Below are 56081 nucleotides of genomic sequence, written 5' to 3'. Positions count from 1 at the left end.
GCGTTGTACCAGCAGCGGCTGCAGAAGTTCGACTTCGACATCACCACCATCGCCTACCAGGGCACGAACAACCCGGGCCAGGAATTTGCCGACCTGTTCGGCAGCCAGGCGGCGGACCAGGAGGATTCGGGCAACTTCCCCGGCGTGAAGAACCCGGCCGTGGACGCCGCGATCCGCGCCATGGTGTCGGCCAGGACGCTCGATCAGGTGCTGCCCGCCTGCCACGCGCTGGACCGCATCATCGCCCACGAGCATTACCTGATACCCCAATGGTCGGCGCCCACGCACCGCATGGTCTATAACGCCTGGCGCCTGGCGCGCCCGCAGGTGGTGCCGCCGTACTCGCCGGGCGAGATGTGGGTGGTAGATACCTGGTGGGCGCAAAAACCATAGCTGGTAGCGCTTTACTGGCAAGGCTTTCGCACTGTTTTTACTTAAATGTTCAACCTGGAACACAAGATTCCCCCGCCGGTCATTGGCCTGGCCTGCGCCGGCCTGGCATGGTGGCTGGCCCGCGCCGCGCCCGCCCTTGCGCTGCAGATGCCGGGGCGGCTGGCGCTGGTGGCCGTGCTGGCGTCCGCGGGGCTGGCCCTGGAGCTGTGGGGGCTGTGGACGTTCCGCCGGCACGGCACCACGCCCAACCCGCTGGCGCCCGGGCGCGCCAGCACCGTGGTGCAGTCCGGGCCGTACCGTTTCACGCGCAACCCCATGTACCTGGGCATGGCCGTGCAACTGCTGGCGTGGTGCGCGTACCTGGGCAGCCCGCTGTCGCTGCTGGCGCTGGCGGTGTTCGTGGCCTACATCACGCGCTTCCAGATCCTGCCGGAGGAGCGGGCGCTGCGCGCTCTGTTCGGGGAGCCGTACCAGCGCTACCTGCAGCGGGTGCGGCGCTGGATCTAAACCCATAATCGGCCGCCATGTTCGCCTACATCCTCAAGCGCATCCTGCTCATGCTGCCCACGCTGCTGGGCGTGCTGCTGCTGACCTTCGTGGTGATCCAGTTCGTGCCCGGCGGCCCGGTGGAGCAGTACCTGGCCGAGGCCAAGGCCGGCGTGGCCGGCATGGGTGGCGGCGGCGAGGGCGGCGGCATGGCCTACCGCGGCGCGCAGGGCGTGGACCCCAAGCGCCTCGCGCAGATCAAGGCGCTCTACGGCTTCGACAAGCCCGCGCACGAGCGCTTCGTGCAGATGCTGGGCCAGTTCGCGCGCTTCGACCTGGGGCGCAGCTTCTTCCAGAACAAGGACGTGTGGCAGCTGGTCAAGGAGAAGCTGCCCGTCTCCATCAGCCTGGGGCTGTGGACCTTCTTCATCAGCTACCTGGTGGCCGTGCCGCTGGGCGTGGCCAAGGCGGTGCGCGCGGGCTCGCGCTTCGACCTCGTCACCACGCTCATCATCCTCGTGGGTTATGCCATTCCCGGCTTCGTGCTGGGCGTGGCGCTGCTGGTGGTGTTCGGCGGGCAGCTGCAGTGGTTCCCGCTGCGCGGGCTGACGTCGGCCAACTGGGAGGAGCTGGGCCTGTGGGCCAAGGTGACGGACTACCTCTGGCACATCACGCTGCCCGTCACGGCCATGGTGGCGGGCAGCTTCGCGGTGACGGCCATGCTGACCAAGAACGCGTTCCTCGAAGAGATCCGCAAGCAATACGTGCTCACGGCGCGCGCCAAGGGGCTGGGTGAGCGGCAGGTGCTCTACAGGCATGTGTTCCGCAACGCGCTGATCCCCATCATCACGGGCTTTCCGTCGGCCTTCATCGGCGCGTTCTTCGCGGGCTCGCTGCTCATCGAGACGCTGTTCTCGCTCGACGGCCTGGGCCTGCTGAGCTACGAGAGCGTGATCCGGCGCGACTTCCCCGTGGTGCTGGGCACGCTGTACCTGTTCACGCTGATCGGGCTTGTCACCAAGCTCGTCAGCGACCTTTGCTATGTCTGGGTGGACCCGCGTGTCAAGTTCGACTGATTCGGTTTCCCTGTCGCCCGCGCGCCGCGCCTGGCTGCGTTTCAAGCGCAACCGCCTGGGCTTCTGGAGCCTGGTGGTGTTCTGCACCCTGGTCGTCATCAGCCTGGGGGCCGAGCTGGTCAGCAACGACCGGCCGCTCATCGTGCGCTACGAGGGGCAGACCTACTTCCCCATGCTCAAGGACTACCCCGAGACCACCTTCGGCGGCGACTTCCAGACGCCCACCGACTACCTCGACCCCTTCGTGCGCCAGCGGCTGAGCGAGGGCGGCAACTGGGCGCTGTACACGCTCAACCCCTATGGGCCGCAGACCCTGAACTACTTCGCCAAGGAGCCCAACCCCTCGGGCCCCTCGCGCGAGAACTGGCTGGGCACCGACGACCGCGGGCGCGACCTGCTCGCGCAGCTGATCTACGGCTTTCGCGTCAGCGTGCTGTTCGGCATCGCCCTCACCGTGGTGGGCGTGCTGCTCGGCGTGGCGGCAGGGGCCGTGCAGGGCTTCTTCGGCGGCAAGACCGACCTGGCCTTCCAGCGCTTCATAGAGATCTGGGGCTCCATGCCCGAGCTGTACCTGCTCATCATCTTCAGCGCCGTGTTCGCGCCCAGCATCGCGCTGCTGCTGGTGCTGCTGTCGCTCTTCGGCTGGATGGGGCTGTCGGACTACGTGCGCGCCGAATTCCTGCGCAACCGCCAGCTCGACTACGTGAAGGCCGCGCGCGCGCTGGGCGTGAAGAGCGGCCAGATCATCTGGCGCCACATCCTGCCCAACAGCATGACGCCGGTGGTCACCTTCCTGCCGTTCCGCATGGGCGCGGCCATCCTGGCGCTCACCTCGCTCGACTTCCTGGGCCTGGGCGTGCCGCCGGGCACGCCCAGCCTGGGCGAGCTGCTCTCGCAGGGCAAGAACAACATCGACGCCTGGTGGATCTCCATCTTCACCTTCGCCGTGCTCGTCAGCACGCTGCTGCTGCTGACCTTCATGGGCGACGCGCTGCGCGACGCGCTCGATCCACGGAAGAACTGACATGCGCGCCACCGCTCCGATGAACCCCCAGACACCGCCGCTGCTGCAGGTGCAGGACCTGCGCGTGCGCTTCGGCGCCAAGGAAGTGGTGCATGGCGTGAGCTTCAACATCGCCCCCGGCGAAAAGCTCGCGCTGGTGGGCGAATCGGGCTCGGGCAAGACGGTGACGGCGCTGGCGCTGCTGCGCCTGGCGGGCGACGCGCAGCTCGAAGGCCGCGCGCTGATGCAGGGGCGCGACCTGCTGCAGCTACCCGAGCGCGAGCTGCGCGGCGTGCGCGGCGGCGACATCGCCATGGTGTTCCAGGAGCCCATGACGGCGCTCAACCCGCTCATGCCCGTGGGCGAGCAGGTGGCCGAGGTCTTGATGCTGAAACAGGCCCTGACGCAAGCACAGAGCGCGCAAGCAGCTATCGAATTGCTAGCTAGCACGGGCATTCCCGAGCCCGCGCGGCGCGCCGGGAGCTTCCCGCACCAGCTCTCGGGCGGGCAGCGCCAGCGCGCCATGATCGCCATGGCGCTGGCCAGCCGCCCCCGGCTGCTGCTGGCCGACGAGCCCACCACGGCGCTGGACGTGACGCTGCGCGGCCAGATCCTGGATCTGCTGTCCGACCTGCAGCGCCAGACTGGCATGGCCGTGCTGCTCATCACGCACGACCTGAACCTGGTGCGCCGCTTCGCCGACCGCGTGGCGGTGATGGAGCAGGGCGCGCTGGTGGAGCAGGGCACGGTGGCCCAGGTGTTCGGCGCGCCGCGCCATGACTACACGCGCCGCCTGATCGGCAGCACGCCGCGGCGCGACGTGGCCGAGGGCGCGCCGGCCGAAGGCGCCGTGCCCGCGGCGCAGGCCGGGGCCTTGAGCGTGGCCTATCCCGTGCCCCTGCCGGGCTTTCGCGGCTGGTTTTCCAAGGGCGAGTTCGTGGCCGTGAAGGGCGTGGGCTTTCGCATCCAGCACGCGCGCACCCTGGGCGTGGTGGGCGAGTCGGGCTCGGGCAAGTCCACCCTGGCCCAGGCCCTGCTGGGCCTGCTGCCCGCGCGCGGCGAACTGCAGGTGGCGGGCCAGTCCTGGCAGCAGCCCGCGCAACACAACAGCACGCACAACCAGCTGCTGCGCCGGCAGGTGCAGGTGGTGTTCCAGGACCCGTTCTCGTCGCTGTCGCCGCGTATGACCGTGGAGGAAATCGTGGGCGAGGGCCTGCACGTGCATGAACCCCGGCTTCCCGTCCCCGAGCGCCGCTCCCGCGTGGCCGCCATGCTGGCCGAGGTGGGGCTCACCGAGGCGCAGTTCCCCGGGTTGCTCTCGCGCTATCCGCATGAGTTCTCGGGCGGCCAGCGCCAGCGCCTGGCCATCGCGCGCGCCCTGATCCTGCAGCCGCAGCTGCTGGTGCTGGACGAGCCCACGAGCGCGCTGGACGTGACCATCCAGCAGCAGGTGCTGGGCCTGCTGCAGCGCCTGCAGAAGGAGCGCGCGCTGTCGTACCTGCTCATCACGCACGACGTGGCGGTGGTGCGCGCCATGGCGCACGAGGTCCTCGTGATGAAGGACGGCGAGGTGGTGGAAAGCGGCAGCGTGCGGCAGGTGCTGGATGCGCCGCGCCACCCGTACACGCAGCGGCTGGTGGAGGCGGCGCGGCCGTTGTGAACGGCGCCGCGTGGCGCGTTCAGCGCAGTACCAGCATGGGCACGCTGCACAGGCGCAGCAGCGCCGTGGTGGTGCTGCCCACGATGAGCTGGCGTATGCGCGAGTGGCCGTAGGCGCCCAGCACGAGCAGTGCGTCGCCGCGCTTTTCCATCAGCGCCGGGATCGCCTCTTCGGGAGGGCCGGCCACGAACTGCGTGCCCACCTCGAAGCCGGCCTGGCCCAGCAGCGCCTGCGCTTCGTCCAGGTGTTTCTGCGCCTGGGGCGTGGCCTCGCTCGCCATGGCCAGCAGGCCCGGCATGCCGCGCAGCAGCGGGCTGCGCGCCACGGCTTCTATCGCGTGGTGGGCGGTGGCGCTGCCGTCGTAGGCCACGACAAAGCTGCCGGGGGCGCTGAAGTCCGGCCGGGTCATGACCAGCACCGGCTGGCGCACCTGGCGCACCACGCTCTCCACCCGGTGGTCCAGCCGCAGCTTGCGCGGACTGGTGGCCTGGCGGTTGCTGCCGAGCACGAACAGGCGTGCGCTGGGCTCGCATTCCAGCAGCGCGTCGGTCAGGTCGCCCTGGCGCAGCAGTATCTGCAGCGCGCCGGCGGCGCTCTCGGGCACGCGCAGGCGCGCTTGCTCCATCATGCGCCGCGCGGCCTCGCGCGCCAGCCGGGTGCGCTCCTCGTCCAGGGTGTTGAGGCGTTCGAGCAGCAGGTCCTGCGCGCCCATGCCTATCACGCCGCTGTAGTCGCCCACGGGCGGCAGCGGCTCGGGCTGCTGCAGCACGTGCAGCAGTGCCAGGGGGGCGCCCAGCCGCTGCGCGGCCCAGGCGGCGCCATCCACCACGGCGTGCGTGGTGGCCAGCCCGTCGATGCAGGCATACACGGTGTTCTGGGTGGTCATGCGGTGTCCTCCTTGGAGTGCAGTGTGGCACTGCGGTCGCGCCCGTGCCAGCCGAAAGCCGTACCGTGCAAGCGCATTATGGTTAATCCGTGCCGAACCATTGCCTACAGGGCGTAGGCAGCTATCGTTTTTGGTGATCAATCGCTGCGTGGGCGTTCGCGCAGCACATGCGCGTGCAGCGCCTGGGCCGCCGCGGACAGGTTGCGGTCGCGCCGGCGCACCAGGTAGATCTGCCGCGTGAGCCCGGGCAGCGTCAGCGGCCGCGTGGCCAGGTCGGGGTGCTGGAAGTGGAACAGCGTGAAGGTCGGCACCACGCTGATGCCCAGCCCCGCGCGCACCATGCCGGTCACGGTGGCGAGCTGCTCGACCTCCATCACGGTGCGCATGGCCTGGGGGTGGAAGGCCGCCTCCAGGTACTGGCGCACGCTGCTGTGCCGCGCCAGGTGGATGAAGGGCCATTGGGCCAGCGCGCGCAGCGATGCGGGTGCGCCGCCGGGCAGGGGCCGCGCGGCCAGCGGGTGGTCCGTGCGGCACACCAGGTGGAAGCCGTCGCGGCAGAACGGCTCGGCCTGCAGTTCGGGCGTGTCGGCGCGGATGGCGGCCAGCGCGAAGTCGGCCCGGCCCGTCGCCACGCGCTCGATGCAGGGCTCGGACAGCACGTCGGCAATGTCCAGCTCCACGCCCGGGTGCCGGGCGTGAAAGCCCGCCAGCACGCCCGGCAGCCACCCCGCGGCCAGCGACGGCAGCAGCGCGATGGCTACGCGCCCGCGCCGCAACGTGGCCGCGTCGCGCATGGCGGCCAGCGCTGCATCCACCTCGGCGCGGATGCGCAGGGCGGATGCGTGGAAGTTCTCGCCCTCGGCCGTCAGGCCCACATGGCGCGTGCTGCGGTCGAACAGGCGCAGGCCCAGGCCGTCCTCCAGCGCGCGGATGAGTGCGCTGAACGCCGGCTGCGACAGGTGGCACTGCGCGGCCGCGCGCGTGAAGCTGCGCTGCGCGGCCAGGGCGAGGAAAGCGTCGATCTGGCGCGAGGAGATATTCATTCGTTTTTTCGATGAATTGATCGTGACAATCTATTTCACAGATTAACCCAACGCGCCTACAGTGCGCCGCAGAGACAACCCGAGGACACGCGATGGCGAACCCTTCATCCCTGCTCATAGGCTGCGCGGCCGGCTTCTCGGGCGACCGCACCGACGCCGCCGCGCCCGTGGTGCAGGCGCTCGTGGACAGCGGCCGCCCCGCCGTGCTGATCTTCGAGACCCTGGCCGAGCGCACGCTGGCGCTGGCCCAGCTGGCGCGCCGCGCCGACCCCGGGGCGGGCTACGAGCCGCTGCTCGACGAGCTGCTGCGCCCCGTGCTCGCGCAGTGCCTGCGCCATGGCGTGCGCATCGTGAGCAACTTCGGCGCGGCCAACCCGCAGGGAGCCGCGCTGCGCATCCTGCAGCTGGCGGCCGAGCTGGGCGCGCGCCGCCCGCGCGTGGCCGTGGTGCACGGCGACGACCTGAGCGGGCCGCAGCACCGCGCCCTGCTGGCCCAGGCCCTGGGGCAGGACATGCCCGCGCAGCCTGTCGTGAGCGCCAATGCCTACATCGGCGCCGAACCGATCGCCGATGCGCTGCGCGCGGGCGCCGACATCGTCGTCTGCGGCCGCGTGGCCGACCCGTCGCTGGTGCTGGGCCCGGCGCTGGCGCACTACGGCTGGGCCATGGATGACTGGGACCGCCTCGCGCGCGCCACCATGGCCGGCCACCTGCTCGAATGCGGCGCGCAGGTCACTGGCGGCTACTTCGCTGACCCGGGCTACAAGGACGTGCCGGGCATGGCGCGCCTGGGCTACCCCATCGCCGAGATCGACGCCGACGGCCACTGCACCATCACCAAGCCCGGGGGAACGGGCGGGCGCGTGGACGAGCGCACTGTCAAGGAGCAACTGCTGTACGAGCTGCACGACCCCGCCGCCTACCTCACGCCCGACGTGGTGGCCGACATCACGCAGGCCCGCGTCGCCCAGGCTGGCGCCGACCGCGTGCGCCTGGAGGGCGTGCGCGGCCATGCGCGGCCGCCCTCGCTCAAGGTGAACGTGTGCTTCGAGTCCGGCTGGTTCGCCGAGGGCGAGATCTCCTATGCCGGCGCGCGTGCCGAGGCGCGCGCGCGCTTGGGCGGCGAGGTGCTGCGCGAGCGCCTGGCGGGCGTGGCGCCGCTACGCGTCGACCTGATCGGCGTGGCCAGTGTCTTTGCCGACGACGCCGGGCGCTGGCTGCAGGCCCATGCAGGGCAGGACGCGCAGGACGTGCGCCTGCGCGTGGCGCTGCAGCACCAGGACCACGCCAGCGCCCAGCGCCTGGTGCGCGAGGTGACGGCGCTGTACTGCTGCGGCCCGGCCGGCGGCGGCGGCGTGCGCACCGCCATGCGCCCGCGCCTGGGCACGGTGTCGTGCCTGGTGCCGCGCGCGGCGGTGGAAACGGGCTTCACGCTGCTGGACTGAAAGGCCCATCGACCATGACCGATACCGACTTGACCGTTCCCCTGTACCGCCTGGCGCACGGCCGCACGGGCGACAAGGGCAACCGCTCCAACATCAGCGTGATCGCCTGGCATCCCGCGCTCTGGAACCTGCTCGTGGAGCAGGTCACCGAGCAGGCCGTCGCGCGCCAGTTCGCGCTGCGCCGGCCCAGCCGCGTCGCGCGCCATCTGCTGCCGCAGCTGCACGCGATGAACTTCGTGCTCGACGGCGTGCTCGACGGCGGCGTGAACGACGCGCTCAACCTCGACAGCCACGGCAAGGCGCTGTCCTTCCTGCTGCTGGACCTGCCCGTTCGGGTGCCGGCGGCGCTGGCGCGGCACTTGGCAGGCCCCCGGTGACGCGGAGCCGCCCCTTTTCCCTTTTTCAACATGGCAACACAGGAGACGACATGAATCCATCCACGCATCGCCGCCGCGCACTGGCCACGGCCGCAGCCGCGCTCGCACTGGCTCTGGCCGGCACGGCTGGCGCGCAGGCCCGGTATCCGGCCAAGGCCATCACCTTCGTCGTGCCGTTCGCGGCGGGCAGCGCCACCGACCAGCTCGCGCGCGCCCTGGGCCAGTCCGTCAGCACCGACACCAGGCAGCCCGTGGTGGTGGACAACAAGGCCGGCGCCAGCGGCATGATCGCCGCGCAGGCCGTGGCCAAGGCCGCGCCCGACGGCTACACCGTGCTCATCACCACCAACACCACGCACGCGGCCAACGAGCACCTGTACAAGAAGCTGCCCTACGATCCGGTGAAGGACTTTACCCCGGTCACCGGCCTGGGCAAGGGCGGGCAGGTGCTGGTGGTGAACGCCAGCGCGCCCTACAAGAGCGTGGCCGAGCTGCTCGCTGCCGCGAAGAAGAACCCCGGCAAGCTCAGCTTCGGCAGCGGCAGCTCGTCGAGCCGCATGGCCGGCGAGATGCTCAAGCAGCTCGCGGGCGTGGACATCCTGCACGTGCCCTACAAGAGCAACCCGCTGGCCATCACCGACCTGCTGGGCGGGCAGATCGACATGATGATCACCGACACGTCCACCGGCGTGCCGCAGATCAAGGCGGGCAAGCTGCGCGCGCTGGGCTACTCCACGCAAAAGCGCGGCGCGCAGCTGCCCGACGTGCCCACCATCGCCGAGGCCGGCGTGAAGGGCTACGACATGGGCTACTGGTTTGCCGCCTACGTGCCCGCTGGCACGCCCGCGCCCGTGGTGGCGCGCCTCAACGAGCTGCTGGCCCACGCCACCAGGAGCGAGGCCGCGAGGTCGTTCTTCGACACCGCGGGCTCCGAGGCCTGGACCACCACGCCCGAGGAACTGGCCAGGTTCCAGGCCGCCGAGACCCAGAAGTGGGGCAGGGTGATCAAGGCCGCGGGCATCGAGCCCGAGTGAGCGCGCGGGTGGTTTGGGGCGCTATTGGCCTGTTGCGCCCTGTGGGTAAGCGCATGCAGCTATATTTTCAGGAGCTTTGCCCATCGTCGACCGGCGCGAACAGGTCCCAGGTGGCCATGAACAGCGCCGCGATGACGGGGCCGATCACGAAGCCGGTCAGCCCGAACAGCGCCATGCCGCCCAGCGTGGAGATCAGCACCACGTAGTCGGGCATCTTGGTGTCCTTGCCCACGAGCAGCGGGCGCAGCAGGTTGTCCACCAGGCCGATGACGCCGACGCCGTAGGCGGTCAGGATCGCGGCCTGGCCGGTGGATCCCGTGGCCAGGAAGTAGATGGCCACGGGCCCCCAGATCAGGCTGGCGCCCACGGCCGGCAGCAGCGACAGGAAGGCCATGAGCACGCCCCACATCACCGGCCCCTGGATGCCCAGGATCCAGAAGATGAGCCCGCCCAGCGCCCCCTGCGCCGCCGCCACCACGATGTTGCCCTTGACGGTGGCGCGGATCACGGTGGTGAACTTGCGGGCCAGCTGATTCTTGTGCTCCGTATCCAGCGGAATGGCCTGGCGGATACGCGCCGCCAGCCGCGGGCCGTCCCGCAGCAGGAAGAACAGCAGGTACAGCATGACGCCGAAGCTCACGATGAACTGCAGCGTGTTCTGCCCCACGTCCAGCGCCTTGGTGGCCAGGAACTGGCTGGCCTGGGCGCCCACGGCCGTCAGGCGCGCCTGCAGCTCGGCCATGGAGGTGAGGTGGAAGCGGTCGAGCAGCTCCAGGACCCAGGCGGGCAGGGCGGCCAGCACCTGCTGCAGGTAGGCGCCGTAGTTCAGCTGCCCCGAGCGAGCGCGCTCGTAGGCCACGCTGGCTTCCTGCACCAGGGAGATGCCGATGAACACCATGGGCAGGATCACGATCACCAGGCAGATGCACAGCGTGATGAACGCGGCCAGGTTGCGCCGGCGCGGCATGCGCCGCAGCAGCCGGCGGTGCAGCGGCGTGAACAGGATGGCCAGCACCACGCCCCAGAAGATGGCGCCGTTGAGCGGCCAGAGAATGGCGCCGAAGGCCAGGGTCACGGCGGCGAGCAGCAGCAGCAGGGTGCGGTTCTGGAGCAGGAGCGGGTGCATGGGCGGCAGGAAGTGGACAACGGCCAACTGTAAGCCAAGCCGCCCGGCGCCGTGCGGCGCGCCCGCCCGTGTTCGATGGCACAATAGCGCCCGCAAACGAGGTCCTTCCCCTGCCACAGTCGCATCCGCCAACCGGTTCAGCCGTGACGCGGAAGGTTTGTCAACCAGCTAATGCTTCCTTCAGGGAAGCGGAGGTCAGCGGAATATGAGCGAGCCCACATCCGTCTACCAAGCCTACCAAGGCAACACCTATCTCTTCGGCGGCAACGCCCCCTACGTCGAGGAGATGTATGAGAACTATCTCGCCAACCCCGGCAGCGTGCCCGATTCCTGGCGCGAATACTTTGACGCACTGCAACATGTGCCCGCGGTAGACGGCAGCAATGCCAAGGACGTTCCTCATCTTCCGGTCATCAACGCCTTCGCAGAGCGCGCCAAGGCCGGCGGCACCCGGGTGGTCGTTGCCAGCACCGACGCCGAGATGGGCCGCAAGCGCACGGCCGTGCAGCAGCTCATCGCCGCCTACCGCAACGTCGGCGCGCGCTGGGCGGACCTCGATCCCCTGAAGCGCGCCGAGCGGCCCGCCATTCCCGAGCTCGAGCCCTCGTTCTACGGCTTTGCCGATGCCGACCAGGAAACGGTGTTCGACACCAGCAACACCTTCTTCGGCAAGGACAGCATGCCCCTGCGCGAGCTGCTCAACGCGCTGCGCGAAACGTACTGCGGCACCGTGGGCGCGGAATACATGTACGCTACCGACCAGGCGCAAAAGCGCTGGTGGCAGCAGAAGCTCGAGAGCACCCGCAGCAAGCCAGCCTTCGATGCGGCCAAGAAGAAGCGCATCCTCGATCGCCTGACGGCCGCCGAGGGCCTGGAGCGCTACCTGCACACCAAGTACGTCGGCCAGAAGCGCTTCTCGCTCGAGGGCGGCGAGAGCTTCATCGCCGCCATGGACGAGCTGATCCAGTCCGCCGGCGCCAAGGGTGTGCAGGAAGTGGTGATCGGCATGGCCCACCGCGGCCGCCTGAACGTGCTGGTCAACACTCTGGGCAAGATGCCCAAGGACCTGTTCGCCGAGTTCGACCACACCGCGCCCGAAGACCTGCCCGCGGGCGACGTGAAGTACCACCAGGGCTTCTCCTCCGACGTGTCCACCCCCGGCGGCCCGGTGCACCTGAGCCTGGCGTTCAACCCCTCGCACCTGGAAATCGTCAACCCCGTGGTCGAGGGCTCGGTGCGCTCGCGCATGGACCGCCGCGCCGACCCCAAGGGCAAGCAGGTGCTGCCCGTGCTGGTGCACGGCGACGCCGCCTTCGCGGGCCAGGGCGTGAACCAGGAAACGCTGGCGCTGTCTGAGACCCGTGGCTACACCACGGGCGGCACGGTGCACATCATCATCAACAACCAGATCGGCTTCACCACGTCCGACCCGCGCGACCTGCGCTCCACGCTGTACTGCACCGACATCGTGAAGATGATCGAGTCGCCCGTGCTGCACGTGAACGGCGACGACCCCGAGTCCGTGTGTCTGGCCATGCAGCTGGCGCTGGAGTTCCGCATGGAGTTCTCCAGGGACGTGGTGGTGGACATCATCTGCTACCGCAAGCTGGGCCACAACGAGCAAGACACCCCCATGCTCACCCAGCCGCTGATGTACAAGAAGATCGCCCAGCACCCCGGCACGCGCAAGCTCTACGCCGACAAGCTGGCCACGCAGGGCCTGGGCGAGACGCTGGGCGACGACATGGTCAAGGCCTACCGCGCCGCCATGGACGAAGGCAAGCACACCATCGACCCGGTGCTGACCAACTTCAAGAGCAAGTACGCCGTGGACTGGAGCCCGTTCCTGGGCAAGACCTGGACGGACGCCGCAGACACCGCCATCCCGCTGACCGAGTGGAAGCGCCTGGCCGAGCGCATCACCACCATCCCCGAGAGCGTCACGCCGCACATGCTGGTGAAGAAGGTCTACGACGACCGCGCTGCCATGGGCCGCGGCGAGATCAACGTGGACTGGGGCATGGGCGAGCACATGGCCTTCGCCTCGCTCGTTGCCAGCGGCTACCCCGTGCGCCTGTCGGGCGAGGACAGCGGCCGCGGCACCTTCACGCACCGCCATGCCGTCATCCACGACCAGAAGCGCGAGAAGTGGGACGAGGGCACCTACGTGCCGCTGCAGAACGTGGCCGAGAACCAGGCGCCCTTCGTCGTCATCGACTCCATCCTGTCCGAAGAGGCGGTGCTGGCGTTCGAATACGGCTATGCCTCCAACGACCCCAACACCCTGGTGGTCTGGGAAGCGCAGTTCGGCGACTTCGCCAACGGCGCGCAGGTGGTGATCGACCAGTTCATCGCCTCGGGCGAGGTCAAGTGGGGCCGCGTCAACGGCATCACGCTGATGCTGCCGCACGGCTACGAGGGCCAGGGCCCCGAGCACAGCTCGGCGCGCCTGGAGCGCTTCATGCAGCTGGCGGCCGATGCCAACATGCAGATCGTGCAGCCCACCACGGCCAGCCAGATCTTCCACGTGCTGCGCCGCCAGATGGTGCGCAACCTGAGGAAGCCCCTGGTCATCATGACGCCCAAGTCGCTGCTGCGCAACAAGGACGCGACCTCGCCGCTGTCCGAGTTCACCAAGGGTGGCTTCCAGACCGTGCTGGGCGAGCGCGACGAGGCCATCGCCAAGAACGCGGCCAAGGTCAAGCGCGTCATCGCCTGCTCGGGCAAGGTGTACTACGACCTGGTGAAGAAGCGCGCCGAGGCCGAGCGCAGCGACGTGGCCATCATCCGCATCGAGCAGCTCTATCCCTTCCCGCACAAGGCCTTCGCCGCCGAGCTCAAGAAGTACCCCAACGCGACCGACATCGTGTGGTGCCAGGACGAGCCGCAGAACCAGGGCGCCTGGTTCTTCATCCAGCACAACATCCACGAGAACATGCACGAGGGCCAGAAGCTCGGCTACGCCGGCCGCGCCGCCTCGGCATCGCCCGCCGTGGGCTACGCACACCTGCACCAGGACCAGCAGAAGGCCCTGGTCGAGGCCGCCTTCGCCAAGCTCAAGGGTTTTGTCCTGACCAAGTAAGGCCACCAACCCACTCATTCAGAACAAAACACTTTTTGGAAAGAACACCAACATGGCAATCGTAGAAGTCAAGGTTCCCCAGCTGTCCGAGTCCGTGGCCGAGGCCACGCTGCTGCAGTGGAAGAAGAAGCCCGGCGAGGCCGTCGCCCAGGACGAGATCCTGATCGAGATCGAGACCGACAAGGTGGTGCTGGAAGTGCCGGCCCCGTCCGCCGGCGTGCTGGCCGAGCTGCTGGTGGGTGATGGCGGCACGGTCGTGTCCGACCAGCCCATCGCCAGGATCGACACCGAGGGCAAGGCCGGCGCCGCCGCGCCCGCCGCTGCAGCGCCTGCCGCAGCGGCCCCCGCGGCGGCTGCCGCCGCACCGGCCGCCGCCGGCGGCGGCAAGGGCGACGTGGCCATGCCCGCCGCCGCCAAGATCCTGGCCGAGAACAACCTGTCGGCCGCTCAGGTGGCCGGCAGCGGCAAGGATGGCCGCGTCACCAAGGGCGACGCCCTGGCGGCCGTGGCCGGTGGCGTCAAGTCCACCGCCGCCGTGATCCCCACCGGCGTGCCCGCCAAGGCGCTGCCCCAGGTGGCGGCTCCGTCATCGGCCCTGGACCTGGGCGAGCGCCCCGAGCAGCGCGTACCCATGAGCCGCCTGCGCGCCCGCGTGGCCGAGCGCCTGCTGCAGTCGCAATCCACCAACGCCATCCTGACCACCTTCAACGAGGTCAACATGGCCCCGGTGATGGAGCTGCGCAAGAAGTTCCAGGATGCGTTCACCAAGGAACACGGCGTGAAGCTCGGCTTCATGTCCTTCTTCGTCAAGGCTGCGGTGCACGCGCTCAAGAAGTACCCGGTGCTCAACGCCAGCGTGGACGGCACCGACATCGTCTACCACGGCTACTTCGACATCGGCATCGCCGTCGGTTCGCCGCGCGGCCTGGTGGTGCCCATCCTGCGCAACGCCGACCAGATGAGCTTCGCCGACATCGAGAAGAAGATCGCCGAGTTCGGCAAGAAGGCCGGCGAAGGCAAGCTGGGCATCGAGGAGATGACCGGCGGCACGTTCTCGATCAGCAACGGCGGCACCTTCGGCTCGATGATGTCCACCCCCATCATCAACCCGCCGCAGTCGGCCATCCTGGGCGTGCACGCCACCAAGGACCGCGCCGTGGTCGAGAACGGCCAGGTCGTGGTGCGTCCGATGAACTACCTGGCCATGTCCTACGACCACCGCATCATCGACGGCCGCGAGGCCGTCCTGGGCCTGGTGGCCATGAAGGACGCGCTGGAGGATCCCTCGCGCCTGCTGTTCGACCTGTGATCTGCAGCAGGGTGTAACTCTCGACAACCCACCCTCGGCCTGGCCCGGCGGTGGGTTTTTTCTCTCCCCTATTCCTGAAGAAACCATGAGCAAACAATTCGACGTCATCGTCATCGGCGCCGGCCCCGGCGGCTACATCGCAGCCATCCGCGCAGCGCAGCTGGGCATGAACGTGGCCTGCATCGACGAGTGGAAGAACGCCGCAGGCGGCGCCGCGCCCGGCGGCACCTGCACCAACGTGGGCTGCATTCCGTCCAAGGCGCTGCTGCAGTCGAGCGAGCACTTCGAGCACGCCACCAAGCACTTCGCCGAGCACGGCATCAGCACCGGCAAGGTGACCATGGACGTGGCCACGATGATCGGCCGCAAGGACGCCGTGGTGAAGCAGAACAACGACGGCATCCTGTACCTGTTCAAGAAGAACAAGGTCAGCTTCTTCCACGGCCGTGGCTCGTTCGCGCGCGCCGTCGATGGCGGCTACGAGGTCAAGGTGGCGGGCAAGGCCGAGGAACTGCTCACGGCCAGGCAGGTCATCGTCGCCACCGGCTCCAATGCGCGCGCGCTGCCCGGCGTGGAGTTCGACGAGGTCAACGTGCTGTCCAACGACGGCGCACTGGCTATCGGCGCGGTTCCGAAGAAGCTGGGCGTGATCGGCTCGGGCGTGATCGGCCTGGAGATGGGCAGCGTGTGGCGCCGCCTGGGCGCGGACGTGACCATCCTCGAAGGCCTGCCGACCTTCCTGGGCGCCGTGGACGAGCAGGTCGCCAAGGAGGCCAAGAAGGCGTTCGACAAGCAGGGCCTGAAGATCGAGCTGGGCGTGAAGATCGGCGAGGTCAAGAACGGCAAGAAGGGCGTCTCGATCGCCTACGCCAACGCCAAGGGCGAAGAGCAGAGGCTGGACGTGGACAAGCTCATCGTCTCCATCGGCCGCGTGCCCAACACCACCGGCCTGAACTCCGAGGCCGTGGGCCTGCAGCTCGACGAGCGCGGCGCCATCGTGGTCGATGCCGACTGCAAGACCAACCTGCCGGGCGTCTGGGCCGTGGGCGACGTGGTGCGCGGCCCGATGCTCGCGCACAAGGCCGAGGAGGAGGGCGTGGCCGTGGCCGAGCGCATCGCCGGCCAGCACGGGCACGTCAACTTCAACACCATCCCCTGGGTCATCTACACCAGCCCCGAGATCGCCTGGGTCGGCCGCACCGAGCAGCAGCTCAAGCAGGACGGCGTGAAGTACAAGGCCGGCAGCTTCCCGTTCCTGGCCAACGGCCGCGCACGCGCGCTGGGCGACACCACGGGCTTCGTCAAGTTCCTGGCCGATGCCGCGACGGACGAGATCCTGGGCGTGCACATCGTCGGCCCCCTGGCCAGCGAGCTGATCTCCGAGGCCGTTGTGGCGATGGAGTTCAAGGCCAGCAGTGAAGACATCGCCCGCATCTGCCACGCCCACCCCTCGCTGTCCGAGGCGACCAAGGAAGCGGCGCTGGCCGTGGACAAGCGCACCCTCAACTTCTGAAGTTCGGGGTAAAAATGGCTGCCAGCGCTTACTAGTCAAGCGCTGGCAGCTATTGTTTTCAAAGCAAGGAACATCGGTGAACGTCAGGCAGGCCTATGAGGCGGAACTCGCCGCCAAGGGTTTCAAGAGCGACCCGGCGCAGCTGCGCGCCGTGGATGCGCTCGAACGCTGCGCGCAGGAGTGGGGCCAGTACAAGAGCCGCCGCTCCAACGCGCTGAAGAAGCTCATCAACCACCCCGAAATACCCAAGGGCGTCTACATGTACGGCGGGGTGGGGCGCGGCAAGAGCTTTCTCATGGACTGCTTCTTCAACGCCGTGCCCCTGAAGCGCAAGGTGCGCCTGCACTTCCACGAATTCATGCGCGAGGTGCACCGTGAACTGGCCGGCCTGCAGGGCCAGCAGAACCCGCTGGATGCCCTGGGCGCGCGCATCGCCAAGCGCTACAAGCTCATCTGCTTCGACGAGTTCCACGTGGCGGACGTGACCGACGCCATGATCCTGCACCGCCTGCTGGCGTCCTTGTTCGACAACGGCGTGGGCTTCGTCACCACGTCCAACTTCAAGCCCGACGAGCTGTACCCGGACGGGCTGCACCGCGACCGCATCCTGCCCGCGATCGCGCTGCTCAACGAGCGCATGGAAGTGGTCAACGTGGACAACGGTACCGACTACCGCCGCCGCACGCTGGAGAATGCCAGGCTCTACCACTGCCCGCTGGGCCCCGAGGCCGACGCCGCGATGCGGGAGACCTTCGACCTGCTGGCCGAGGTGCACGACGAAGACCCGGTGCTGCACATCGAGGCACGCGAGATCCGCGCCCTGCGCCGCGCCGGTGGCGTGGTGTGGTTCGATTTCCGCGACCTGTGCATGGGCCCGCGCTCGCAGAACGACTACCTGGAGATCGCCACCCAGTTCCACACCGTGCTGCTGTCGGGCGTGCCCTACATGCCGGTCAACCTGGCCTCGCCCGCGCGGCGCTTCACCTGGCTGGTGGACGTGCTGTACGATAGGCGCGTCAAGCTCATCGTCTCGGCCGCCGTTCCGCCCGAGGAACTCTACACCGAAGGGCCGCTGGCGCACGAGTTTCCACGCACCGTCTCGCGCCTCAACGAGATGCAGTCCAAGGAATACCTGCAGCTTGAACGGCGCATGGTGGACACGGGATTGACATGAGACCTTCGGATTTCCTGCCTGCCTTCACCCGGATGCTGATCGTGCTGGGCGCCACCGTGCTGGTGCCGGCCCAGGCTGCGCAGCCGGCTGCCGCCACAGCGGTGCAGGAGGAGGCCGCGCGCCAGGCACAGCTGCAAAGGCAGGCCCGGCGCGAGCAGATCCAGGCCGAGCGGCAGGCCGTCCAGGCGCAGCTGGGCAAGGACGAGGCCGCGTGCTACCAGGCGTTCGCGGTCAACGATTGCCTGCGCAAGGTGCGGTCCAAGGCGCGCGCGGCCGACAATGCGCTGCGCCAGCAAGAGCTGCAGATCAACGATGAGGAACGCCGCGAGAAGGCCGATCAGCGCATGCGCTCCATCGAGGAGCGGCGGCAGGAGCAGCAAGAGAAGCTGCAGTCTGGCGAGAAGCCCGCCCCTCCGCGCGCCACCGAGCGCAACAATGCGCAGGCGCGCGAGCAGGAAGCGCGCCAGCGCGCCGAGCAGCAGCGGCGCCGCGCCGCCGAGCATGCGGCAGACCTGGAGCGGCGCAAGCAGGCCGAGCAGCAGCGCATCACCGAATCGCGCGCCCGCTACGAGGCCAAGCAGCAACAGGCCCGCGAACGCCGCGAACGGCACGAGCGCGAAAAGGCGGAGGCCGCCGCCTCGGGCCGCAAGCCGCCGGCTCCGCTGCCGCCCGGCAATCAGGCCACGCCTTGAATCTCAGGCCTGGGGCGTGAGCTGCACCGGGCGCGGCAGCCGTTTCTCATCGGCCAGCGCCTCGATCTTCACCACCAGCAGCGACAGGTTGTCGCCGCCTCCGCGCGACCGGGCGCGCGCCTTGTCGATGAGGAATTCGCTGGCCTCGCGCGGGGCCAGCGAGTCCAGCACCGACGCCAGCTCGGCCGACGAGAAGTAGTGCCAGACGCCGTCGCTGCAGGCCAGCAGCATGTCGCCGGGCTGCAGCTGGGGGATCAGGTGTGTCGTGACGGGGGGATCGCTCTCCGCGCCCAGGCAGCCGATCAGGACATTGGAGTGGGGATGGCGGCCGGCCTCGGCCTCGGTGAGCTCCCCGCGGTCCACCAGCGCCTGCACGTAGGAGTGGTCGCTGGTGCGAAAGACCAGCTGCCCGTGCTGGAAGTGGTAGATGCGCGAGTCGCCGGCATGCACCCAGTGGCAATCGCCCCGCGGGTTGATCACGAAGGCGGCGATCGTGCTGTGCGGCTCCTGCTCGGCCGAGATGGCCGTGAGGCGGATCACGATGTGCGCCTCCTGGACGATGTGCTTGAGCAGCGCGGCCGCGTCGTCCGTCGCGGGCGAATAGCGCTCGAAAAGCTGGCGCGCCGTGAGCATGACCTGGTCGGAGGCCTTGCGCCCGCCGCTGCGCCCGCCCATGCCGTCGGCCACCACGCCGAGCACGCAGCCGTTGAAGCGGGGGTGCGGCAGCAGGGCGACCTGGTCCTGCTGGTATGTGCGGTCACCCTTGTGGATGCCGGTGGAGGCACTGATGCGGAACGCTTTGGTCATGTGGGCAGGAGAAGGCAGGCGCTTTGCGGCGTCCGGGTGGCGACGCGGCTGCCTATTATGATCAAGCAGCGCAGTATGAACCAACGCCCTCAAGACGCCACCTTCCCGTCTCCTCCCATGCAGCTCGATGACCAGGTGGCCCGGGCCTTCGCGCCGGAAGGCCCGCTGGCGCGCGTGCTGCCCCATTTTTGCCCCCGCACGGGCCAGACGGACATGGCCCTGGCGGTGGCGGGCGCCATCGGCGCCCCCGCGCGGCTGGTGGTGGAGGCGGGCACCGGCGTGGGCAAGACCTTCGCGTACCTGGTGCCGGCTCTCTTGAGCGGCCGGCGGGTGCTGGTCTCCACCGCCACGAAGGCCCTGCAGGACCAGCTCTTCGGCCGCGACCTGCCGCTGCTGCAGCGCGCCCTCGCGCTGCCCCTGCGCCCGGCGCTGCTCAAGGGGCGGTCCAGCTATCTGTGCCGCCATCGCCTGGAACTGGCACGCCAGGACGAGAGGGCGGGCGATGCCGATCTGGCGCGGGACCTCGGCCGTATCGAGCGGTGGGCGCAGGGCACGCTCACCGGCGATCTGGCGCAGCTGCCGGATCTGGACGAGCGCTCGGCCGCCGTGGCCCTGGTCACCTCCACGCGGGACAACTGCCTGGGCGCGGACTGCCCGCGCTTCCAGCAGTGCCATGTCTACCAGGCGCGCCGCGAAGCGCTGGCGGCAGACGTGGTGGTCATCAACCACCATCTTTTCTTTGCCGACCTGGCCGTGCGCGAATCGGGCGTGGCCCGGCTGCTGCCCAGCGCGGGCGTGGTGATCTTCGACGAGGCCCACCAGCTGGCCGAGACGGCGGCGCAATTCCTGGGCGCGCAGCTCGGCACCGGCCAGCTGCTGGACCTGGGCCAGGACCTGCGGGCCGCAGGCCTGCGCTGGGCGCGCGGCCTGGCGGATTGGCAGGCCCTGCATGACGGGCTGCGCCATGCGGTGCGCACGCTGCGCCTGCTGGCCGCTGGCGGCGGTGGCGATCCGGGCGACCATGGGGCAGCCCGCGTGCCCTGGGCGGGGCCGGCGCCCGACGGCGTGGACCCCGCGCAATGGGCGGATGCGCTGCATGCCGTGGTGGCCGCGCTGCGCGCCGCCCTGGCGGCCCTGGACGGTCTGGCGGGGCTGGCCCCCGACCTGCAGCACCTGCACCAGCGCACCGTTGCGCTGCTGGAGCGCCTGGCGCATTTCTCGGCAGCGGGCGATGGGGGCAGGGTGCGCTGGCTGGAGGTGGCGGGCCAGCCGCGCATGTCGGAGTCGCCGTTGGACGTGGCGCCGGCCCTGCATGCGCTGTGGCACGGCGCGCCCGCGCCGCAGGGCGCCTGGGACGAGGAAGGGGGCGCGGCGCAGGCGGCGGATGCCCGCTCCTGGGTGTTCACCTCCGCCACGCTGGGCGACGATGCCGGCCTGCGCTGGTTCACCGAGGCCTGCGGCCTGCAGGACGCCCGCATCCTGCGCGTGCCCAGTCCGTTCGACTACGCGCGCCAGGCCGCGCTCTACGTGCCTGGGCAATTGCCGCTGCCCACCGATCCCGCCCACAGCGTGCAGCTGGCGCATTGGGTCAGCGATGCCGTGGCGCGCCTGGGTGGGCACACGCTGGTGCTGACCACCAGCCTGCGGGCGCTGCAGGCGGTGGCCGCCGTGCTGCAGAAGCGCTTCTTGCCCGGTGGCGGCATAGAGGTGCTGGTGCAGGGCCAGGCACCCAAACGGCAGATCATGGAGAGCTTTCGCTCGCAGGCCCATGCAGGCGGCCATCCCGCCGGCCAGGTGCTGGTGGGCTCGGCTACCTTCTGGGAGGGCTTCGACGTGCCCGGCGATGCGCTGCAGCTGCTGGTGATCGACAAGCTGCCCTTTCCTTCGCCGGGCGACCCGCTGGTTCGGGCGCGCAGCGAGCGGCTTGCGCGGGAAGGGCGCAGCGCGTTTCGCGAACTTGCCCTGCCGGCCGCCGCCGTGGCGCTCAAGCAGGGTGCCGGGCGCCTGATACGGCGCGAGAGCGACCGCGGCGTGCTGGTCGTGGCCGACACGCGCCTCGTTGGTAAGGGCTACGGCAAGCGCCTGATGCGGGCCTTGCCCGCGATGCGCCGCCTTGCGTCGCAGGAGGAGTTCGAGGCGGCGCTGGACGCGCTCACCAGAACTTCCACCACGGATTGTCCTTGGCCTTGAAGCCGGTGCTCAGCAGGCTGCTGTTGGGGTAGGAGGCCTGCAGCACGCGTTGCGCGTCGTCGCGCAGCTGCGTCATGCCCAGCGCGTCGTAGGAGCGCACCAGGATGTACAGCGCCTCCTCGGTGGCGGGCACGTCCTTGTAGTCGGTGATGGCGCTTTGCGCGCGGCTGATGGCCGCCACGTAGGCGCCGCGCTGGTAGTAGTAGCGGGCCACGTGCACCTCGTACTGCGCCAGCGAGTTGACGATGTAGGTCATGCGCAGGCGCGCGTCGGGCGTGTAGCGCGACTCGGGAAAGCGCGTGACCAGCTCGCGGAAGGACTCGAAGGAGTCCTTGGCGGCCTTCTGGTCGCGCTCGGAAAGATCCTGGCGCGAGAGCCAGGAAAACAGGCCCAGGTTCTCGTTGAAGTTCACCAGGCCCTTGAGGTACAGCGCGTAGTCGAGGGCGGGGCTCGCCGGGTGCAGCTTCATGAAGCGGTCCAGCGTGGCGATGGCCTGGGCCTTCTCGCCGCCCTTGTACTGGGCGTATGCCTTTTCCAACTGGGCCTGCTGGGCCAGCGGCGTGCCGGCGGCGCGGCCTTCGAGCTTTTCCAGCAGCGGCACGGCCTTGTCGTAGGCACCGCCGTTGAGCTCGTCGCGCGCCTCGGCATAGATCTTGTCGGTGCTCCAGCCGGCGGTCTTGTCCTCGGGGCTGCTGGCGCAGGCTGCCAGCAGGCCGGCAGCCAGCAATGCGGAGATCAGGGACGGGGAAAAACGCGGCATGGCGAAAGTTCTCGGGCAAGAATTGGAAGGCTGCTGGCGGCCGCCCGGCCTGCGGGGCCGGCCCAGGCCGCAACCTGACATTGTATGTAAGCGGGCAGACCCCGATCCCGCATTCCTACAATGCCGGGATGTTTGTCCACCTGCGCCTGCACACCGAATTTTCCGTCGTGGACGGAACCACCCGCATCGACGAGGCCGTCAAGGCCGCTGCCAAGGATGGCCAGCCCGCGCTGGCCGTTACCGACCTGAACAACCTCTTCGGGGCGGTCAAGTTCTACAAGGAGGGGCGGGGCAAGGGAGTCAAGCCCATCGTGGGCGCGGAGGTCTGCCTGGAAGGCGATGCGGGCGCGCCGCCCTCGCGCATGGTGCTGCTGGTGCAGAACCGCCAGGGCTACCTCAACTTGTCCGAATTGCTGACGCGCGCCTGGACGCGCAACGTCGTCAAGAACCTGCCGCTGTGCACCTGGGACTGGCTCGCGGAGCTCAACGAGGGCCTGATCGTGCTGGCCGGCGCGCAGGCGGGGCCGGTGGGGCAGGCCCTCATGAAGGGCGACGACGACGGCGCCGCGGCCGTGGCTTTGCGGCTCGCGGGCATCTTCCCACACCGCTTTTACATCGAGATACAGCGCGCAGGCCGCGCCGACGACGAGGCCCATGTCACCACGGCCGTCCAGCTTGCCGCCCGGCTGCAGCTGCCGGTGGTGGCCACGCATCCCGTGCAGTTCGCCACGGCCGATGGCTACGAGGCGCACGAGGCGCGCGTGTGCATCGCCGAGGGCGAGATCCTGGCCAACCCGCGGCGCGTGCGCCGCTTCACCCGGGAGCAGTATTTCAAGAGCGGCGCGGAGATGCAGGCGCTGTTCGCCGACGTACCCTCGGCCATCGCCAACACGCTGGAGATCGCCAAGCGTTGCAACCTCACGCTGGTGCTGGGCAAGCCGCAGCTGCCGGACTTTCCCACGCCGGGCGGCATGGCGATCGAGGAGTACTTCCGGGTCGCCTCCTACGACGGGCTCAAGGAGCGGCTGCTGCACCTGTTCCCCGACGAGGCCGAGCGCGAAAGACAGCGCCTGCGCTACGAGGAACGGCTGGAGTTCGAGCTCGGCACCATTCTCAAGATGGGCTTCCCGGGCTACTTCCTCATCGTGGGCGACTTTATCCAGTGGGCCAAGAACAACGGCTGCCCCGTGGGGCCGGGCCGGGGCTCGGGTGCGGGCTCGCTCGTGGCCTACGCGCTCAAGATCACCGACCTGGACCCGCTGCAGTACAACCTGCTGTTCGAGCGCTTCCTGAACCCCGAGCGGGTGTCCATGCCCGACTTCGACATCGACTTCTGCCAGGCCAACCGCGACCGCGTGATCGATTACGTGAAGGAGAAGTACGGCAAGGACGCCGTGAGCCAGATCGCCACCTTCGGCACCATGGCCGCCAAGGCCGCCATCCGCGACGTGGGCCGCGTGATGGACATGAGCTACACCTTCTGCGACGGCATCTCGAAGCTCGTGCCCGGCAAGCCCGGCCAGACTTACACCCTGGCCTACCCGCCCGAACCTAAGAAGGAGGGCGACAAGAACAACTACGCCCTGGAGCTGGAGCCCATGCTCTACGAGCGCGTGCGCAAGGAGGAGGACGTGCGCACCATCATCGAGATGGCGCAGCAGCTCGAAGGCATGACGCGTAACATCGGCATGCACGCGGGTGGGGTGCTGATCGCGCCGGGCAAGCTCACCGACTTCTGCCCGCTGTACCAGCAGCCCGGCAGTGAGTCGGCCGTGAGCCAGTACGACAAGGACGACGTGGAGGCCATTGGCCTCGTCAAGTTCGACTTCCTGGGCCTGGCCACGCTCACCATCCTGGAGATCGCGCGCGACTTCATCCGCGCGCGGCACAAAGGGCAGGAGAACTTCGCGTTCGAGAACGTGCCGCTCGACGACGCACCTACCTACCGCCTCTTTGCCGACGGCATGACCGAGGCCGTGTTCCAGTTCGAATCGCGCGGCATGCAGGGCATGCTCAAGGAAGCGCGTCCGAGCCGCCTGGAAGACCTGATCGCCCTGAACGCGCTCTATCGCCCGGGGCCAATGGACCTGATCCCCACCTTCGTGAACCGTAAGCACGGCAAGGAGCCGGTGGAGTACCCGCATCCGCTGGTGGAGCCTGTGCTGGCCGAGACCTACGGCATCATGGTCTACCAGGAGCAGGTGATGCAGACGGCGCAGGTGCTGGGCGGCTACTCGCTCGGCGGCGCCGACATGCTGCGCCGCGCGATGGGCAAGAAAAAGCCCGAGGAGATGGCCGAGCACCGCCTCATCTTCCGCAAGGGCGCGGCCGAGAAGGGCATCAGCCAGGACAAGGCCGACGAGGTCTTCGACCTGATGGAGAAGTTCGCGGGCTACGGCTTCAACAAGTCGCACGCCGCCGCCTACTCGCTGCTGGCCTACCACACGGGCTGGCTCAAGGTGCACTACACGGCCGAGTTCTACTGCGCGAACATGACCGTGGAAATGGACGACACCGACAAGCTCAAGGTGCTGTACGAGGATGCGGTCAAGCACTTCGGCATCACCTTCGAGCCGCCGGACATCAACCGCGGCAACTACCGCTTCGAGCCGGTGACGGACAAGGTCATCCGCTACGGCCTGGGTGCCGTCAAGGGCACGGGCCAGCAGGCCATCGAGGCCATCGTCGCCGCGCGCGAAGGGCAGGGCGTGGGCCCGCAGGGCGGCACGCGCGGGCCGTTCAAGAGCCTGTTCGACTTCTGCGTGCGCGTGGACCGCTCGCGCATCAACAAGCGCACGGTGGAGGCGCTCATCAAGGCCGGCGCGTTCGACGCGCTGCACCTGAACCGCGCGGCGCTCGTGGCCTCCATCGACCGGGCGTTCGATTTCGCCAACGCCCAGCTCGCCAATGCCAACCAGGGCGGCCTGTTCGACATGATGGGCGACGATGCCATAGGCTCGAGCACCCAGGAGCCGGACCTCGTGGAGGCCACGCCCTGGGGCATCAAGGAGCGCCTGATGCAGGAGAAGACGGCGGTGGGCTTCTACCTGTCGGGCCATTTGTTCGACGAGGTGCAGCAGGAGGTGCGCCGCTTCGTGCGCACGCCCATGGCCGAGCTGGCCGACAGCCGCGAGACCCAGGTGCTCGCCGGCATCGTGGGCGACTGCCGCGTGATCACCGGGCAGCGCGGCAAGCTGGCGCTGTTCAAGCTCGACGACAAGTCGGGCGTGATCGAGGCCTCGGCCGACGAAGGGGTGATCGCAGCGAGCGCCGGCGCGCTCAAGGACGACGAGCTCGTGGTCGTGAGCGGGCGGCTGCAGTTCGACCACTTCAGTGGCGGGCTGCGCGTGAAGGTGCAGCAGGTCTGGGACCTGGCCGGTGCGCGGGCGCGCTTTGGCCGCTACCTGCTGGTCGGGCCCCGGGACGGCGCCAGGCCCGATGTGGCCTCGATCGTGCGGGAATTTCCCCCGCGCCGGGAGGAAACGGAGCATGGCGAGGTGCTGGCCCATGGCCTGCGCGTGCGCATGGGCGTGCGCTGCCAGGCCGATGCGGGGGCGGCCGTCGCAGAACTGCAGCTCGGCGAGGCCAGCCGCTTCTTCCCGAGCGATTCCGCCCTGGCCGCCTGGGGCGCGCAGGCGGGCAGCGACAACGTGAGCGTGGTGTACGAAAACGCTTGAAAAAGCCGGCTGCGGCACCAGTTTCAGGCATCTGCCGCAGCCGAGCCCGGCGGACTAGAATGAAATACATGGCAACCAGACCCCCTACGCCCGCGCCGACGCCACGCCTTCCCTTGAGAGACGAGGGCGGTTCGGCCGTGCTCGAGCGGCGGACCCAGAAAACCAAGCCGCCCCAGATGTACCAGGTGGTGATGCTCAACGACGACTACACGCCCATGGAGTTCGTGGTCGTCGTGCTGCAGGAGTTCTTCAACAAGGACCGCGAGGCGGCCACGCAGATCATGCTCAAGATCCACCTGGACGGAAAAGGCGTCTGCGGCGTCTATACGCGCGACGTGGCGGCCACCAAGGTCGAGCAGGTCCTCGACGCGGCGCACCGGGCCGGACACCCGCTGCAATGCGTGAGTGAGCCTGTTGAATAAATGGACTTTGTCCCCGATCTACAGTCATCTTTCACACGCAAGCACATAGGAGTTCTCACATGATTGCCCAGGAACTGGAAGTCAGCTTGCACATGGCCTTCGTCGAGGCCCGTCAGCAGCGCCACGAGTTCATCACCGTGGAACACCTGCTGCTTGCACTGCTCGATAACCCCAGCGCAGCCGAGGTGCTGCGCGCCTGCGCGGCCAACATCGACGACCTGCGCGCATCGCTGACCAATTTCATCAAGGACAACACGCCCCAGGTGGCGGGCACGGACGAGGTGGACACCCAGCCCACGCTCGGGTTCCAGCGCGTGATCCAGCGCGCCATCATGCACGTGCAGTCCACCGGCAACGGCAAGAAGGAGGTGACGGGTGCCAACGTGCTCGTGGCCATCTTCGGCGAGAAGGACTCGCACGCCGTCTACTACCTGCACCAGCAGGGCGTGACGCGCCTGGACGTGGTCAACTACATCGCCCACGGCATCAAGAAGGGCGAGCCGCCCGAGCCCGCCAAGCCCGAGGGCCAGGCCGAGGCCGAGGACGGCGGCCAGGGCGAGCGCAGCGAGAAGGCCTCGCCGCTGGAGCAGTACACCCAGAACCTCAACCAGGCGGCCCGGGACGGCAAGATCGACCCGCTGATCGGCCGCAACTACGAGGTCGAGCGCACCATCCAGATCCTGTGCCGCCGCCGCAAGAACAACCCGCTGCTGGTCGGCGAGGCCGGCGTGGGCAAGACGGCCATCGCCGAGGGCCTGGCCTGGCGCATCACGCAGAACGACGTGCCCGAGATACTGGCCGAGGCCACGGTGTACTCGCTCGACATGGGCGCGCTGCTGGCGGGCACCAAGTACCGCGGCGATTTCGAGCAGCGCCTCAAGGGCGTGCTCAAGAGCCTCAAGGACAAGCCCAACGCCATCCTGTTCATCGACGAGATCCACACGCTGATCGGCGCGGGTGCGGCCTCGGGCGGCACGCTGGACGCCTCCAACCTGCTCAAGCCCGCCCTCAGCTCGGGTGCGCTCAAGTGCATCGGCGCGACCACCTTCACCGAGTACCGCGGCATCTTCGAGAAGGACGCGGCCCTGTCGCGGCGCTTCCAGAAGGTGGACGTGGTCGAGCCCACGGTGGCCGAGACGGTGGACATCCTGAAGGGCCTCAAGAGCCGCTTCGAGGAGCACCACAGCGTCAAGTACGCCGCCGCCGCGCTGCAGGCAGCGGCCGAGCTGAGCGCCAAGTACATCAACGACCGGCATCTGCCCGACAAGGCCATCGACGTGATCGACGAGGCCGGCGCGGCGCAGCGCATCCTCACGCCCTCCAAGCGCAAGAAGACCATCGGCAAGACCGAGATCGAGGAGATCGTGGCGAAGATCGCGCGCATTCCGCCCGCGAACGTCTCCAACGACGACCGCGGCAAGCTGCAGACGCTGGAGCGTGACCTCAAGAGCGTGGTGTTCGGCCAGGACAAGGCGCTGGAGGTGCTGGCCTCGGCCGTCAAGATGGCGCGCTCGGGCCTGGGCAAGGGCGACAAGCCGATCGGCTCGTTCCTGTTCAGCGGCCCCACGGGCGTGGGCAAGACCGAGGCGGCCAAGCAGCTCGCCTACATCATGGGCGTGGACCTGATCCGCTTCGACATGTCGGAGTACATGGAGCGCCACGCCGTGAGCCGCCTGATCGGCGCGCCCCCGGGCTACGTGGGCTTCGACCAGGGGGGGCTGCTGACCGAGGCCGTCACCAAGAAGCCGCACGCCGTGCTGCTGCTCGACGAGATCGAGAAGGCGCACCCGGACATCTTCAACGTGCTGCTGCAGGTCATGGACCACGGCACGCTGACGGACAACAACGGGCGCAAGGCCGACTTCCGCAACGTCATCATCATCATGACGACGAACGCGGGCGCCGAGACCATGAACAAGGCCACCATCGGCTTTACGACGCAGCGCCAGGCGGGCGACGAGATGGGCGACATCAAGCGCCTGTTCACGCCCGAGTTCCGCAACCGCCTGGACGCCATCGTGAGCTTCAAGCCGCTCGACGAGCAGATCATCCTGCGCGTGGTGGACAAGTTCCTGCTGCAGCTGGAGCAGCAGCTCGCCGAGAAGAAGGTGGAAGTGACCTTTACCGACGCGCTGCGCAAGCACCTGGCCAAGAAGGGCTTCGATCCCCTCATGGGCGCGCGCCCCATGCAGCGCCTGATCCAGGACACGATCCGCAAGGCGCTGGCCGACGAGCTGCTGTTCGGCCGTCTTACGGAAGGCGGGCGCCTGACCGTGGATATCGAGCACAAGACGGACGAGCAGGGCGTGGAGAGTTCCGAGGTGCTGCTGGACATCCAGCCGCTGCCCAAGAAGGACCGTGGGCCCAGGTCGGAGCCGGCCGAGCCCGAGGAAGCCACGGCGGACTGACGCTCTTGCCTCCATGGAAATCCGCAGCCCTGGCTGCGGATTTTTTTAGGTGCTCTCGCGCACGATGAGCTCGTAATCCAGATCGATGCATTGCGGCTGCTCCAGCGTGCCGCGCATCAGGCCCAGCAGCATGGTGGCGCCGGCCTGGCCTACTTCGCCGCGCGGCGTGCGTATGGTGGTCAGTGGCGGCACCATCTGGGCGCTGCCGGCCAGGTCGTTGAAGCCGGCGATGGCGATGCGCCCCGGCACGGCTATCTGCAGCCGGTTGGCCGCCAGCAGCCCGCCTTGGGCGATGTCGTCGTTGCAGAAGAAGATGGCGTCGATGTCCGGCATGCGCTGCACCATGTCCTCGAACAGGCGCGCGCCGAGTGCTATCGAGGAACGCTCGGGGCTTAGCATTTCCAGGCGCGGGTCGTACAGGCCGGCCTCGCGCAGGGTGCTCCGGTAGCCTTCGGCGCGCTGCAGTACGCGTGGGTCCAATTGCGCGCCGCAGAACGCGATGCGCCGGCGCCCGCGTTCCAGCAGGTGGCGCGTGATGGTCGCGCCCGCCGCCTGCTGCGAAAAGCCGACGCAGGCCACGCCCGGAGCGGTGCTGGTCTCCATGAGGTGCACGCAGGGCACGCCGCTGCGCACGATGAGCTGGCGCGCCGCCTCGCTCCGGTCGAATCCCGTCACCAGCAGGCCCGCCGGGCGGTGGGGCAGGTAGGTACGCAGCAGCAATTCCTCCTCGGCGCTGTCGTAGTGGGTCACGCCGATGAGCGGCTGGAACCCCTCTGGAAACAGCGTGCGGTGCACCGCTTCCAGCAGGTCCACGAACAGCGCGTTGGACAGCAGCGGCACCAGCACCAGTACCTGGGTGCTGCGCTGCGAGGCCAGGGCGCGCGCCGCCGGGTCAGGCACGTAGCCTAGGCGTTCCGCTGCCTCGCGCACGCGCTGCGCCAGTACCGGGTCCACGCTGCGCTCGCCGCGCAGGGTGCGCGACACGGTGATGGGGCTCACGCCGGCGGCGCCGGCCACGTCGTTCAAGGTGATGCGACCGCTGGAGCGGCGCTGACGTCGGTTGGCGGTCAAGGGTTATTCCTGAGTTTTCTGGAGGAATTGTCTCTTAAGATAGCGCTATCTTTCATCCGTTCTTACCCATATCCACCCATCGAACGGGTGATCCAGGCAGAAACCAGGTGGAGGAAAGCTTGTTCCGGGATTGAAGGGTATATGCGTGGATGGCTGCTGTCTCGTGCGCGGCCATTTTTTTGAACTCATAAAGATAGCGCTATCTTGAACTTTAGACCAAATGCCATCGTCGTGATGGGCGTATCGGGCTGTGGCAAGTCCAGCGTGGGCGAGGCTTGTGCCCAGGCCTTGGGCTGGATGCTGCACGAGGGCGATGCCTACCATGCGCCGCAGAGCATCGCCAAGATGCGCGCCGGCGTACCCCTGACCGACGCCGATCGCGCCGGCTGGCTCGACCGGCTGGCCGCGCTGCTTGAGCCTCGGCCGGGCGCGGCGGGCGTGGTGCTTACCTGCTCGGCGCTGCGGCGCAAGTACCGCGAGCGCCTGCGCGCCGGCAATCCGCGCGTGGGCTTCGTGTTCCTGGGGTTGGACTATGGCCAGGCGCTGGGGCGCGTGCAGTCGCGCGCGGGGCATTTCTTCTCGCCGGCATTGGTGGCCGACCAGTTCGCCACGCTGGAATCGCCCGAGGACGAGCCGGGCGTGCTGATGCTGGATGCCACGCGTCCCGTGGCCGAACTGGCGCAGGCCGTCGTCCACTGGCTGCATGGCGATGGTCTGGCCGCCCGCCCCTCTTCTTCCCTCACTGGAGACAACGCATGAGCGATACGTCATCTTCCGCCGCGGCGCTGCCGCGCAAGCCGCTCCCGCAGCGCCTGGCCGAGCATTTCATGGTGCTGGCGCTGGCCGGCATGGTGGTGGCCGTGTTCGTCAACGTGGTGCTGCGCTACGTGTTTTCCACCAGCATCGTGTCGTACGAGGAGATTTCGCGCCTGCTGTTTGTCTGGCTGGTGGCGGTGGGCACCATCGTCGCGGCCTTCGAGGGCAAGCATCTGGGCTTCGACATGCTGACCTCGCGCCTCAAGGGCCGGGCGCGCAAGCTGCTGTTCTGGTTCAGCCAGGCCCTGGTGGCCGGCGGCATGCTGCTGCTGCTCAAGGGCTCCTGGGAGCAGGTGATCGCGGGTATGGAAAGCTACAGCACCGTGCTGGGCTACCCGCTGGCGCTGGGCGCCGCGGCCACGCTGGTGCTGGCGGTGGGCCTGCTGGCGGGCGTGGTGGTGGACCTGAGCCGCGGCGAGCCGCTGGCGCACGGCAGCGACGCGGACGTTTCGGTGGAATAGGCCGGCAATCATGATCGTCACCGCCATCTTCCTTCTGGTGCTCATAGGCGGCATGGTGATCGGCATGCCGATCGCCCATGCGCTGGTGCTCACGGGCGTCGCCCTGATGTGGCACCTGGATTTCTTCGACACGCAGCTGCTGGCGCAGAACCTTCAGGCCGGCTTCGACAACTTCCCGTTGCTGGCCGTGCCGTTCTTCATCCTGGCCGGCGAACTGATGAACGCGGGTGGCTTGTCGCGCCGCATCATCGACCTGGCGCGCGCCTTCGTGGGGCATATCCGCGGCGGGCTGGGCTTCGTGGTGATCGGCGCGGCCGTGCTGCTGGCGTCCATGAGCGGCTCGGCCATCGCCGACACGGCGGCGCTGGCGACCATCCTGCTGCCCATGATGCGCGAGCAGAAGTACCCCATGAGCTACAGCGCGGGCCTGCTCGCATCGGGCGGCATCATCGCGCCCATCATTCCGCCCTCCATGCCGTTCGTGATCTACGGAGTGACGACCAACACCTCGATCAGCAAGCTGTTCCTCTCGGGCGTGGCGCCCGGGCTGATGATGGGCTTCTTCCTCATCGGCGCCTGGTGGTGGATCGCCCGCCGCCACGGCCTGCCGGCCATGGAGCGCGTGGCCTGGGGCCCGCGCATGAAGACCCTGGCGAAGAGCTTCTGGGCCATGATGATGCCGGTCATCATCCTGGGCGGCCTGCGCGGCGGCATCTTCACGCCGACCGAGGCCGCGGTGGTCGCTGCGGTGTACGCGCTGCTGGTGTCCATGTTCGTGTACCGCGAGCTGAACTGGCAGCAACTGTACGGCGTGTTTCTTGCGGCGGGCAAGACCACGGCGGTGGTCATGTTCCTGTGCGGCGCCGCCACCGTGACGGCCTACATGATCACCCTGGCCGACCTGCCCAACATGCTGGCCGACAGTTTTTCCGGCGTGATGGGCAGCCCGGTGCTGTTCATGGCGCTGATGATGGTGTTCCTGCTGGTGGTGGGCACGGCCATGGACCTGACGCCCACCATCCTGATCTTCGGCCCCGTGTGCGCGCCGCTGGCCGTGCGGGCGGGCATCGACCCCGTGTACTTCGGCTTCATGTTCATCTACGTGGGCTGCATCGGCCTGATCACCCCGCCCGTGGGCACGGTGCAGAACGTGGTGGCCGGCGTGGGCCGGCTGCGCATGGAGACCGTGATCAAGGGCACGACGCCCTTCCTGGCGGTGTATGTGCTGCTGCTCGTCCTGTTCACGCTGTTTCCCGCGCTCATCACCGCGCCGCTGCGGTGGATGCACTGAGACAGCTTCCGAGCCTTCCAACCATTTTTCCCTTGACCATCCGAAGGAGATTTTCCATGCGTATCCGCTTTGCTCTCGCCGGCCTCGTGGCCGCACTCGTCGCCGCCGGCGCCGCACAGGCCCAGGATTTCAAGCCGCGCATCGTGCGCTTCGGCTATGGCCTGGTGGACAACTCCAACCAGGGCCGCGCGGCCCGCATGTTCGCGCAGGAGGTGGAGAAGGCCAGCGGCGGCAAGATGAAGGTGCGCGCCATCGGCAACGCCTCGCTGGGCTCGGACACGCAGATGCAACAGGCGCTGATCGGCGGCGCGCAGGAGATGATGGTCGGCTCCACCGCCACGCTGGTGGGCCTGGTGCCCGAGATGGCCGTGTGGGACACGCCGTTCCTCTTCAGCAGCGCGAAGGAGGCGGACGCCGTGCTCGACGGCCCCGTGGGCGACAAGATCAAGGCCAAGCTGGAGGCCAAGGGCATGGTGGGCCTGGTCTATTGGGAGAACGGCTTTCGCAACCTCACCAACAGCAAGCGCCCGGTGGCAAGGCTGGAAGACCTGAACGATATCAAGCTGCGCGTGATGCAGAACAATGTGTTCCTCGACAGCTTCAAGGCCCTGGGCGCCAATGCCGTTCCGCTGCCGTTTTCCGAATTGTTCACCGCGCTGGAGACCCGCGCCGTCGATGGCCAGGAGAACCCCTACAACACCATCGTCTCCAGCAAGTTCTACGAGGTGCAGAAGTACCTCACGGTGACCAATCACGTGTACAGCCCGTGGATCGTGACGGTGAGCAAGAAATGGTGGGACGGCCTGTCCACCGCCGAGAAGAAGGTGCTGCAGGACGCCGCCATCAAGAGCCGCGACTTCGAGCGCAAGGACACGCGCGAGGAGGCCGCTAAGGCGCTGGCCGACCTCAAGGGCAAGGGCATGCAGGTGAACGAGCTGTCGGCTCAGGAAGCCAACCGCATGCGCGAAAAACTCGCCAGCGTGAACGCGGGCATCGCCAAGTCCGTAGGCCAGCAGACCTGGGACGAGGTCAACGCTGCCGTCCAGCAGATGCGTAACGCCAAGTAAGCCAAGCGGGTGGGGCAGGCTGCCGGCGGCGCCTGTCCATACAGCCTTGGCCAATGCCCGTGCCGGTTCCCGGCACAGGGGTTTCCAGGGGAAGCCTTTCGCCAGCCGCCCAGCCCAGGCCCAGCAATGTCATCGCACGAAACAGTCCACACCGTTACCGAACGCATCCGGCAGCGCAGCGCCGCAACGCGCGACGCCTACCTGCAGCAACTCGAATCCCATGCGCGCCGCGATCGCGGCGCCGCGCGCCTGGGCTGCGCCAACGTGGCCCATGCCTTCGCCGCCATGCCCGGCAGCGACAAGCTGCGCGTGGTGGCCCAGAAGGCGCCCAACATCGGCATCGTCACGTCCTACAACGACATGCTCTCGGCCCATGCGCCGCTGGCGTCGTACCCCGGCCTCATCAAGGACGAGGCCCGCAGGTGCGGCGCCACGGCCCAGGTCGCGGGGGGCGTGCCCGCCATGTGCGACGGCGTGACCCAGGGCACGCCGGGCATGGAGCTGAGCCTGTTCTCGCGCGACGTGATCGCCATGGCCACGGCCGTAGCGCTGAGCCACGACGTGTTCGACGCGGCCCTGATGCTGGGCGTGTGCGACAAGATCGTGCCCGGGCTGCTGGTGGGTGCGCTGCAGTTCGGCTACCTGCCTACGGTATTCGTGCCGGCGGGGCCCATGACCTCGGGTCTGTCCAACAGCGCCAAGGCCAAGGTGCGCGAGCAGGCCGCGCAGGGCCTGGTGGGGCGCGGCGAGCTGCTGCAGGCCGAGATGGCCGCCTACCACTCGCCGGGCACCTGTACCTTCTATGGCACGGCCAACAGCAACCAGATGCTGCTGGAGGCCATGGGCCTGCATGTGCCGGGCACGGCCTTCGTGAACCCAGGCCATGCGCTGCGCGAGGAACTCACGCGCGAGGCCGCGCGCACCGTGCTGGGCAGCGCCGGCGCGCCATGCCCGCCGATAGGGCGCGTGGTCGACGAGCGCGCCATCGTCAACGCCATGGTGGCGCTGCTGGCCACGGGCGGCTCCACCAACCACCTGATCCATTGGGTGGCAGTGGCCCGGGCCGCGGGCATCGTGATCGACTGGGACGACTTTTCTGCCCTGTCCGCCGCCGTGCCGCTGCTGGCGCGGGTATACCCCAACGGCAGCGCGGACGTGAACCGGTTCCAGGCCGCTGGCGGCCCGGGCTACGTGATCCGCGAGCTGCTCGACGCTGGCCTGATGCACGAGGACGTGCTCACCGTGCGCCCCGGCGGCATCCGCGAATACACGCGCGTGCCCGAGGGCGATGCCGGGCAGCGTCTGCGCTGGGCCGACGTCGGTGCGTCGCGCGACGACAGCGTGCTGCGCCCGGCGGCCGATCCCTTCAGCGCCACGGGGGGGCTCAAGCTGCTGTCGGGCAACCTGGGGCGCAGCGTGATCAAGGTCTCCGCCGTGCCGCGGGACCACCATGTGGTCGAGGCGCCGGCGCGGGTGTTCGCCTCCCAGGGCGAATTGCTGCAGGCCTTCCAGGCAGGCGAGCTAGAGCGGGACGTGGTCTGCGTGGTGCGCTGGCAGGGCCCGCGGGCCAATGGCATGCCCGAGCTGCACAAGCTCACGCCTCCGCTGGCCGTGCTGCAGGGCAAGGGGCACAAGGTGGCGCTGGTGACCGATGGCCGCATGAGCGGCGCGTCGGGCAAGGTGCCCGCCGCCATCCACGCATCGCCCGAGGCACACGCCGGCGGCCCGCTGGCGCGCGTGCGCGACGGCGACCCCATCCGGCTCGACGCGGTGGCCGGCACGCTGGACGTGTTGATCGATGCCGCAGAGTGGCAGGCGCGCCAGCCCGCCGCCATGCCGCCCGGCTTGCACGAGGACAACGCCCACGGCTGGGGGCGCGAACTGTTTGCCGGGTTCCGGCGCAATGCGCTCAGCGCGGAAGAGGGGGCATGCACATGGCTGTGACTTCATTGACCGCCCTTCAGGTGATGCGCGACGCGCCGGTGATCCCGGTCATCGTGCTGCACGACGTGCGCTACGCCGTGCCGCTGGCGCGCGCGCTGGTGGCCGGCGGCATACGCATGCTGGAGGTCACACTGCGCACCCCCGAGGCGCTCGACTGCATGCGCGCCATCGCCGTCGAGGTGTCCGAGGCCGTGGTCGGCGCCGGCACGGTGCGCAGCCCCGCCGACGCCGAGGCCGCAGCCCGCGCGGGCGCGCGCTTCGCCGTCAGCCCCGGCTTCACGCCCGCCCTGGGCCGCGCCTGCCGCGACCAGGGTCTACCGCTGCTGCCGGGCACCGCCACCGGCAGCGAGATCATGGCGGCGCAAGAGGAAGGCTTTTCCGCACTCAAGTTCTTTCCCGCGGTGCAGGCGGGCGGCGCAGCCATGCTGAAAGCCTGGCAGGGGCCGTTCGGCGACGTGGTGTTCTGCCCCACGGGCGGTATTGGGCCGGGCAATGCGGCGGACTTCCTCGCGCTGCCCAACGTGGCCTGTGTGGGTGGCTCGTGGCTGGTGCCGGGCGACGCGCTGGCGCAGGGCGACTGGGCGCGCATCACGCAACTGGCGCGCGAGGCGGTCGCGCTGCGGATTTAGATGAAATATGGCTCAAGCGCTTATCTGGAAAGCGCTAGCAGCTATGAAAAGAGAAGCTATCTCCTCAGGCTTCCAGCGATCCAAGATGTGAGATGAAGGGCGGGTTCTGGGCATACATCTCGGCGATCAGCTGCTTGACGGCCGCGATGTACCAGGAGTCGTCGTTGAGCCGGTGGCTGAGGATGATGGGCGATGTGGCCCGCTCGTCGTCGATGAGCCGGTAGACCAGGTCCGTGCGCAGCCGTGCGGCTGTGGGCACGATGCACACGCCCATCTCGGCGGCGACCAGGCCGAGCGCGGCCTGCAGTTCGCGCACCTCGTGGATTTCGGCGGGCTGTATGCCCTGGTCGTGCAGCAGGCCGAGGACGTGATCCGCATAGCTCGGGCGCGGCTCCTTGGGGTAGACGATCAGGCGCTGGTCCGCGACCGTCTGCAGGTTGATGCGGCGGTTTTCGGCCGCCAGCGGCGAACTGGGCGCCATGGCCAGCACCAGTCTTTCCTCGCTCAGCACCGTGCGCGACACGGAGCTGTCATTGGTTCGCAGGCGCCCGAACCCCAGGTCGATGCGGCCGGACTTGAGCTCGTGGATCTGCTGGATCGAGCCGAGCTCGACGAGGTGGACGTCGGTATGCGGATAGCGCTGGCGCAGCATGCGCACCATCACCGGCAGCCCGCCGTACAGCGTGGAGGCAACATACCCCACCGAGATCGACTGCCGGTGGTTGCTCCCCACCTGGCGCGCGGCGTTCTTCATCTGCTCCACCCGGTGCAGCACCTGCAGCGCCTGCTCGTAGACCAGCCGCCCCGCCTCCGTCAGGCGCACCGGGCGGCTGTTGCGCTGGATGAGCTGCACGCCCAGCTCATCCTCCAGCTGCTGGATCTGGCGGCTCAGCGGCGGCTGCGCGATGTGCATCTGTTCGGCGGCGCGGGTGAAGTTGCGGGTCGTGGCCACGGCCACGAAGTAACGCATCTGGCGCAGATCCATCAGGGAAAACCATATGACTTGGGAATTTATGGATTTTAAGCCAGAGCATGGCATCCGCACCGGGCTAACGCTGGGATTGGATGAGGCTTGCTGTAGCAGGTTTTCCCCGAGGCTAATGCCTTCCATCATATCCCGGTGCGCGATGCAAACCGCCCCGGTTCCCTTCCGCCTGGCCCCTAGCCGGCCCCTGGAATCGGGGCCTATCAGGAGCACCTCATGGCGAAGATCAAACTTACCAAGTCCGTCGTTGACACGGCGCAGGCGCAGAACTGCGACGTGGAACTCCGAGATACGCTCGTTCCGGGCTTCTTGTGCAAGATAACACCAACGGGCCGCAAGGTCTTTATGGTTCAGTACCGCACGAACTCCGGCGTGCGGCGCAAGCCGGCACTCGGCCAGTTCGGCGAGCTGACGGTCGAACAGGCCCGATCGCTGGCACAAGACTGGCTGGCCGAAGTCCGGCGCGGGGGCGACCCCGGACTCGACAAGGCCGAAGCCCGCAAGGCGCCGACGGCCAAGGAACTGTGCGGCCGGTTCATGGACGACCACTCCAAGCCGCACAACAAGCCCAGCACGCAGGCCGGCTACCAGTACCAGATCGACAGCTTCGTCATCCCGGCCTTCGGTAGCAAGAAGGTTCACGAGGTCACGCGCCACGACATCACCGCGCTGATGAAGCGCATGGAGAAATCGCCCACCCAGGCCAACCGCGTGCTGTCGCTCGTCCGAAAGATGTTCAACCTAGCCGAACTGTGGGGCTATCGGCCCGATGGCTCCAATCCCTGCCGCCACGTGCCCAAGTACCCCGAAAAGGGTTCGACTCGGCTCATTACCGACGAGCAGATGGTCAAGCTGTTCGCCTATCTGGACAAGGCCGAGGTCGACGGCTTGGAGCATCCCATCCACCTGCTGGCCGTCCGCCTGCAATTCGAGTTCGCGGCGCGCATGTCGGAGGTTCTGCTGTTGCGGTGGCATTGGCTCGACCTGCCCAATGGCCGGGTGGTCTGGCCGGACAGCAAGACCGGCGATATGTCCAAGCCATTGAGCGCCGAGGCTCGCCGCCTGTTGGAGAGTGCTCCCCACTATGGCGATTCGCCCTACGTTTGCCCTGCGATCCTCGATCACAAGAGGCCGCTAAGCCCCCACTCCTATTATCAGGCGTGGCGACGCATCCTTGACCGGGCCGGCGTGCCAAAGGTCGGCACACACGGCATCCGCCACCGCTCGGCGACGGACATTGCCAATTCGGGCGTACCCCTCAAGGTCGGCATGGCGCTGACGGCGCACAAGACCGTGGCGATGTTCATGCGCTACGTCCATACCGAGGACGATCCCGTGCGCCAAGCGGCCGAGCTGGTGGCGACCCGGCGCCAGACCATCACGGGCGCGCGACAACGCCAGCCCCAGGAGACCACTGCATGAGCGCCCGGACACCCAAAGCAGTAAGAGGCGCTGCCGTGCCTGCCGGCTACGCCGGCATCCACGGCGGCATCGTGGAACTGCTCGATGCCGCCCGCCAGGCGGCGGCGCGCAGCGTCAATGCGCTGATGACGGCCAGCTATTGGGAGATTGGCCGCCGCATCGTGGAGGCCGAGCAACAGGGCAAGCGGCGCGCAGGGTACGGTGAACAGTTGATTGCCCGGCTGTCCGCCGACCTGACCGCGCGCTTCGGGCGCGGGTTCAGCCCGGACAACCTGGAGAACATGCGGCGGTTCTTCGCCGCCTATCCCCGGCCGGTGATTTCCGAGGCACTGTCTCGGAAATCTGGCGACGGGCTGCCTGCCGAGAAATCCGAGACAGTGTCTCGGAAATTGGCCTTGGGCGAGCTGGCGCAGGTGTTCACGCTGCCGTGGTCGACCTATGTGCGGCTGCTGTCGGTCAAGGACGAGCACGCCCGCCGCTTCTACGAGGCCGAGGCGCTGCGCGGCGGCTGGAGCGTGCGCCAGTTGGATCGGCAGATCGGTAGCCAGTTCTACGAGCGCACCGCCTTGTCGAAGGACAAGGCGGCGATGCTGGTCAAGGGCGCTGCGCCCAGGCCGGAGGATGCCGTCAGGCCGGACGATGCGATCAAAGACCCGTATGTGCTGGAGTTCCTGAACCTCAAGGACGAGTATTCGGAATCCGACCTCGAAGCGGCCCTGATCCAGCGACTGGAGGACTTTCTGCTGGAGCTGGGCGAAGGCTTCACCTTCGTCGGACGGCAGCGACGCTTGCGCATCGACCAGACGTGGTATCGGGTGGATCTGCTGTTCTTCCACCGGCGGCTTCGCTGCCTGGTCATCATCGACTTGAAGCTGGGCAGCCTGACCCATGCGGACGTGGGCCAGATGCACATGTATTGTTGATTCATCAGCACAACTGAGCCAGTGATCACGTCGAATACTGAGCCACTGGGTTGATGGATGTTCTGGCTACTCGGTTGTGGATAAGTCTATCGGGTCTGCTGCTTTTCGATCTCCTTTCTGAGCTTTGTTGCGTTGCTTTGGCGGTGCCGCACCAGCGGCACTGGAATGCTTGAATCGCCAGCTCTCATTGCCTGTCTCCACGATGTGGCAGTGGTGCGTGAGTCGGTCGAGCAAGGCGGTGGTCATTTTGGCGTCGCCAAAGACGCTGCTCCATTCTGAGAAGGTGAGGTTGGTGGTGATCACCACGCTCGTTCGCTCGTACAGCTTGGAGAGCAGGTGGAACAGCATGGCGCCGCCCGACTGCGTGAACGGCAGATAGCCCAGTTCATCCAGGATCACCAGATCGACGTACATCAGCCGGTGTGCCAACTGCCCGGCCTTGCTCTGCGCCTTCTCCAGCTCCAGGGCGTTGACCAGTTCCACCGTGGAGAAGAAGCGCACCCGCTTGCCATGCATGCGGATCGCCTCGATCCCCAGGCTGGTGGCCAGGTGGGTCTTGCCTGTGCCGGGGCCACCAACCAGCACCACGTTGTGCGCCGACTCCACGAAGCGAAGGGTGTGCAATTGGCGCACCAGCGCCTCATCGAGCTGCGCGTGGGCGAAGTCAAAGCCGGCGAGATCGCGGTGCGATGGGAAGCGCGCCACGCGCATCTGGTAAGCCATGGAGCGCACCTCGCGCTGCGCGGTCTCTGCCTTGATGAGCTGGTGCAGCACGGCCTCGTGATCCAGCGACTTCATGCGTGCAGTGCCCAGCACCTCCGGCCAGGCACTGGCCATGCCGTGCAAGCCCAGAGCCTTGAAGGCATCCATGAGGTCATGCATGCTCGGACTCCGGTGAGGCCTCTTGAGGCTGGGCGTTGCGCAGCGCGTCGTAGCGCTGCAGGTTGGCCAGTGGCGGCGTGTTGAGCGTGAGCATGGTGGCCACCGGTGGCTCAGGCATGCGCTGCTCCTGCAAGCGCGAGAGCACGTTGAGCACGTGCTCGGCACTCACCCGCCCCGACTGCAGTGCCAGCTCCACCGCCACAAGCACGGCTTCGAGCCCATGCAGGCTCACGCCCATGAGCACCTGCGCCATCACCCTGTCGCCACCGCTGTGGCGCAGCAACTGGCGCTGCAACTCCTGCAGGGGTTCGGGCATGGTCTTGAAGGGCGCGCCGTTGCGCAGCGCGCCGGGCTTGCGCTCGATCAGCGCGATGTAGTGCATCCAGTCGTAGAGCGTCTGGTCCCGCTCGAAGCTGCGCTGCAGGCGCACCTGTCGCCCATCGGGACCGACCACCAGCAGGCCATCTGCGTAGGCCCGCAGACTGACCACCGCGTGGATCCACTCGCATGGCACGCTGTAGCGGTTGCGCTGGAAGTGGATCAACGAAGTGGCAGAGACCCGCACCGGCTGCTCCACATAGCCATCAAACGCCCGGGGGTTGGGCATGAGGCGTGCACGTTCGTCCTGCCAGACGTCGGCCACCGTGAGGTGCCCCCACTCTGGGTGACTCATCTCGCCCCAGGCCTTCACACAGGCTTGCTCCAGCCAGTCGTTGATCTCGTCAAGCGATCCCCAGCGCCGCTCACTGGCCTCACGCCAGATGTCCTTGCGCCGGTCCTGGACGTTCTTCTCGACGACGCCCTTCTCCCAGCCGGCGGCCCGGTTACAGAACTCCGGCTCGAACAGGTAGTGCCCGGTCATGGCCTCGAAACGCGCATTGACGCTGCGCTGCTTGCCCTGGCCGACCTTGTCGACCGCGGTCTTCATGTTGTCGTAGATGCCCCGGCGGGGCACGCCACCGAAGAGGGCGAACGCCCGTGCGTGGGCATCGAACAGCATCTCGTGCGCCTGGCTGTAGTAGGCCACCAGACAGAAGGCGCGACTGGCCGCCAGCTTGGTGTGTGCCACCTCCAGGCGGCGGCGCAGACCGCCGATGAAGAGGTACTCGCAGCTCCAGTCGAACTGGAATGCCTCGCCCAACTCGAAGCTCAGCGGCACGAACCCCGCGCCGCGTGACGCGTTGCCTTGCTCTTGCTGCCAGCGCTGGGCAAAGGCGTACACCGGCCCCCAACTGCCGCTGTAGCCCTGCGCCCGCAGCGCTTCAAACATCGCCTTGATCCCGCGCCGATCGCGTTTGCTGCGATGGCTATCGGCCTTGAGCCATTGGCCCAACTGTTCCTTGTACGGTTCCAGGATGCTGGGGCCTGACACCCGCTGCGGGTATCGGGGTTCGGCCATCTGCCCGTCTTTGAGCCACTTGGTGGCTGTATTGCGCGAGATGCCCAGCCTGCGGCTGGCCTCGCGCACCGACACGTCCTGCCTCAGCACGAGGCGGCGCAACTTGCTCAATGTGCTCACGTTGATCACTCCTGCTCCCCCGTGCTGAAAAATTCAGCACGATAGAGCGGCAACGTGGCTCAGATTTCAACGTGAACGCGTCCCGAAATGGCCCAGATTTGGAAATGAATCAACAGAGTGAGCACAATGCCGTCGCCCGCGTCTTCGGCCATCGAAAAACCTGCGTCGTACAGGTCATCCTGTAAGCCTTTTATCTGCTGGGCCAGTGGCACTTCGCACAGCCGTACCTCAACCTCCGGAGCGTCCTCGCGGCATTGCGCCAGTAATGCCGGCAGACGCGATGGCGTGATGCCGTCGGACAAGGCAATACGCAGCTGGCCTTGAAAGCCGCTGGCTGCTGATCTGACGCTATCGCGTGCCTGCTCTATGGCGGCGAAGACGCGTGGAACGTGTTCCAGGAAAAGTCGCCCCGCACGGGTCAGTTGAGTGTTGCGGGTGGTGCGAACAAACAGGCGTGCTCCAAGTTCCTCCTCCAGCTCCTTGACGGCGCGGGACAGGGGCGACTGGTCGATATGCAACCGTTCTGCAGCACGGGCGAAGTGGAGCTCCTCAGCAACCGCCAAGAAGTAACGGAGGTGACGTAATTCCATAGTTCTGCGCCTTCATGAAATCTCACTCTCTGGCAGAAGCGAAAAACGCATCAGCGTGCGCTGACGCGCCCGCGCGTGGTCCACGACGGGCACCGGGTAGTCCACGCCCAGGCGTAGGCCGCAGGCCGCCAAGGCGGCAGGCTTCATGGCGGCAGGAAAGTGGATATGTGCATCTGGCACGCCGACCAGCTCGGGCAGGTAGCGGCGGATGAACGTGCCGTCGGGATCAAAGCGCTGCGACTGCGTGATGGGGTTGAAGATGCGGAAGTAGGGCTGTGCGTCGCACCCGGTGGACGCCGCCCACTGCCAGCCGCCGTTGTTGGCGGCCAGGTCGTAGTCGTTCAGGTGCTGGGCAAAAAAACGCTCGCCGCGGCGCCAGTCAATGCCCAAATCCTTGGTCAAAAAGCTGGCCACCACCATGCGCAGGCGGTTGTGCATATAGCCGGTTTGCAGTAGCTGGTGCATGGCGGCATCGACCAGCGGGTAGCCGGTGCGCGCCTCGCACCAGGCCTGCCACAGCTCGGGCGCTTCGTCCCACTGCACGCGGTCGTACTCAGGCTTGAACGACTGAGTGACTACCTGCGGGTGGTGCCACAGGATCATGAAATAGAAGTCGCGCCAGGCCAGCTCCGATAGCCAGGTCTGCGCCCCCCCGCAGCCCTCGGCCGCCTGCTTTGCTGCCAGCGCCGCCAACTGGCGGATGGACACGGTGCCAAAGCGCAGGTGCACCGACAGGTAGGACACGCCCTTGCGGCCGGGGTAGTCGCGCGCTTCCTGGTATGCCGCCATGCGCGGCACAAAGTCTTGCAGCAGCCGCTGCGCGCCGCTCATACCTGAGGGCAAGGGCAACTCGCGCAGATTGGTTGGGCCAAAGCTCAGGTCTGACAGCGTGGGCAGGCGTTCATCCGCAGGCGGCGGCGCCAGGTGGTGGGCGTAGCGATCGACGGGGTAGGGTTTGAGCTGGAAATCGTCCAGCCGTTGTAGCCATGCGCGCTTGTAGGGCGTGAACACGCTGTAGGGCCGGCCCTGCTGGGTCAGCACTTCGTCACGGTCCAGCAGCACCTGATCCTTGTAGTCACTGAAGGCGATGCCCAGCGCGTGCAAGGCCTGGGCCACGCTCTGGTCGCGTGCAATGGCCTGGGGCTCGTAGTCGCGGTTGGCCAGCACCTCCTGCACTCCCAGCTCCTGGGCCAGTTGCACGATGCATTCCAGCGCCGGGCCATGGCGCACGATCAGCCCGCCGCCGGGGGCGCCGCTGCGCGCGGCCAGCTGCTGCAGGCCCTGGTGCAGCTCCAGCAGGCTGGCGTGGATGAACTCCACGCGCCGATCCTGGCGGCTGGGCAGTTCGTCCAGGATGCCGGTGTCGAAGACAAAGGCGCAGTACACCCGTGGATAGCGGCGCAGCGCGTGGTACAGCGCGGCATGGTCGTCGCAGCGCAGGTCGCGGCGCAGCCAGACCAGGGCAGTTGAGGCCATAACACAAGCCTCTCGTTGGTCTGTGCGGGGTGGGGCCGTCATCGTGGTTGTGCCTCATGCCTGCATCAGCACCGGCCCGCCTTTGTCCAGCGCGCGCTGGTAGGCCGGCCGCGCTTGCATGCGCTGGCGATAGGCCACCAGATGCGGCCATGCGGCTTGGTTGCCGCCCCGCGCCAGGGCGGCTTCGACGGCGAAGCTCATCTGAAAGTCGGCCATGGTCAGGTACTCGCCCGCAAACCACGGGTGCTGCGCCAGGTGTGCCTCCATGAAGGCCAGGGCGGTTTGCACATTGGGGTGAATGAGTTCTTGCTGCACTTTGCCGCACAGGGCGCGGGCGATCGGGCGCACAAAAAACGGCATGGGCTGGCGCGGGATGGTGTCGAATACCAGCTTCATCACCAGCCAGTTCATTAGCGAGCCCTCGGCGTAGTGCATCCAAAAGCGGCACTGGCGATGTTCGGATGTGCCGCGAGCGGGCTCCAGCTGGGCCAGTTCGATCGGTGCCTGGGCGCCGAAGCGCTCCACCAAGTATTCGATGATGGCGCCTGATTCAGCCACCACGGTATCGTCATCGGTCACCAAGGGCGACTTGCCCAGCGGATGGATTTTCTTCAGCGCCGCAGGTGCCAGTCGGCTCACCGGGTCGCGCCGGTAGAGGCGGATGTCATAGGGAACGGCCAGCTCTTCAAGAAGCCAGAGGATGCGCTGCGAGCGCGACGTTTCAAGGTGATGGACGGTGAGCATGGGACACCTTGGTGGTTGAAGTAGCCGAGGCGGATTTGCGCAGCCAGCGCATCAGGCTGCCCAGCACGGGCAGTTTTTCGTACAGCTCCTGGGCGGCATCCCAGTAGTCGCGGTGCAGCGTCACACGGCCCGTGGCGTCAAAGCGCACCAGGGTGGCACCGTGGATGCATTGCTCCACCTGCGGCCGCCAGCGGCGCATGCGAAAACGGAACTCCCAGCCCAGAAAGGCCTGGCCGCCCTGCACGATGTGCTGGGTGACGATGAAGCGTGGCTGATCCAGCGTGGCGAACATGTGCGCAAAAATCTGGGCGATGGCCGGCACGCCGCGCACGTCGTTGAATGGGTCCTTGAATTGCGCATCGGGTGCGTAATAGGCGTCCAGCGTGGCCAGGTGCGCGGGCGAGAGCTGCTCGTACAGCGCAATCAGCCTCTGGGTGGCAGTCTGCGCGGTGGCCTGCGTGTCGTTGCCAGTAAGCGGGGGTGAAGTCTGCATGCTCAAAGCCCTGTGAAACGGTGCACCAGGGGGAAATACCAGCGGTACGGCAGGCAGCGCATGAGTTTGAGCACACCCGTGAAGCGCTTGGGAAAGTGCACCTCGAACTGTCCCCGCTCCCAGCCGCGCGCGATGGCCAGCGCCGCCTGCTCCGGCGTGAGGAGTGCCGGCATGGAAAACTGGTTTTGCGCCGTCAGTGGGGTGTCGACGAACCCAGGGTTGATCAGGCTCACTCCCACACCCTGGGGGCGCAGATCAAGAAACAGGTTTTCCGCCAGATTGATCAGCGCCGCCTTGGTGGGCCCGTACGCCAGGCTTTGTGGCAAGGCGCGCCAACCGGCCACGCTGGCCACCAGGCTCAGGTGTGGCGTGCGCCCGGCGCCGGCCGCCTGGAGTAATGCGGGCACCACGGCGGTCAGCACCTGCAGCGCGCCCGTGACGTTGACGCGCTGGTGCTGCAACAGCTCGGGCAAATCCAGCACGCCAGCCGACATGGGGCGGTAGTGGCCGGCGCAGTAGCAGACCAAGTCCAGCGGGCCGGACGCCAACAGCTGCTGCGCCGCGCCGGCGACGGCCTGCGCGTCCGTCACATCGACCGCCAGCGCCTGGCTGCCGGGGTGCTCGCGCACGAAGGCATCGAGCAATGCCTGCTGGCGCGCCGACACGCACACTTGCGCGCCACGTGTGTGCAGCAGGGAGGCCACGGCGCGCCCAATGCCGCTGGACGCGCCGATCATCCACACGCGTCGGCCGCGCCAGTCGGTGATGGGAGGGTTGAAGGACACGGCGTTAGTCCTTGGTGAAGGACAGCAGCACCTCGCCCAGCGTGATGCCAAACTTGCTCATGGTGGCGCGGTTGAGCATCACCCGCTCATCGACCAGGAACATCCAGTCGTCGAACTGCACGTCGTACTCCTTGCCGTCCACCGGCAGACGCAGCGTGTAGTTCCAGCGGAAGGCGTTGCCAGACTCTTGCCCTTGGGCCTCGCCCACCACGTCGCCCGCGCGCCCTGTGTAGCGGCCACCTTCGAGTTTGGTCAGGTGCCAGACGCGGCGCTGGGTCGTACCGTCCGAATACGTAAAGGACTCGTCGAGGACGCCCTGATTTCCTTCCCAGTGGCAGTCCATGACCACAGTGAAACGCCGCACCACTTCGCCGCCACGCTTTTGAAAGAGCCCGTAGGCGTGGAGGCGGCCATTGAAATAACGATCAAGCTCCAGCTTGGGGCGCTGCTTGACGTAGTCGGTCACCTGGGGGCTGGCGCAGCCAGCAAGTACAGCTGAGCCCGCGAGCAGGGCAAACAGGACATGGCGGCGTGTGTTCATGATGTCACTCCTTGGGTCGGATTTCGAGAGGCGATCAACAGCCGGTGCAGCAGCCAGGCGGCCATCAGCTTGAGCGCGCAAGGCAGCAGCGCATAAGTCCATGCCAGGCGTTGCAGTGCCAGCGGGTCCTGGCTGCCCGGCAGGTAGCCCAGCCATTGCAAGAGCGGCAGCGTGGCCCCGGCGGCCAGCGCCAGATTGAGCTTGGTGGCCAGGTTCCACCAGCCCAGGTAGGCGCCGTCGTGCGTGCCCTGCGCGCCGTGGCGCTCGATCAGCAAGGCCAGCAGCGCGCCGGGAACGGCCAGGTCGGCGCCCAGCGCCGCACCCGACAGCACGCAGATCACGGCAAAGGCCACCACCTGCCCACCCTGCAGCGCAGCGGCCCAGCCAAAGCAGGCCACCGCCAGCAACATGCCGGCCAGCCACGCCCGCTCCAGCCCGAAGCGGCGCACCACCCGCAGCCAACCGGGCATGGACAGCGCACCGCTGACGAAGTACAGCACCAGAAACACTGCAATCTGTGGCGGCGTGGCCAGCAGCCGGTCCTGGGCGAAGAACAGCATCAGCGCGGCCGGTATGGCGCTGGCGATGCCATTGCACAAAAACACCGCCAGCAGACGGCGGAAGGACGCCTGGGTCAGCGGCTGCCAAAGCTGGCGATTGCGCGCCTCCCGTCCCTCTTGCTCCTCCTGCGGCTGGGTTGAAAACGGCGGACGCGGCGCCTGCCACAGCGCCAGCCAGCCGGCCAGCAGTGCCAGCGCGAACACACCCAGCATAGTGCCCGCGCCCCAGGCCACCGAAAGCGCGCTGGCCGTGACCACGCCGATCAGACCCGGCCCCTCGCGCCAGGCCACGATGCGGCTGCGCTGTACGGTGTCGCCCCCCAAGCGCACCCCCCAAGCCTGGTGGGCAATGACCAGCAGACTGTGCGCCAGGCAGGTGAACAAAAGCCCCGCCACCATCCACGCCGCGAGGGCGGTCGGCCCCTGCACCGGCGGAAAAAACAGCCCCGCCATGCCGCCGCCCAAGAGCAGCGCCGAGGCAGCCACAACGCACAGCACGGCCCGCACCGTGCGGCGGTACAACCGGTCGCTCAGGCGCCCCAGCAGCGGCTCAGCCCCCGCATCGATCAGCCGTACCAGCAGCAGTAGCGCCCCCAGGCTGGCCAGCGGCAGGCCGAGATCGCTGGCGTAGTAATGCGGCAGTACCACGTACAGCGGCAGCGCGGCAAAAGCCAGCGGCAGGCCCAGTAGCCCATAGGCCAGCCCGGCGCGCCAGGGCAGCACCTGCGAGGGATTCCATGGCAAGGTGCGGGTCATGGCCCGGCTCCTGGCTTGCGCGCCAGCAAGGCGCTGCGCAGGCTGGGTTCGGACGTGCGCGGCGACAGCCAGATACCAAAGAAGCGGCGCGCCAGCTCGGCGTCGTCGATGGCGCCCAGCGGCTGCTGGCCGCGCCACAGGCGCATGCCCTGTCCGGGCTGGTACAGACCCGTGAGGCGATCACCCGGCTGAACGTCGGGCAGCACGGCGGTCAGCGCCTTTTGCCAGCTCTGGGCCTGCGCGGGCGTCAGTTCACCCTGGCGCTCGATCTCTTCGATGGAGCGCTGGGCGATGGCGGCGCCTGTAAAGGCACGGTGGTAGTTCAGCTCCAGCGCCAGCGGGTAAGCGCCAAAGTCGGCCGCCTCGAACCGAGGGCCTGCCCACAGGCGGGCGTCGTAAATCCGCAGCCCGAGAAAGCGCATCTGCCCCTGGCCCCACAGGGCGGCCTCGGGCAGCGCCTGGCGTATGAAGGCGGGTGGCGTCGCGGCGTCCTCTGCCGCGGAGCTGGCAACAGCCACCCCCATGGCCGCCGCTACGGCCAATACGCTGGCTGGTGCCAAGCAGTTCAACGTTGAAAAATGGCGATAAGGCATATGCATCAACCGCAAGCAGCTATCTTTTTTCAATCTTTCACCAGCGTGAACTGCACCACGTCGATGTTGCGGCTGTCGAAGGCGGCTTCGCAGTAGGCGAGGTAGAACTCCCAAGTGCGCAGGAACTTCGCATCAAAGCCCTGCGCCAGCACCTGGGCGCGCTGCTGGGTGAACTGACGATGCCAGCGGCGCAGGGTCTCGGCGTAGTCGGCGCCAAAGGGCAACTCCTCCACTACGCGCAGCCCCGCCTGCTGCGCCGCCTCGCGAAAGCGCTCCGGGCTGGGCAGGCAGCCGCCCGGAAAGACGTATTGCTGGATGAAGTCCGTGCCCTGCACATAGCGCTCGAACAGCGCGTCGTCGATGACGATGCTTTGCACGCAGGCGCGCCCGCCGGGTTTGAGCAAACGTGCCACGGTGCCAAAGTAGCTGGGCCAGTAGGCCTGGCCCACGGCCTCGACCATTTCGATGGAGCAGATGGCGTCGAACGGAGCGTCCTGGATGTCGCGGTAGTCCTGCAGGCGCAGCTCGGCCCGGGCGGCCAGCCCGGCGCGCTGCAGGCGCTGCTGGCCAAACGCCAGTTGCTCGGTGGAGAGCGTCACGCCGGTCACATGGGCCTGGAACTCGCCCGCCGCCATCTCGGCCAGCGCGCCCCAGCCGCAGCCGATCTCCAGTACGCGGTTGCCGGGTTGCACGCCGGCGCTTCGCAGCGCCCGGCGCACCTTGGCATGCTGCGCCTGGGTCAGGTCACCCTCCGCATCGCCCTGGAACCAGGCGGATGAGTAATTCATGCTCGGGTCCAGCCACAACTGGTAGAAGGCGTTGCCCAAGTCGTAGTGGGCGTGGATGTTGCGCCGGCTGCCTGTGCGCGTGTTGCGGTTGAGCAGGTGGCGCAGCCGGTAGGCCAGGCGCCCCCACCAGGCGCCGTACACCAGGGACTCCAACGCGTCGCGGTTGGCCATCAGCAGGCGCAGCAGGTCGGCCAGGTGCGGCGTGCTCCATTGCTGATCGATATAGCCCTCGGCCAGACCGATATCGCCCGAGCGCAGCACCGCGCCAAACACCCGCCAGTCGTGCAGGCGCAGACTGGCGTGTGGGTGGCTGCCCTGGCCCAGCTGCAGGATGCTGCCGTCGGGCAGCTCCAAGTGCAGCGTACCTTGTTGCAGGCGCTGCAGCAGGCGCAGGCCGTGGCGCGCATTGGCAGGTAGGCCAGCAGGCAAATGGAGTTGAAACGGTGTGGTGGTTGTGTTCATGGTCAGTGGTTGGATGAAGATGAACGGGAAACAGGCGACGCTGGCACCTGGGGTTTGGTGTAGAAAGGCACCTGTTTGAGCCACAGCAACAGGGCATTCCATAGGATGCGGGCCATCACGCCCAGCGTCAGCAGGGGGTAGCGCCACAGGGCACGGTGACGGCTTGCGGCGTTGAGCGGTTCCAGCCGTCCGGCCATGCCGGTGAGCAGCACCGGGCCCTCGGCGTCGTGGTAGTCGATGCGCACGCGCGCCGATTGCAGCCCCTCGGCCCCACCCCGGCGAAATTCAAAGCGGTAGCCGCCATCCACCGTGCAAAAAGGTGAGACATGAAACACCTTGCGCGCCTGCAGCTCCTGGCCGTAGCGCGGGCGGTCGAGCAGGTAGGCGTGCCGCTCACCAAAGGTGTTGTTCACCTCGGCCACAATGGCGCGCAGGCTGCCGTCCGCGCGGTGGCAGTACCAGAAGCTCACCGGCTTGAAGCTGTAGCCCAGCACGCGCGGATAGCACTGCAACCAGATTTCGCCCTGCGCATCGGTAATGCCCTCGGCCTGCAGCAGTGCTTCCAGCCAGGCCAGTGCGCCGCCCTGCTGCGGGCCGCGGCCGCCGCCATGGTCGGTGTCGCGAAACGACATTGCTCCCGCGCGGTTGAGCGCCAGCACGCCCGCTGACTCGGGCCGCTCGCGCAGCGTGCGCATGGGCAGCAGCAGGAAGAAGGTGGGCACGACGAAGCGGTGGCGGCGCGGGCGCAGCCGGGTGTGCCAGACATGGCCAAAGCCGATGTGGGGCACGTTGCCCGGCGAGGCAGTCAAGTGCATTGCCTGGGTCATGCGGCCTCCCGACGGCGCAGTTGCGCCAGAAGGCCCTCGGCGGCGCGGTAGCCCGACTGCAGGCCGTCCTCATGAAAGCCATAACCCGTCCAGGCGCCAGCAAACCAGGTCTGCTGCGCGCCTTGCAGCTGCGGCACCTGCTTTTGCGCGGCCAGCGCCCCCAGGTCGAACACTGGATGGTCGTAATCGAACTCGCCCAGCACCTGCGCCCGGTCGATGCTGCGCACCGGGTTGAGCGACACCAGTACCGGCTGCGCGAAGGGCAGCGGCTGCAGGCGGTTGAGCCAGTAGTGCAGGCAGACGCGGGCGGATTCCTGTGAGCCATCGGCTGCACGTTCGTAGTTCCATGCCGCCCAAGCGGCGCGGCGCCTTGGCATCACGCGGGTGTCGGTGTGCAGCACGGCGCGGTTGGGCTGGTAGCGGATGGCGCCCAGCACCCGCTGCTCGGCGGCGCTGGGCTGCGCCAGCAGGCGCAAGGCCTGGTCGCTGTGCACGGCCAGCACCATAGCGTCAAAGTGCTCGGTACGGCCCCCTGCGTGTATGAACGCACCCGCGGCGTTGCGCTCAATGCGCTCTACAGGCGTTTCCAGGCGCGCATCCAGACCGTTCAGGATGGCATTGACGTACTGCCGCGCCCCGCCCGCCACGGTGTGCCACTGCGGCCGGTTCTGTACCTGGATCAGGCCATGGTTGTGGCAAAAGCGCACCATGGTGGCCACGGGAAAGCGCAGCATCTGGTCGGTCGGGCAGCTCCAGATGCAGCCCAGCATGGGCAGGAAATACCAGTGGCGAAACGCCGCGCCAAAGCCATGCTGATCCAAAAACTCGCCTAGCGGCTGGGCCAGCGCCTGCTCCTGGCCGCTGTCGGCCAGCGCGATGCACAGGCGGTTGAAGCGCAGCAGCTCCGAGAGCATGCCCAAAAAACGCGGGCGCAGCAGGTTGCGACGCTGGGCAAACACGGTGGCCAGGTTGGAGCCGCTCCACTCCAGCGCCCCGGCGCCCCACGCGCCCGCGCCCGGCACCTGGACGGAAAACGACATGTCCGACGGGGCCGTGGGCACCTGCAATTCATCCAGCAGCCCAATCAGGCCGGGGTAGGTGCGCTCGTTGAACACCAGAAAGCCGGTGTCCACCCCGTGCGTCACGGTCTGGCCGCGCGCGTCGGGCAAGGACACATCCACGGTGTGGGTGTGGCCGCCGAAATAGCGCCCCGCCTCGAACAGCGTGACATGCGCCTGCCCGCGCAGCCGGTGCGCGGCCGCCAGGCCCGAGATGCCCGATCCGATGATTGCGACTTTCATGGCTTTTCCCGATCCCTGGTGCTTGCCCGAGCAGCACGGCTGCGCTGCTCATGTGGCGTAATGTACTAGACAAAAACAATTTTGTCTTAGACAATCAATTCCACCAAGCCCATTCGCCATGAACTCCCCAACACCTCCGACTGCCTTGACACCGCCCGCATCCAGCGAGGGCGGTCTGCCGATTGCCGCCGTCGAGCGCGAGACCGGTCTGGGCAAGGACGCCCTGCGCGTGTGGGAGCGACGCTACGGATTTCCCACGCCAGCGCGCGATTCCTCCGGCGACAGGCTATACAGCGCGGATCAGGTGCAGCAGCTCAAGCTGATCAGTCGGCTGCTCGATTTCGGCCTGCGCCCAGGCAAGGTGGTGGGCCTGGACCAAGCCGCGTTGCAGGCCCTGTTGACGCAGCACGTCCCGGTGTCAGTCGCCAATTTGTCCAAGACAGATACAGATAGCGCTGCCGCCGACCCAGTGATGGGCGAGCTGCTCCACGCCATTGGCGCGCACGACCCGCGCGCCCTGCGGCACAGCCTCAGTCATGCCCAGTTGCGCATGGGTCTGGCACCTTTCGTGACCGATCTGGTGGCTCCGTTGACGACGGCGGTGGGTGAAGCCTGGGCGCAGGGGCGCTTTGAAGTCTTTGAAGAACACCTGTACACCGAGGTCATCACCGGCGTGTTGCGCCATGCGATCGCCTCGCTGGCACCGCAGCCCGTGCCTCAAGGCCCCAAGGTGCTGCTCACCACCGTGCCGCAAGAGCAGCACAGCCTGGGGCTGCTGATGGTCGAAGCGCTGTTGGCGCTGGAGGGCTGCACCTGTGTGTCGCTGGGCACGCAGACCCCGCTGACCGACATCGCCCAGGCGGCGCTGGCGCATCGGGCCGATGTGGTGGCGCTGAGCTTCAGCAATCTGCACAAAGCGGCGGTGGTGCAGACCAGCCTGCGCGAGCTGCGCGCCCAACTGCCGGCGGCCACCGCGCTGTGGGTGGGGGGCGCCTGCACCGCGCTGTACCAATGGCCGCTGGCCGGCGTCAGCGCCGTACCGCATTTGTCGGGCTTGCAGCCCTTGGTGGCGCAGTGGCGCCACGCCCATTGACCGTATGAAGGATTTGCCATGCACACCATTGCACGCACGTTGGCCAGCGCAAGCGCCCCCCTGTCACGCCGCCAGCGCCTGGGTCTGTTGGCGCTGCTGCTGGCAGGCAGCGCCTTGCTGCTGGCCGGTTGCGCCAGCACGCGCCCGCCGCCCGGTGTGACGGCTGTCACCCCGTTTGACGTGCAGCGCTATGCCGGCCGCTGGTACGAGCTGGCGCGGCTCGATCACGCCTTCGAGCGCGGCATGACCAATGTCTCGGCCGGCTACACGGTTCAGGCCGACGGCAGCGTGCGCGTGGTCAACCGCGGCTATGCGCCCGCCACCGGCCAATGGCGCGAGGCCGTGGGCAAGGCCCGGTTCACCGGTGCGCCCACTACGGGCTCGCTCAAAGTGTCCTTCTTCGGGCCGTTCTACGGCGGCTACCACGTCGCCGCGCTGGATCCGAACTACCGCTGGGCGTTGGTGCTGGGGCCGGACACCAGTTACTGCTGGATTCTGGCGCGCGACAAGCAGCTGCCCGCCGCGCAGCGCGAAGCCATCGTGGCGCGGGCGCAGGCGCTGGGCGTCGATACCTCGTCGCTGATCTGGGTGCCGCACGAGCGCCAGGATCCAGCGCATTGAGCGAAGGCGTGCCATGAGCTACACCGTCGTCTGGTTCAAGCGCGACCTGCGGGTGCACGACCATGCGCCGTTGGTGCACGCGGCCGCGCATGGGCCGGTGCTGTGCCTGTACGTGGTGGAGCCCAGCCTGTGGGCGCAGCCAGACAGTGCGCTGCAGCACTACCAGTTTCTGCGCGAGAGCCTGCGCGACCTGGCGCAGCAATTGCGCAGTTGCGGCGCGCGGCTGCAGCTGGCATTGGGCGAGGTGCCAGAGGTACTGGCCCGGCTGCACGCACTGCAGCCCTTTGCGCGCCTGGTGTCGCACGAGGAAACCGGCAACGGTGCCACCTATGCCCGCGATCTGGCCGTAGCCCGCTGGTGCCGCCGGCAGGGCGTGGCCTGGCAGGAATGGCCGCAGCACGGCGTGGTGCGGCGCCTGCCCTCGCGCGAGCGCTGGCACGGTCTGTGGCAGGCGCATATGCAGGCGCCCTGCCTGCCGCCGCCGCTGCCGGCCAGCCTGCGATCTATTTCTTTACCTTGGAGCGACACCTGGCCCGCGCCCGAGACCATGGAGCTGGCCGACGCGCACGATCCACCCCAGCGCCAGCGTGGCGGGCGCACGCCGGGCCAGCAGGTGCTGCATGATTTTTTGCACATGCGCGGGGCCTGGTATCGGGGCGGCATTTCGTCTCCGTTGACAGCACCCACGGCCTGCTCGCGCCTGTCGCCGTACCTGGCGCTGGGCTGCCTGGGCATGCGCGAAGTGGTGCAGGCCACGCAGCTGCGGCAAGTGCAGCTCAAGTCCGCGGATGACCCGCGGGCGGCGCGCCTGCGCCAGGGCCTGGCCGCCTTCATGAGCCGGATGCACTGGCACTGCCACTTCATCCAGAAGCTCGAATCCGAGCCCGAACTGGAGTGGCGCAACCTGCACCGCGGCTACGACGGCCTGCGCGAATACGCATGGAACCCCGCCCATTTCGACGCCCTGCAGGCCGGCCAGACCGGCTGGCCGATTGTCGATGCCTGCGTGGCCATGTTGCGCGAGACCGGCTGGGTCAACTTCCGTATGCGCGCCATGCTGGTGTCGGTGGCCGCCTACCCGCTGTGGCTGCATTGGCGCCCCGTGGGGCTGTGGCTGGCGCGGCAGTTTCTGGACTACGAGCCTGGTATCCACTGGAGCCAGATGCAGATGCAGGCCGGCACCACCGGCATCAACACCACCCGCGTCTACAACCCCATCAAGCAGGCGCAAGACCACGACCCCCACGGCGTGTTCGTGCGCCGCTGGCTGCCGGCGCTGCGGCGCGTACCCGATGCCTGGCTGTTCGAGCCCTGGCGCATGGCGCCCGACGTGCAAGCGCGCTGCGGTGTGCGCGTGGGGCAGGACATTGCGGCGCCGTTGGTCGATCTGGCCAGCGCCACCAAGGCCGCCAAGGCGCGCATACACGCCCTGCGCAACCAGGAGCCGATACGGGCGGCCAAGGCGGCGATCGTGGAAAAGCATGGCTCGCGGCACGGCGCCCATCTGCGCAACCGAAACAACCGCGGGGCATCAGCGCCTTTGCAGCGATGTCTGGATCTGTAAGCCTGGTTTTTTTCAATTTCAATTCAAGGAGACAGCCATTCAAACCATGAAAGCTTGAATTCCACTCTCTCACCCATTGCTTGATTTCAGCACTTTGGAGAACCATCATGCTACGTTGGATTACAGGAATTTTCAGCGTTTTGCTGCTGGCGTTTGTCACCGGCTGTGGTAGTAGCGATGACCACCCCGGTAACGTCGTGCAGGTTGCTCAAAGCGACAGCCGGTTCAGTATTTTGGTCGAGGCTGTGCAGGCGGCGGGCCTGACCGACACCCTGACCGCACCCGGCCCGTACACCGTGTTTGCGCCCACGAACGACGCGTTTTCCGCGCTGCTCGGTGAACTCGGTGTGACCAAGGACCAATTGCTGGCCAACAAGCCGCTGCTGACCGCCGTGCTCAAGTACCACGTCGTGGCCGGGCAAGTCCCGAGCAGCGCCGTTCCGCTGGGCAAAGCCATCCATCCGGTTGGAGGCGGATTTTTCAAGATCGACAAGGTCGGTACCAACTTGGTGATCACGGATGGGCGCAATCGCACCAGCAATATCGTCCAGGCTGATATCGCCGCCTCCAACGGCGTCGTTCACGCCGTCGACAAGGTGCTCTTGCCTGCCGACAAGACCGTTGTGCAAACGGCCATTGCCAACCCGGATTTCAGCATCCTGGTTGAAGCTGTCACCGCCGCTGGTCTGGTTGACACGCTCAATGCTCCTGGGCCCTTCACCGTGTTCGCTCCAACCAACGCCGCATTTGCATCGCTGCTGACGGAGTTGGGCGTGACCAAGGCGCAGCTGCTGGCGAACACTGCATTGCTGACCAAGGTGCTGACCTACCACGTGGTTCCCGGCTTGGTGCTGAAAGCCGACGTGCCGATCAACACGCCGATCAAGACCGTCGAGGGTGAAACGTTCACGGTCGGCCCAACCCTGGCGATCACCGACCAGCGCGCACGCCAGTCGAACATCGTCGCCACGGACGTGCTTGCCTCGAATGGCGTCATTCACGTGCTGGACAAGGTGATCTTGCCCGCGCCTTGAGTGGGTCTGCGGTGCACGGCCAAGGCGCCGTGCATCGCACCTCACCCTGAAGCATTGCACCATGACAGCCCAGCGAAAAGGCGATTTGCCAACAAAGCTTTGCGCCTGTTGCCAGCGCCCGATGGCCTGGCGCAAAAAATGGGCCAAGGTGTGGGACGAAGTGAAGTACTGCTCCGAGCGCTGTCGCCGCCAGCGCAAGGGCCCGCATCCGCCATCGGGATTGCAGGAATGAAGGCTGCCCACACCCTGCGCCTGGTGCTGGGCGATCAGCTGCACCCCG

The 56081-nt window shown here is 67.7% G+C and carries 50 protein-coding genes and 1 pseudogene (2 of these 51 cut by a window edge); 31 read left to right on the top strand and 20 right to left on the bottom strand.

Going from position 1 to position 56081, the window contains the following annotated elements:
• The 5 genes in view from ALIDE2_RS15100 to ALIDE2_RS15080 are tightly spaced (at most 45 nt apart) and all read left to right on the top strand, a layout consistent with a single transcriptional unit that may run on beyond the window.
• Window positions 1–393, top strand: partial view of an extracellular solute-binding protein gene (locus ALIDE2_RS15100; RefSeq protein ID WP_013722494.1) — the 3' portion only. It extends 1431 nt beyond the left edge of the window; only the last 393 of its 1824 coding nucleotides appear in the window; its start codon lies beyond the left edge, outside the window; it ends in the stop codon at window positions 391–393.
• A gap of 45 nt (window positions 394–438) precedes the next feature.
• Complete coding sequence (locus ALIDE2_RS15095) at window positions 439–900, top strand: methyltransferase family protein (RefSeq protein ID WP_013519501.1); 462 nt, start codon at window positions 439–441, stop codon at window positions 898–900.
• Between the two features lie 17 nt (window positions 901–917).
• Window positions 918–1955: a microcin C ABC transporter permease YejB gene (locus ALIDE2_RS15090; protein ID WP_013722493.1), complete on the top strand. Its 1038-nt coding sequence runs from the start codon at window positions 918–920 to the stop codon at window positions 1953–1955.
• A complete protein-coding gene (locus tag ALIDE2_RS15085) occupies window positions 1921–2979 on the top strand; it encodes an ABC transporter permease (protein ID WP_049791334.1) in 1059 nt (352 codons plus the stop codon). Before ALIDE2_RS15090 ends, ALIDE2_RS15085 begins: the two co-directional genes overlap by 35 nt.
• Window position 2980: 1 nt before the next feature.
• Complete coding sequence (locus ALIDE2_RS15080; RefSeq protein WP_013722491.1) at window positions 2981–4618, top strand: ABC transporter ATP-binding protein; 1638 nt, start codon at window positions 2981–2983, stop codon at window positions 4616–4618.
• 19 nt (window positions 4619–4637) lie between these two features.
• On the opposite strand, the gene ALIDE2_RS15075 is transcribed toward ALIDE2_RS15080, so the two are convergent.
• Complete coding sequence (locus ALIDE2_RS15075) at window positions 4638–5504, bottom strand: universal stress protein (RefSeq protein WP_013722490.1); 867 nt, start codon at window positions 5502–5504, stop codon at window positions 4638–4640.
• Window positions 5505–5641: 137 nt separating this feature from the next.
• Window positions 5642–6547 (bottom strand): LysR family transcriptional regulator, encoded by a 906-nt coding sequence (locus ALIDE2_RS15070; protein WP_013519496.1) that lies wholly within the window; start codon window positions 6545–6547, stop codon window positions 5642–5644.
• 92 nt (window positions 6548–6639) lie between these two features.
• On the opposite strand from ALIDE2_RS15070, the gene ALIDE2_RS15065 reads away from it, so the two are divergent.
• Genes ALIDE2_RS15065 through ALIDE2_RS15055 form a run of 3 tightly spaced genes read left to right on the top strand, consistent with a single transcriptional unit; the run spans window position 6640 to window position 9403 of the window.
• Window positions 6640–7992, top strand: a complete 1353-nt coding sequence (locus tag ALIDE2_RS15065) for an acyclic terpene utilization AtuA family protein (RefSeq protein ID WP_013519495.1) — start codon at window positions 6640–6642, stop codon at window positions 7990–7992.
• A gap of 14 nt (window positions 7993–8006) precedes the next feature.
• The gene (locus tag ALIDE2_RS15060) at window positions 8007–8369 is read left to right on the top strand and encodes an AtuA-related protein (protein WP_013519494.1); all 363 of its coding nucleotides are present in this window, start codon (window positions 8007–8009) and stop codon (window positions 8367–8369) included.
• Window positions 8370–8419: 50 nt separating this feature from the next.
• Window positions 8420–9403 (top strand): Bug family tripartite tricarboxylate transporter substrate binding protein, encoded by a 984-nt coding sequence (locus ALIDE2_RS15055; protein WP_013722489.1) that lies wholly within the window; start codon window positions 8420–8422, stop codon window positions 9401–9403.
• A gap of 67 nt (window positions 9404–9470) precedes the next feature.
• Here ALIDE2_RS15055 and ALIDE2_RS15050 read toward each other — a convergent pair whose 3' ends face one another.
• Entirely contained in the window at window positions 9471–10529 is a 1059-nt protein-coding gene (locus ALIDE2_RS15050) for an AI-2E family transporter (protein WP_013519492.1), read from the bottom strand.
• A gap of 205 nt (window positions 10530–10734) precedes the next feature.
• Here ALIDE2_RS15050 and ALIDE2_RS15045 point away from each other — a divergent pair, with 205 nt between their 5' ends.
• The 5 genes from ALIDE2_RS15045 (at window position 10735) to ALIDE2_RS15025 (ending at window position 18299) form a co-directional block, all read left to right on the top strand.
• Entirely contained in the window at window positions 10735–13611 is a 2877-nt protein-coding gene (locus ALIDE2_RS15045; RefSeq protein ID WP_013519491.1) for a 2-oxoglutarate dehydrogenase E1 component, read from the top strand.
• 52 nt (window positions 13612–13663) lie between these two features.
• Window positions 13664–14920 (top strand): 2-oxoglutarate dehydrogenase complex dihydrolipoyllysine-residue succinyltransferase, encoded by a 1257-nt coding sequence (gene odhB / locus ALIDE2_RS15040; protein WP_013519490.1) that lies wholly within the window; start codon window positions 13664–13666, stop codon window positions 14918–14920.
• 85 nt (window positions 14921–15005) lie between these two features.
• A complete protein-coding gene (lpdA, locus tag ALIDE2_RS15035; protein WP_013519489.1) occupies window positions 15006–16433 on the top strand; it encodes a dihydrolipoyl dehydrogenase in 1428 nt (475 codons plus the stop codon).
• A 76-nt stretch (window positions 16434–16509) separates the two neighbouring features.
• The gene (zapE, locus tag ALIDE2_RS15030; RefSeq protein WP_013519488.1) at window positions 16510–17607 is read left to right on the top strand and encodes a cell division protein ZapE; all 1098 of its coding nucleotides are present in this window, start codon (window positions 16510–16512) and stop codon (window positions 17605–17607) included.
• On the top strand, window positions 17604–18299 hold the full coding sequence (locus ALIDE2_RS15025; RefSeq protein WP_013519487.1) for a hypothetical protein: 696 nt from the start codon (window positions 17604–17606) through the stop codon (window positions 18297–18299). Before zapE ends, ALIDE2_RS15025 begins: the two co-directional genes overlap by 4 nt.
• Before the next feature lie 3 nt (window positions 18300–18302).
• On the opposite strand, the gene ALIDE2_RS15020 is transcribed toward ALIDE2_RS15025, so the two are convergent.
• A complete protein-coding gene (locus ALIDE2_RS15020; protein ID WP_013519486.1) occupies window positions 18303–19106 on the bottom strand; it encodes a PP2C family protein-serine/threonine phosphatase in 804 nt (267 codons plus the stop codon).
• 117 nt (window positions 19107–19223) lie between these two features.
• On the opposite strand from ALIDE2_RS15020, the gene ALIDE2_RS15015 reads away from it, so the two are divergent.
• Window positions 19224–21296 carry a DNA repair helicase YoaA gene (locus tag ALIDE2_RS15015; RefSeq protein WP_013722488.1) on the top strand — a complete coding sequence of 691 codons (2073 nt, stop codon included), beginning with the start codon at window positions 19224–19226 and terminating at the stop codon, window positions 21294–21296.
• On the opposite strand, the gene ALIDE2_RS15010 is transcribed toward ALIDE2_RS15015, so the two are convergent.
• Window positions 21259–22056, bottom strand: a complete 798-nt coding sequence (locus tag ALIDE2_RS15010; protein WP_013519484.1) for an outer membrane protein assembly factor BamD — start codon at window positions 22054–22056, stop codon at window positions 21259–21261. The two genes, ALIDE2_RS15015 and ALIDE2_RS15010, sit on opposite strands and share 38 nt — an antisense overlap.
• Window positions 22057–22184: 128 nt before the next feature.
• Here ALIDE2_RS15010 and dnaE point away from each other — a divergent pair, with 128 nt between their 5' ends.
• Genes dnaE through clpA form a run of 3 tightly spaced genes read left to right on the top strand, consistent with a single transcriptional unit; the run spans window position 22185 to window position 28563 of the window.
• Window positions 22185–25733 (top strand): DNA polymerase III subunit alpha, encoded by a 3549-nt coding sequence (gene dnaE / locus ALIDE2_RS15005; protein WP_013722487.1) that lies wholly within the window; start codon window positions 22185–22187, stop codon window positions 25731–25733.
• Between the two features lie 59 nt (window positions 25734–25792).
• Window positions 25793–26155 (top strand): ATP-dependent Clp protease adapter ClpS, encoded by a 363-nt coding sequence (gene clpS, locus ALIDE2_RS15000; RefSeq protein ID WP_013722486.1) that lies wholly within the window; start codon window positions 25793–25795, stop codon window positions 26153–26155.
• Between the two features lie 59 nt (window positions 26156–26214).
• A complete protein-coding gene (gene clpA / locus ALIDE2_RS14995; protein WP_013519481.1) occupies window positions 26215–28563 on the top strand; it encodes an ATP-dependent Clp protease ATP-binding subunit ClpA in 2349 nt (782 codons plus the stop codon).
• Window positions 28564–28608: 45 nt separating this feature from the next.
• On the opposite strand, the gene gntR is transcribed toward clpA, so the two are convergent.
• Window positions 28609–29634 (bottom strand): HTH-type transcriptional regulator GntR, encoded by a 1026-nt coding sequence (gene gntR, locus ALIDE2_RS14990; protein WP_013519480.1) that lies wholly within the window; start codon window positions 29632–29634, stop codon window positions 28609–28611.
• A 234-nt stretch (window positions 29635–29868) separates the two neighbouring features.
• Between gntR and ALIDE2_RS14985 the strand changes: the two genes are divergently transcribed.
• The 6 genes from ALIDE2_RS14985 (at window position 29869) to eda (ending at window position 35842) form a co-directional block, all read left to right on the top strand.
• Window positions 29869–30393, top strand: a complete 525-nt coding sequence (locus tag ALIDE2_RS14985) for a gluconokinase (protein WP_041701008.1) — start codon at window positions 29869–29871, stop codon at window positions 30391–30393.
• On the top strand, window positions 30390–30911 hold the full coding sequence (locus ALIDE2_RS14980) for a TRAP transporter small permease (protein WP_013519478.1): 522 nt from the start codon (window positions 30390–30392) through the stop codon (window positions 30909–30911). The genes ALIDE2_RS14985 and ALIDE2_RS14980 overlap by 4 nt, the downstream gene beginning before the upstream one ends.
• A gap of 10 nt (window positions 30912–30921) precedes the next feature.
• Window positions 30922–32202 carry a TRAP transporter large permease gene (locus tag ALIDE2_RS14975; protein ID WP_013519477.1) on the top strand — a complete coding sequence of 427 codons (1281 nt, stop codon included), beginning with the start codon at window positions 30922–30924 and terminating at the stop codon, window positions 32200–32202.
• 56 nt (window positions 32203–32258) lie between these two features.
• A complete protein-coding gene (locus tag ALIDE2_RS14970; RefSeq protein WP_013722485.1) occupies window positions 32259–33269 on the top strand; it encodes a TRAP transporter substrate-binding protein in 1011 nt (336 codons plus the stop codon).
• Window positions 33270–33395: 126 nt separating this feature from the next.
• Window positions 33396–35213: a phosphogluconate dehydratase gene (gene edd, locus ALIDE2_RS14965; protein ID WP_013722484.1), complete on the top strand. Its 1818-nt coding sequence runs from the start codon at window positions 33396–33398 to the stop codon at window positions 35211–35213.
• On the top strand, window positions 35204–35842 hold the full coding sequence (gene eda / locus ALIDE2_RS14960) for a bifunctional 4-hydroxy-2-oxoglutarate aldolase/2-dehydro-3-deoxy-phosphogluconate aldolase (RefSeq protein ID WP_013722483.1): 639 nt from the start codon (window positions 35204–35206) through the stop codon (window positions 35840–35842). The genes edd and eda overlap by 10 nt, the downstream gene beginning before the upstream one ends.
• Window positions 35843–35906: 64 nt before the next feature.
• Here eda and ALIDE2_RS14955 read toward each other — a convergent pair whose 3' ends face one another.
• Window positions 35907–36827, bottom strand: coding sequence for a LysR family transcriptional regulator (locus ALIDE2_RS14955; RefSeq protein ID WP_041701001.1), 921 nt, complete (start codon window positions 36825–36827; stop codon window positions 35907–35909).
• A gap of 216 nt (window positions 36828–37043) precedes the next feature.
• Between ALIDE2_RS14955 and ALIDE2_RS14950 the strand changes: the two genes are divergently transcribed.
• Window positions 37044–38249, top strand: coding sequence for a tyrosine-type recombinase/integrase (locus ALIDE2_RS14950; RefSeq protein ID WP_013722481.1), 1206 nt, complete (start codon window positions 37044–37046; stop codon window positions 38247–38249).
• Window positions 38246–39169 (top strand): annotated as a pseudogene (locus ALIDE2_RS14945) (PDDEXK nuclease domain-containing protein); the annotation flags it as partial. The gene ALIDE2_RS14950 and the pseudogene ALIDE2_RS14945, both read left to right, overlap by 4 nt.
• Before the next feature lie 69 nt (window positions 39170–39238).
• Here ALIDE2_RS14945 and istB read toward each other — a convergent pair.
• The 13 genes from istB to ALIDE2_RS14880 all read right to left on the bottom strand — a co-directional run bounded on the left by istB (window position 39239) and on the right by ALIDE2_RS14880 (window position 51489).
• Window positions 39239–40054, bottom strand: a complete 816-nt coding sequence (gene istB, locus ALIDE2_RS14940; RefSeq protein WP_013721199.1) for an IS21-like element helper ATPase IstB — start codon at window positions 40052–40054, stop codon at window positions 39239–39241.
• Window positions 40047–41573, bottom strand: a complete 1527-nt coding sequence (gene istA / locus ALIDE2_RS14935) for an IS21 family transposase (RefSeq protein ID WP_013722479.1) — start codon at window positions 41571–41573, stop codon at window positions 40047–40049. Before istA ends, istB begins: the two co-directional genes overlap by 8 nt.
• 59 nt (window positions 41574–41632) lie before the next feature.
• Entirely contained in the window at window positions 41633–42163 is a 531-nt protein-coding gene (locus ALIDE2_RS14930) for a LysR family transcriptional regulator (RefSeq protein ID WP_013722478.1), read from the bottom strand.
• 12 nt (window positions 42164–42175) lie between these two features.
• Complete coding sequence (locus ALIDE2_RS14925) at window positions 42176–43639, bottom strand: cryptochrome/photolyase family protein (protein ID WP_013722477.1); 1464 nt, start codon at window positions 43637–43639, stop codon at window positions 42176–42178.
• A gap of 54 nt (window positions 43640–43693) precedes the next feature.
• Entirely contained in the window at window positions 43694–44383 is a 690-nt protein-coding gene (locus ALIDE2_RS14920) for a glutathione S-transferase family protein (protein ID WP_013722476.1), read from the bottom strand.
• On the bottom strand, window positions 44361–44876 hold the full coding sequence (locus ALIDE2_RS14915; protein ID WP_013722475.1) for a nuclear transport factor 2 family protein: 516 nt from the start codon (window positions 44874–44876) through the stop codon (window positions 44361–44363). Before ALIDE2_RS14915 ends, ALIDE2_RS14920 begins: the two co-directional genes overlap by 23 nt.
• A 2-nt stretch (window positions 44877–44878) precedes the next feature.
• The gene (locus tag ALIDE2_RS14910) at window positions 44879–45661 is read right to left on the bottom strand and encodes an SDR family NAD(P)-dependent oxidoreductase (RefSeq protein WP_013722474.1); all 783 of its coding nucleotides are present in this window, start codon (window positions 45659–45661) and stop codon (window positions 44879–44881) included.
• A gap of 4 nt (window positions 45662–45665) precedes the next feature.
• Entirely contained in the window at window positions 45666–46202 is a 537-nt protein-coding gene (locus ALIDE2_RS14905; RefSeq protein ID WP_013722473.1) for a DUF3833 domain-containing protein, read from the bottom strand.
• Window positions 46199–47518 carry an MFS transporter gene (locus tag ALIDE2_RS14900; protein ID WP_013722472.1) on the bottom strand — a complete coding sequence of 440 codons (1320 nt, stop codon included), beginning with the start codon at window positions 47516–47518 and terminating at the stop codon, window positions 46199–46201. The genes ALIDE2_RS14905 and ALIDE2_RS14900 overlap by 4 nt, the downstream gene beginning before the upstream one ends.
• On the bottom strand, window positions 47515–48042 hold the full coding sequence (locus tag ALIDE2_RS14895) for a chalcone isomerase family protein (RefSeq protein WP_013722471.1): 528 nt from the start codon (window positions 48040–48042) through the stop codon (window positions 47515–47517). The genes ALIDE2_RS14900 and ALIDE2_RS14895 overlap by 4 nt, the downstream gene beginning before the upstream one ends.
• Before the next feature lie 98 nt (window positions 48043–48140).
• Window positions 48141–49361 carry an SAM-dependent methyltransferase gene (locus ALIDE2_RS14890; protein WP_013722470.1) on the bottom strand — a complete coding sequence of 407 codons (1221 nt, stop codon included), beginning with the start codon at window positions 49359–49361 and terminating at the stop codon, window positions 48141–48143.
• A gap of 2 nt (window positions 49362–49363) precedes the next feature.
• Window positions 49364–50176, bottom strand: coding sequence for a DUF1365 domain-containing protein (locus ALIDE2_RS14885; protein ID WP_041700995.1), 813 nt, complete (start codon window positions 50174–50176; stop codon window positions 49364–49366).
• Between the two features lie 8 nt (window positions 50177–50184).
• A complete protein-coding gene (locus ALIDE2_RS14880) occupies window positions 50185–51489 on the bottom strand; it encodes an NAD(P)/FAD-dependent oxidoreductase (RefSeq protein WP_013722468.1) in 1305 nt (434 codons plus the stop codon).
• A gap of 118 nt (window positions 51490–51607) precedes the next feature.
• Here ALIDE2_RS14880 and ALIDE2_RS14875 point away from each other — a divergent pair, with 118 nt between their 5' ends.
• The 6 genes from ALIDE2_RS14875 to ALIDE2_RS14855 form a co-directional block, all read left to right on the top strand.
• Window positions 51608–52582 carry a MerR family transcriptional regulator gene (locus tag ALIDE2_RS14875; RefSeq protein ID WP_013722467.1) on the top strand — a complete coding sequence of 325 codons (975 nt, stop codon included), beginning with the start codon at window positions 51608–51610 and terminating at the stop codon, window positions 52580–52582.
• Window positions 52583–52600: 18 nt separating this feature from the next.
• Window positions 52601–53203, top strand: coding sequence for a lipocalin family protein (locus ALIDE2_RS14870; protein ID WP_013722466.1), 603 nt, complete (start codon window positions 52601–52603; stop codon window positions 53201–53203).
• Between the two features lie 13 nt (window positions 53204–53216).
• On the top strand, window positions 53217–54767 hold the full coding sequence (locus tag ALIDE2_RS14865; RefSeq protein WP_013722465.1) for a cryptochrome/deoxyribodipyrimidine photo-lyase family protein: 1551 nt from the start codon (window positions 53217–53219) through the stop codon (window positions 54765–54767).
• A gap of 107 nt (window positions 54768–54874) precedes the next feature.
• Window positions 54875–55801, top strand: coding sequence for a fasciclin domain-containing protein (locus ALIDE2_RS14860; protein ID WP_013722464.1), 927 nt, complete (start codon window positions 54875–54877; stop codon window positions 55799–55801).
• A gap of 61 nt (window positions 55802–55862) precedes the next feature.
• Window positions 55863–56033, top strand: a complete 171-nt coding sequence (locus ALIDE2_RS24530; RefSeq protein WP_081471090.1) for a DUF2256 domain-containing protein — start codon at window positions 55863–55865, stop codon at window positions 56031–56033.
• Window positions 56030–56081 carry the beginning of a cryptochrome/photolyase family protein gene (locus tag ALIDE2_RS14855; RefSeq protein ID WP_013722463.1) on the top strand. Its footprint extends 1487 nt past the window's final position, so only the first 52 of its 1539 coding nucleotides appear in the window; it begins with the start codon at window positions 56030–56032; the stop codon falls past the right edge of the window. The genes ALIDE2_RS24530 and ALIDE2_RS14855 overlap by 4 nt, the downstream gene beginning before the upstream one ends.

Source organism: Alicycliphilus denitrificans K601 (genome assembly GCF_000204645.1).
Lineage (GTDB): Bacteria > Pseudomonadota > Gammaproteobacteria > Burkholderiales > Burkholderiaceae_C > Alicycliphilus > Alicycliphilus denitrificans.
This window is presented reverse-complemented; position numbering and strand designations above follow the sequence as displayed.

Bases quoted from the DNA above. Each gene is read 5' to 3' on its own strand.
- ALIDE2_RS15095 (WP_013519501.1), top strand. From the start codon at position 439: ATGTTCAACCTGGAACACAAGATTCCCCCGCCGGTCATTGGCCTGGCC.
- ALIDE2_RS15090 (WP_013722493.1), top strand. From the start codon at position 918: ATGTTCGCCTACATCCTCAAGCGCATCCTGCTCATGCTGCCCACGCTG.
- ALIDE2_RS15085 (WP_049791334.1), top strand. From the start codon at position 1,921: ATGTCTGGGTGGACCCGCGTGTCAAGTTCGACTGATTCGGTTTCCCTG.
- ALIDE2_RS15080 (WP_013722491.1), top strand. From the start codon at position 2,981: ATGCGCGCCACCGCTCCGATGAACCCCCAGACACCGCCGCTGCTGCAG.
- ALIDE2_RS15075 (WP_013722490.1), bottom strand. From the start codon at position 5,504: ATGACCACCCAGAACACCGTGTATGCCTGCATCGACGGGCTGGCCACC.
- ALIDE2_RS15070 (WP_013519496.1), bottom strand. From the start codon at position 6,547: ATGAATATCTCCTCGCGCCAGATCGACGCTTTCCTCGCCCTGGCCGCG.
- ALIDE2_RS15065 (WP_013519495.1), top strand. From the start codon at position 6,640: ATGGCGAACCCTTCATCCCTGCTCATAGGCTGCGCGGCCGGCTTCTCG.
- ALIDE2_RS15060 (WP_013519494.1), top strand. From the start codon at position 8,007: ATGACCGATACCGACTTGACCGTTCCCCTGTACCGCCTGGCGCACGGC.
- ALIDE2_RS15055 (WP_013722489.1), top strand. From the start codon at position 8,420: ATGAATCCATCCACGCATCGCCGCCGCGCACTGGCCACGGCCGCAGCC.
- ALIDE2_RS15050 (WP_013519492.1), bottom strand. From the start codon at position 10,529: ATGCACCCGCTCCTGCTCCAGAACCGCACCCTGCTGCTGCTGCTCGCC.
- ALIDE2_RS15045 (WP_013519491.1), top strand. From the start codon at position 10,735: ATGAGCGAGCCCACATCCGTCTACCAAGCCTACCAAGGCAACACCTAT.
- odhB (WP_013519490.1), top strand. From the start codon at position 13,664: ATGGCAATCGTAGAAGTCAAGGTTCCCCAGCTGTCCGAGTCCGTGGCC.
- lpdA (WP_013519489.1), top strand. From the start codon at position 15,006: ATGAGCAAACAATTCGACGTCATCGTCATCGGCGCCGGCCCCGGCGGC.
- ALIDE2_RS15025 (WP_013519487.1), top strand. From the start codon at position 17,604: ATGAGACCTTCGGATTTCCTGCCTGCCTTCACCCGGATGCTGATCGTG.
- ALIDE2_RS15020 (WP_013519486.1), bottom strand. From the start codon at position 19,106: ATGACCAAAGCGTTCCGCATCAGTGCCTCCACCGGCATCCACAAGGGT.
- ALIDE2_RS15015 (WP_013722488.1), top strand. From the start codon at position 19,224: ATGCAGCTCGATGACCAGGTGGCCCGGGCCTTCGCGCCGGAAGGCCCG.
- ALIDE2_RS15010 (WP_013519484.1), bottom strand. From the start codon at position 22,056: ATGCCGCGTTTTTCCCCGTCCCTGATCTCCGCATTGCTGGCTGCCGGC.
- dnaE (WP_013722487.1), top strand. From the start codon at position 22,185: ATGTTTGTCCACCTGCGCCTGCACACCGAATTTTCCGTCGTGGACGGA.
- clpS (WP_013722486.1), top strand. From the start codon at position 25,793: ATGAAATACATGGCAACCAGACCCCCTACGCCCGCGCCGACGCCACGC.
- clpA (WP_013519481.1), top strand. From the start codon at position 26,215: ATGATTGCCCAGGAACTGGAAGTCAGCTTGCACATGGCCTTCGTCGAG.
- ALIDE2_RS14985 (WP_041701008.1), top strand. From the start codon at position 29,869: ATGGGCGTATCGGGCTGTGGCAAGTCCAGCGTGGGCGAGGCTTGTGCC.
- ALIDE2_RS14980 (WP_013519478.1), top strand. From the start codon at position 30,390: ATGAGCGATACGTCATCTTCCGCCGCGGCGCTGCCGCGCAAGCCGCTC.
- ALIDE2_RS14975 (WP_013519477.1), top strand. From the start codon at position 30,922: ATGATCGTCACCGCCATCTTCCTTCTGGTGCTCATAGGCGGCATGGTG.
- ALIDE2_RS14970 (WP_013722485.1), top strand. From the start codon at position 32,259: ATGCGTATCCGCTTTGCTCTCGCCGGCCTCGTGGCCGCACTCGTCGCC.
- edd (WP_013722484.1), top strand. From the start codon at position 33,396: ATGTCATCGCACGAAACAGTCCACACCGTTACCGAACGCATCCGGCAG.
- eda (WP_013722483.1), top strand. From the start codon at position 35,204: ATGGCTGTGACTTCATTGACCGCCCTTCAGGTGATGCGCGACGCGCCG.
- ALIDE2_RS14955 (WP_041701001.1), bottom strand. From the start codon at position 36,827: ATGGATCTGCGCCAGATGCGTTACTTCGTGGCCGTGGCCACGACCCGC.
- ALIDE2_RS14950 (WP_013722481.1), top strand. From the start codon at position 37,044: ATGGCGAAGATCAAACTTACCAAGTCCGTCGTTGACACGGCGCAGGCG.
- istB (WP_013721199.1), bottom strand. From the start codon at position 40,054: ATGCATGACCTCATGGATGCCTTCAAGGCTCTGGGCTTGCACGGCATG.
- ALIDE2_RS14930 (WP_013722478.1), bottom strand. From the start codon at position 42,163: ATGGAATTACGTCACCTCCGTTACTTCTTGGCGGTTGCTGAGGAGCTC.
- ALIDE2_RS14925 (WP_013722477.1), bottom strand. From the start codon at position 43,639: ATGGCCTCAACTGCCCTGGTCTGGCTGCGCCGCGACCTGCGCTGCGAC.
- ALIDE2_RS14920 (WP_013722476.1), bottom strand. From the start codon at position 44,383: ATGCTCACCGTCCATCACCTTGAAACGTCGCGCTCGCAGCGCATCCTC.
- ALIDE2_RS14915 (WP_013722475.1), bottom strand. From the start codon at position 44,876: ATGCAGACTTCACCCCCGCTTACTGGCAACGACACGCAGGCCACCGCG.
- ALIDE2_RS14905 (WP_013722473.1), bottom strand. From the start codon at position 46,202: ATGAACACACGCCGCCATGTCCTGTTTGCCCTGCTCGCGGGCTCAGCT.
- ALIDE2_RS14900 (WP_013722472.1), bottom strand. From the start codon at position 47,518: ATGACCCGCACCTTGCCATGGAATCCCTCGCAGGTGCTGCCCTGGCGC.
- ALIDE2_RS14895 (WP_013722471.1), bottom strand. From the start codon at position 48,042: ATGGGGGTGGCTGTTGCCAGCTCCGCGGCAGAGGACGCCGCGACGCCA.
- ALIDE2_RS14890 (WP_013722470.1), bottom strand. From the start codon at position 49,361: ATGAACACAACCACCACACCGTTTCAACTCCATTTGCCTGCTGGCCTA.
- ALIDE2_RS14885 (WP_041700995.1), bottom strand. From the start codon at position 50,176: ATGCACTTGACTGCCTCGCCGGGCAACGTGCCCCACATCGGCTTTGGC.
- ALIDE2_RS14880 (WP_013722468.1), bottom strand. From the start codon at position 51,489: ATGAAAGTCGCAATCATCGGATCGGGCATCTCGGGCCTGGCGGCCGCG.
- ALIDE2_RS14875 (WP_013722467.1), top strand. From the start codon at position 51,608: ATGAACTCCCCAACACCTCCGACTGCCTTGACACCGCCCGCATCCAGC.
- ALIDE2_RS14870 (WP_013722466.1), top strand. From the start codon at position 52,601: ATGCACACCATTGCACGCACGTTGGCCAGCGCAAGCGCCCCCCTGTCA.
- ALIDE2_RS14865 (WP_013722465.1), top strand. From the start codon at position 53,217: ATGAGCTACACCGTCGTCTGGTTCAAGCGCGACCTGCGGGTGCACGAC.
- ALIDE2_RS14860 (WP_013722464.1), top strand. From the start codon at position 54,875: ATGCTACGTTGGATTACAGGAATTTTCAGCGTTTTGCTGCTGGCGTTT.
- ALIDE2_RS24530 (WP_081471090.1), top strand. From the start codon at position 55,863: ATGACAGCCCAGCGAAAAGGCGATTTGCCAACAAAGCTTTGCGCCTGT.